We start from the raw sequence: 53398 nt of genomic DNA, 5'->3' as shown, positions 1-53398 counted from the left end.
ACTCAAATAACTGACTTACATCAGCATGAGCACCTAATCATTGTGAAACCAGAGCAACCAAAGCCACTCTCGACCACAACCACCAAGCACCCACACTTATCGATTGTTCAATTTTTTAAAGAACCGCAGACCTTGTTGGTTATCGTCTGCTCGTAAGCTTTTTGGCGTTGCGCATTTAACTTTTGCACAGCACAAAAAGAAAACTTCTTCTTTCCTTGAAAGCTGAATCTTTTCGCAGCGACTCGTGCTTCAAGAGAAGGCGCGAATTATAGAGACTGGAAACCAGAGGTCAACAGAAATTCAATAAAACTTCCTGTTGCCCCCATCGGCGCGGCACCTGCCTGCCGTACATCCCTCCACGCAATGCACATCTGCTCCCGCTGCATACCCTCGAGTCGAGCCCATCAGCGGCCTCAAAGCCAACGCAGCGGAGGTGATGGCACGCTTCACGGAGACAAGGGAGCCGTTCGTGATCACCCAGAACGGCGAGGCGAAAGCAGAACCTAAGGATGCAGCCTCGTTGGAGGAGACACAAGAAACGTTGGCTGTGCTCAAAATCCTCGCGTTGGGCAACCAGGAAGCGGCCGCTGAGAAGCTCAAGCCTATGGCCGGCCTTGTTCTCGTGGTCGGTGGCTGGCCGGAGGCTCCAGCGGCGCTGGTGCCCGCCGGGTCCAGCGCCGGCGCAGCAGCTTTCGCCCCTCGCTGAACCACAGCACCCCACTGGCCATCGCCACGCACACGCACCACTGCGCCGCCGAGAGCGGCACGGTGCCGAAGGCCAGGTTCAGGAAGGGCAGGTGCACGACGGCCACCTGCAGCGCAGCCGACAAGGCCACTGCGGCCCACAGCCAGCGGTTCGAAAACGCCGCCCGGAACGCCGATGCGGATGCCGAGCGCGCGTTGAAGCAGTTGAACAACTGCGTCAGCACCAGCACCGTGAATGCGGCGGTGCGCGCCAGTTCCAGGCTGTGCGGGCCGGCGCCCAGCCAGCTTTCGACCGGTTCGATCAGCCCGCCGGGCAGGAACAGGTCCAGCGTCAGCAGGGTCAGCACCGCCATGACGACGCCGGCCTCGAGCACGCCAAGCCCCATGCTCGCATCGATGATGCGCTGGCCGCGCCGGCGCGGCTTGCGGGCCATGACGTCATCGGCGATCGGGTCCACGCCCATGGCCAGCGCGGGCCCCGTGTCGGTGATCAGGTTGATCCACAGGATCTGCGTGGCCAGCAGCGGCAGCACCACCGCGCCGCCCGCGCCGGTCGCGGTGGCCTTCAGGCCAATGACACCGGCTCCCACCACGCCGGCGAACACCGTCAACACCTCGGCCAGGTTCGACGACAGCAGGTAGCGCAAGAACTTGCGGATGTTGTCGAGCACGCCACGGCCCTCGCGCACCGCCAGCACGATGGTGGCGAAGTTGTCGTCGGCCAGGATCATGCGGGCCGCCTCCTTGGTGACCTCGGTGCCCGCTATTCCCATCGCCACGCCGATGTCGGCCGCCTTGAGCGCCGGGGCGTCGTTGACGCCGTCGCCCGTCATCGCCACTACGTTGCCACCGCCCTGCAGCGCACGCACGATACGCAGCTTGTGCCTGGGTGCCACGCGGGCAAATACCGAGGTCTGCAGCGCGGCGGCGGTGAAGGCGGCCTCGTCCAGCTTGTCGAGTTCGATGCCGGTGAGCACCTGCGCACCCGCGTCCACGATGCCCAGATCGGCCGCAATGCGCGCCGCGGTGCGCGGGTGGTCGCCGGTGATCATGACCACGCGGATGCCGGCCTGGCGGGCCTGGGTAATGGCCACGGCCGCCTCTTCGCGCGGCGGGTCGATGATGCCCACGGTGCCGAGGTATTCCAGTTCCTGCTCGAGCGCAGCCGCGGCAGAAGCATCGGCCGGGATCTGTGCATCGGCCGCCAGCGAGCGGCGCGCCACGGCCAGCGTGCGCAGCGCATCTCCGGTCATCGCGGCCACGTCGGCCAGCACCTGCGCGCGCAGGGCGGCATCGAGCACCACGGTCGCCTCGCCGCGGCGGGCGTGGGTGCAATGCGCCAGCAGCACATCGGGCGCGCCCTTGGACAGCAGCACATGCGCATCGCCATCGGCATGGTCCACCACGAGCACCGACATCATCTTGCGTTGCGAGGTGAAGGGGATCTCGCCGATGCGCTCGAAGCGTTCGCTCCACTCGGGTGCGGACTCGGCTGCACTTTCCTGGTGGCCCAGCTTGCGTTCGGCCACCAGGAAAGCCGCCTCGGTCGGGTCGCCCTGGATCGTCCAGGCGCCGCTGTCGTCCTGTTGCAGTTGGGCATTGCCGGCCAGGCTGCCGCCGCGCAGCACCGCCTGCAACTCGGCGCGCAGCGCGCCTTCGGGCAGTTCGGCGCCGGCCGCCTCGGCGCGCCCCTCGGGGGCATAACCCACGCCGGTGATGTCGGTTCGCCCCGAGGCCGTCATCACCCGCTGCACCGTCATCTCGCCGCGCGTCAAGGTGCCGGTCTTGTCCGACGCGATGACGGACGCCGACCCGAGCGTCTCGACCGAAGCCAGCTTCTTGACGATGGCGTGGTGGCGCGCCATGCGGCGCACGCCCATCGCGAGCACCACCGACAGGATCGCCAGCAGGCCCTCGGGCACCGCGGCCACGGCCAGCGACACACCCAGCAGCAGCACCGTGACGACATCGGCCACGCCATGGATGTCCGAGATGAGCAGGATCGTGGCCACCACAACGGCAGCGATTACCAGGGCCGCGATGCCCAGCACCTTGCCCAGATGCGCGATCTCGACCTGCAGCGGCGTCGGCGCGTCGGGCGTGGTGTCCAGCAGGGTGGCGATGCCGCCCATCTCGGTCTGCATGCCGGTGGCGGTGACGATGGCGCGCCCGGAGCCCTGCGCGACCGCTGTGCCCTTGAAGACCATGTTCAGGCGATCGCCCAGCGCCGTCGTCGCCGGCAGCGCGACCGCATCCTTTAGCACCGGCTCGCTCTCGCCCGTCAACGGCGCCTCCAGCAGCTTCAAGGCCGCCGCCTGTGCCAGGCGCGCATCGGCGCCCACGGCGTCGCCCTCGGCGAGCACGAGCACGTCGCCCTTGACGAGCTCGGCGCTGGGCACACGGGCAACGGCGCCGTCGCGCAGTACGGCCGATGTGGCGGTGGTCATCTTCGCCAGCGCCGCCACCGCCTTCGCCGCCTTGGCCTCCTGCAGCCAGCCCAGCACGGCGTTCAGCACCACCACACCGGCAATGACGATGGCGTCCAGCGGCCAGCCGGCCACGCCGTCACGGCAGCGGCCTTCGAACCACCAGGCCGCCAGAGCCACCGCCGCCGCGGCACCGAGCAGGTACACCAGCGGGTCCTGCAGCTGCGCCAGCGCCCGCCGCCAGGCGGGCACGGGGGGCAGCGCGCGCAATTCGTTGGGGCCGTCCGCGCGCAGGCGGGTGGCCGCCTCGGCGGCGTCGAGACCGCGGTCCAGGTCGGTCCCGAGCGCCACCGCCAGATCGGCGATGTCGATCAGCGACGGGTCGGGCGGGGGCACGGCAAGTCCGTGGTTTGACGAGGCATGGCGTTCGAGCGCTCAACCATGATGTACGGAAGACGTTCGCAAAACTGGAGAGGAGCCCCTGTGCGCAAGGTCAGCCTGGCGCCGGCTCGTCCACGCCCAGGCGCTGGCGCACCAACTGGCCGACCAGCACCGCCGCCGGGTACATCACCTCCTCCTCGGTGCGCGCGTGTTCGGTCAAGGCTTCGGCGAAGGCGACGATGTCGCTGCAGCCCGATCGCGCGGCGGCATCGCGCAAGGTGCCCAGCGCGGCGACGATGCCCTGGTGTTCGGCGAGCATCTGCGGCAGCTCGGCCTCGAGTTGGTCGGTCAGCGTCAGCACGTCGGCCATCCCGGCACTCCATTCGCCGCGCGCCAGCGGCGCGAGCAGCCCCAGCGGCGGCAGCGCGAACTGGTCTTCCTTGACGAAGTGCGGGTGCATCAGCTTGGCCAGCGCCCTGGCCGCTTCGCCGACTTCGCCGTCGGCTTGTCCGGCCAGGCGCAGTTGCTCGTGCAGGGCCTGATGCTCGTGTTGCAGCGGCAGGGGAATCGTGAATTTCATGATCTGCTCCTCGGGGTTTCAGTGAACGTTGCGGATGGGCGTGAGGTCGGGATGGTCGGCTCGCGGCACGGCGCTGGGGTGCGCCTGTCGGCGTGCGCGGCACCGAGGTTTTCAAGGTGGGCGCCTGTCGGTACGGCGTCTGTGTGCCGGCGCACCGACGATTTCAGGCGGGCTGCGCAAAGCTCTTTTTAACCCTTGAGCCGGTTGCAGCTTGCCGTGCCGGTTCAGGGTGCGTGGCGTGCGCAATTTGCTGCATGCCACGACAGACATCCCCGGTGTACCACCGGTCAGACCAAGGCCCGTCCGCATGAACCGAGACCCCACAGGGCAACAGGCCGGCGTCGTCGTAATGGTCCGCGGCAGTGTGGTGGACGTGCGCTTCAACGGTAAATTGCCCGACATCCATTCCATGTTGCGCGCCGGCGATGACGGCGGTGTCGTCATCGAGGTGCTGGCGCAGCGCGATGCGCGCCACGTCCGTGGTATCGCGCTGACGCCCACCCAGGGTTTGGCGCGCGGCATGGCCGTGGAGGACACCGGCGGGCCGCTGCAAGCACCCGTGGGCAAGCCCATCCTGGCGCGCATGCTCGACGTCTTCGGCAACACGATCGACGGCGAGCCCGGGCTGGATGGGGTGCAGTGGCGCTCGGTGCACCGCGCGCCACCGCCACTGGTGCGCCGCTCGACCAAGTCCGAGGTGTTCGAGACCGGCATCAAGGCCATCGACGTGCTTACCCCGCTGGAGCGCGGCGGCAAGGCCGGCCTGTTCGGCGGCGCCGGTGTGGGCAAAACGGTGCTGCTGACCGAGATGATCCACAACATGGTCGGCCACCAGGAAGGCGTGAGCATCTTCTGTGGCATCGGCGAACGTTCGCGCGAAGGCGAGGAGCTACACCGCGAGATGAAGGCCGCCGGCGTGCTGCCGCACATGGTGATGATCTTCGCGCAGATGAACGAGCCGCCCGGGGCACGCTTTCGCGTCGGCCACGCGGCGCTGACCATGGCCGAGTACTTTCGGGACGACGAGCAGCGCGACGTGCTGCTGCTGGTCGACAACATCTTCCGCTTCATCCAGGCCGGCGCCGAAGTCTCGGGCCTGATGGGTCAGATGCCCTCGCGCCTGGGTTACCAGCCCACCATGGGCACCGAACTGGCTGCACTGGAAGAGCGCATCGCCAACACCGACAGCGGCGCCATCACCTCGATCCAGGCGGTGTACGTGCCGGCCGACGACTTCACCGACCCGGCCGCGGTCCACACCTTCTCGCACCTGTCGGCGTCGATCGTGCTGTCGCGCAAGCGCGCCAGCGAGGGCTTGTTCCCGGCCATCGACCCGCTGCAGTCGAGCTCGAAGATGATCACGCCGGGCATCGTCGGCGAGCGTCACTACGCGCTGGCGCAGGCCATCCGCCGCACGCTGGCCCAATACGCCGAACTGAAGGACATCATCGCGATGCTAGGGCTCGAGCAACTGTCGCCCGAGGACCGCAAGGTGGTGGCGCGCGCGCGCCGGCTGGAGCGCTTCCTCACGCAGCCCTTCTTCACCACCGAGCAGTTCACCAGCCTCACCGGCAAGCTCGTCAGCCTGCACGATGCGCTGGACGGCTGCGAACGCATCCTCGCCGACGAGTTCGAGGACCTGCCCGAGCGCGCGCTGTACATGATCGGCGCGGTCGATGAAGCGAGGGCCAAGGCGAAGGCGAAATCAAGGCCCGAGCCCACGCCGCAACCCGCCAGGGAGGACGCTCATGCGCTCGATGACGCTTGAGGTGCTGCTTCCCTTCGAGATTTTTTCCCGCGAGCAGGATGTGACCAGCGTCGTCGTCGAGACGGCGCAGGGCTCCTTCGGCCTGCTGCCGCAGCGGCTGGACTGCGTCGCGGCCCTGGTGCCCGGCATCCTCAGCTTCGAGACCGCATCCCGGGGCGAGGTCTTCCTGGCGGTGGACGAGGGCGTGCTGGTCAAGACCGGGCCCGATGTCGTGATCTCTGTGCGGCGCGCCCTGCGCGGCGACGACCTCGCCCGCCTGCGCGAAGCGGTCGAGCAGGAGTTCCTGAAGCTGGACGCGCAAGAAGAAGCCATGCGCACCGCGATGGCTCAACTGGAGACCGGCTTCATGCGCCGGTTCGCGTCGATGCTGGACCGTCCGTCATGACTCCGGACCCGAAATCCAAGCGCGCAGGGCCGCCGCCGGCCGACCCGAGCCTGGCTGAACAGGTGGGAGCCCGGGCGGCACGCAAGCTCAAGGCCCGCCGCAGCGGCACGCCCGGCGTCTGGTTCGGCGTCGGCATGATGGGCTTGATCGGCTGGTCGGTGGCCGTGCCCACGCTGCTGGGCGCTGCGCTCGGCCTGTGGCTCGATCAGCGCTATCCGGGCGGCCGCTCGTGGACGCTGGCCCTTCTGATGGCGGGGCTGACCCTCGGCTGCCTGAACGCCTGGCAGTGGGTGTCGAAAGAAGACCGGGCGATGCGCGACGAGCAGGACGACGACGATGCCTGACGACGGCAGTGGGCTCCTGGTGTGGGCGGGCGCGCTGCTGGCGGGTGGCGTGCTGGGCGCCGTGTTTTTTGGTGGCCTGTGGTGGACGGTGCGCCGTGGCGCCGTGTCACCGACGCCTGCGCGCTGGTTCCTCGGCAGCCTGGTCCTTCGCACCGCCTTCGTCGTGGCGGGGTTTTACGTCGTCGGTGACGGCCAGCCGGCGCGGATGGGGCTGTGCCTGCTCGGCTTTGTGCTCGCGCGCGCCGTCGTCCTGCGCATGACGCGACCGCTCTCTTGCGCGCAGGTACCCCCATGCGCCTGACCCCCGACGCCTGGATCTTCTGGCAGTACGGCTTCATCAAGCTGAACGCCACCATCGTGTTCACCTGGGCGCTGATGGCGGTGCTGGTGTTGGGTGCCGCACTCATCACACGCAATCTCGCCACCGGCCACGAACGCTCGCGCTGGCAGAACCTGCTCGAGATCGTCGTCATCGCCATCGTGGGCCAGATCCAGGATGTGGGGCTGAAGGCGCCCCGCCGCTACCTCGGCTTCCTCGGCACCCTGTTCCTGTTCGTCGCCGCCGCGGCGCTGGCCACGGTCGTTCCCGGCTTTGAGCCGCCCACCGCGTCGCTGTCGACCACCGCGGCGCTGGCGCTGTGCGTGCTGGTGGCGGTGCCGCTGTTCGGCATCTCTGGCCGGGGGCTTGCGGCCTACCTCAAGTCGTATGTGCAGCCGACGCCGATCATGCTGCCCTTCAACCTGATCAGCGAGGTCTCGCGCACGCTGGCGCTGGCCGTGCGTCTGTTCGGCAACATGATGAGCGGAGCCATGATCATCGCCATCCTGCTCTCGATCACGCCCTTCGCCTTCCCCATCGTGATGACGGTGCTGGGCCTGCTGACCGGTATGGTGCAGGCCTACATCTTCACCATCCTGGCGGCGGTGTACATCGCGGCAGCGACAAGCAGCGCGGGCAGCACAAAGCCGAAGCCACCCCCGACGGCGGCGACCTGAGTCGCCCCACCCTCTCCGATCGCTCACTTCAAGGACAGCTCATGGACTCTCTCACCTGGATCGCCGTCGCCTCCATCGTCATGGCCGGCCTGACCACCGGCTTCGGCACCATGGGGCCGGCGCTCGCCGAGGGCAAGGCGGTGGCGGTGGCGCTGACGTCGCTGGCCCAGCAGCCCGATGCCTCGGCCACCATCACCCGCACGCTCTTCGTCGGCCTGGCGATGATCGAATCCACCGCCATCTACTGCTTCGTGGTGTCGATGATCCTGATCTTCGCCAATCCTTTCTGGAATGCTGCACTGGAAGCCGCCTCCCAGGCGGCGGGAAAGTAGACCGTGCTGATCGACTGGTTCACCGTCGGCGCGCAGGTCTTGAACTTCCTCATCCTGGTGTGGTTGATGAAGCGCTTCCTGTACCAGCCGGTGCTGGACGCCATCGCCGCCCGCGAGCAGAAGATTGCCGCGGCGCTGGCGCACGCGGCCACCACCCAGGCCGAGGCGAAGCAGCAGCAAGACATCTTCCAGCAGAAGAACGAGGCTTTCGACGAGCAGCGCGCCGGCTTGCTGCAACAGGCCAGGGACGCCGCGAAGGCGGAGCGCGAACGCCTGCAGGCCGAAGCCCGCGCGGCCGCCGACGCGGCAAGCGCCGCGCGCGCCAAGGCGCTGCTGGCCGACGCGCTGCATCTGCGCAACGCACTGACCCGCCAGACGCAGGACCAGGTGCTCGACATCTCACGCCGGGTACTGGCCGACCTTGCCGCGGTGAGCCTGGAGCAGCGGGCGTGCGAGGTGTTCATTCAGCGTCTGCAATCCGCCGATGGCGAGGCGCTGGCCGCACTGGGTGAGGCGCTGAAGGCCAGCCCGGAGCGCGAGCCGGCCCTGCTGCGCAGCGCATTCGAGCTGCCTGCGGCGCAGCGGACTGCGCTACGGGAGGCGGTGGACGAACGCTTCGGTCAGCCGATTGCGCTCGCATTCGAAACCGCGCCCGAGCTGGTCAGCGGCATCGAGCTCAGCGCGCAGGGACTGAAGCTGGCGTGGAGCATTTCGGACTACCTCGATGCCTTGTCATCCGGCCTGCAGGCGCGGCTCGGCGCGACGGAGGCCGCGTGAGCACCCCTCTCTCCAACCCAATGACGCTGCAAGGCGCGGTGGACGACGCCTTCGCCGGCATCCGCGAGCGCCTGCAGGCCTTCCAGGCACAACTGGTGCCGCGCGAGGTGGGCACGGTGGCCAGCGTCTCCACCGGCATCGCACGCGTGCGGGGGCTGCCGCACGTGGGCTTCGAGGAACTGATCGAGTTCCCCGGCGGCCTGTCGGGCATTGCGTTCAACCTCGACGAGGACGGTGTCGACGTCGTGCTGCTGGGCGATCATGCCCACGTGCACGCCGGCCAGGAGGTCGAGCGCACCGGTCGCGTGATGGACGTGGCCGTGGGTGATGCGCTGCTGGGACGCGTGATCGACCCGCTGGGTCGGCCACTGGACGGCGCGGGGCCCGTGGCGACCGGCAAGCGCCTGCCCATCGAGCGGCCGGCAGCGGCCATCATGGACCGCGCCCCGGTGACCGAGCCGCTGCAGACCGGCCTCAAGGTCATCGATGCGCTGATTCCCATTGGCCGCGGCCAGCGCGAGCTGATCCTGGGCGACCGCCAGACCGGCAAGACGGCGATCGCCATCGACGCCATCTTCAACCAGCGCGGCAAGGACGTGCTGTGCGTCTATTGCGCGATTGGCCAGCGTGCGTCGGCGGTGGCCAAGGCGGTGGCGAACCTGCGCGCGAAGGGGGCGCTGGGCTACACGGTGGTGGTGGTCGCCGAAGGCAATGATCCACCCGGCCTGGCCTACATCGCGCCCTACGCCGCCACCAGCATCGCCGAGCACTTCATGGAGGCGGGTCGCGATGTGCTCATCGTCTACGACGACCTCACCCACCACGCCCGCGCCTACCGCGAGCTGTCGCTGCTCTTGCGGCGACCGCCGGGACGCGAGGCCTTTCCGGGCGACATCTTCTACATCCATTCGCGCATGCTGGAGCGCGCCACCCACCTGAACGACGCGCGCGGCGGTGGGTCCATGACGGCGCTGCCCATCATCGAGACCGAGGCGCAGAATATCTCGGCCTACATCCCGACCAACCTGATCTCGATCACCGATGGGCAGATCGTGCTGTCGCCCTCGCTGTTCGCACTGGGCGTGCTGCCGGCCGTCGATGTCGGCCAGTCGGTCTCGCGTGTGGGCGGCAAGGCGCAGCGCGCGGCCTACCGTGCGGTGGCGGGAGACCTCAAGCTGGCCTATGCACAGTTCGAGGAGCTCGAAACCTTTGCCCGCTTCGGCGCCCGGCTCGACGAGGAGACACGCCAGTCCATCGCACACGGCCAGCGCATCCGCGCCTGCCTGGGCCAGTCGGAGTTCGCGCCGGTTTCGGTGCCGGCGCAGGTCGCCATCCTCCTCGCATTGAACGCGGCGCTGTTCGATCCGGTGCCGCTGGCGCACATGGCCGCCGCGCAGCAGCGCGTGGAGGCGGCGGCCAATGGGCTGCCCGATGCCCTCGTCGAGCGCCTGACCGATGCCGACGTACTGAGCGAGGCCGACCGTGAGCAGGTCACCGAAGCCGCCCGCCAGGCGCTCGCCACCTTCCTCGCGCGGGCGCCGCCAAGTCCGCCACGGGCTTCTGGTGCGCCAGAAGCAACGCCTGATCCAACGACATGACAGTTTTCGTCCCACTCCCAAAGGAGAACACCATGAAGATCCAACTCAACACCGATGACAACATCGACGGCACCGAGGCCCTGGCCGCGTATGTGAGCACGACGATCGAACAGACGCTGGCGCGCTTCAGCGAATACATCACCGGGTGGAAATCCATCTGAGCGATGAGAACGCCGGCAAGACCGGGCAGAACGACCAGCGCTGCATGCTGGAGGCCCGCCTCGAAGGCCGCCAGCCGGTGGCGGTGACCGAGCACGCCGCGACCCTGGAGAAGGCGGTGCACGGCGCTGCGCAGAAGCTGGCGAACCTGCTCGACAGCGCGCTCGGGCGACTGCACGAGCACCGCGACAAGGCGGCGACTCCGGGCATGCCGGGGCCGGACGAACCCGCGCAACACTGATGGCCAACACCACGACCGCACTGCGCCGCCAGATCGGCAGCGCAAGCGACCTGAAGTCCGTGGTGCGCACCATGAAGGCCTCGGCAGCGGCGGCCATCGGGCAGTACGAAAGCGCGGTGGCCGCGCTCGGCGATTACGCGCACACGGTCGAGCAGGGCCTGAGCGTGTGCCTGCGCTCAGCCGATCCGGATGGGGCGCACACCCGTGCCCCCCCGAGGAGCGCCGCGGCCACCACGGTGCACGCCATCGTGTTCGGCTCCGACCAGGGGCTGGTGGGCCGATTCAACGAGGTGGTGGTCGAGCATGCGATGGCCCACCTCGGATCCTTGCCTGCAAAAGCGCAGCTCTGGGCGGTCGGCGAGCGCGTGCACGCGCGCCTGCTCGACGCGGGCCTGGCGCCCGCCGGCTCGTTCCCGGTGCCGGGCTCGGTGGAGCTGATCACGCGCCTTGTCGGCCAGATCCTGCTCGCGGTTCAGACGCCGGATCGCAAACCTGCTGACGACGCGCAGCGTGAAACCTTGATCCTTTTCTACAACCGCCCGACCGGTGCCAGCTACGAACCGGTTAGCCAGCGGCTGCTGCCGCTGGACGAGCACTGGCAGCGCGGGCTGGCCGCGCAGCCCTGGCCCACCGTGCAGCTTCCCGAGGTGCTCGGCTCGGCTGCCCAGGCGCTGCAAGCCTTCGTCCGCGAACACCTGTTCATCTCGCTGTTCCGCGCCAGCGCCGAGTCGCTCGCCAGCGAAAACGCGAGCCGCCTTGCGGCCATGCAACGCGCCGATCGCAACATCGGTGAGCTGCTGACGGAGCTCAGTGCCCGGTTTCACCGCACCCGCCAGAGTGGCATCGACGCAGAGCTGTTCGAAGTTGTCGCCGGCTTCGACGCCATGGCGCCCCAGCCGGCGCCAAGTGCATGAACCGGAGGGCTCGGTGGAGCACGGACGCCTTGCTGCCGACCAGAAAACAAAAGGCTGCCCGAGCGCAAGACAGGCCGTGCGCGCGTCAGAGCCCGTGCAAGCGGCGGACGCTTAAGGGTTCAAGCACGCTCGCTTGATGACGCAGGCTCACCCCTGATGCGCAGCGAGAGCGCGGCCAGGCCATCGCCCGGATAGACCGCACGCTGAGGCGGGGCGCCGACGAGCTCGATGCCTGTCGTGCACGCGAGCAATTCCTCGAGCGCCACGCGCATTTCGAGCCTGGCAAGCGGCGCGCCCATGCAAAGATGAATACCTTGGCCCCAGACCAGGCTCGCCTCGGTGTTGCGCTCGATGTTGACCCGGTCGGGGTCATCGAACACGCGCGGATCGCGGTTGGCGGCGATCCACATCAGGGTCACGGTGTCGCCCTTCGGGATGGTGCGACCCTGAATCTCGAGTTCTCGCGTCGTGGTGCGGCGGTTGGCAACCAGCGGGTCGTCCGCGCGCAGGATCTCTTCGATTGCGGCGGGAATGAGCGCCGGCGCGTGCCGCAGCCGATACTGCAGCTCGGCGTTCTGCGCAAGATGCAGGACCACGAGACCCAGGCCGGCCGCCACCGTGCCATGCCCGGCCGCCCAGTTGCGCAGGACGCCGATGATCTCATCGTCGCTGAAGGTCTTGCGCTCGACCTCGGTGCGCAGCAACCCATCGGTGGCGTCGCCCGCAGGTGCCGGCGCGGCGCGGTGGCTGTCCAGGTTGGCCCTTACGTGTTCCGCGAACAGCTCGGCGAGCGCCTTGCCGGCCACCGGATCCTGGTTGAATGCGGCCTCCTGATTGCCATGCACCCAGCCCGCGAGACATTTCCATTGCCGATCGGGCCAGCCGAGGAAGGCGCACAGGGATTGCAGCGCGAAAGGCGTGGCGAACGCTGCGATGAAGTCGGCCTCGCCCGCGGCATGCAGTGGTCGGAGCAGGTTCGCGGCGATCTCACGGATGCGTGGTTCCAGTCTCGCCATGTGTTCCTGATCAAAGAAGGCGGCAAGCGCCTCCTGGTAGGGGCCGTGAACGGGCGGGTCCATGCTGTTCGGGATCACCGGAAACCGTGCCACATTGCTCAACGCCTGCGGATCGGCCACCGCGGCGCTCACATCCGCATGCCGAAACAGCGACCAGCCGAGGAACGCGCTGTGCGCCACCGGGCAGCGCTCGCGCATCTCGTCGTAGGCCCGCCGTTGATCCAGCAGGACCGCAGGACTGCGCGGGTCCCAATCATCGGGCTGTTCGTGGTTCATCGCTTCTTTCTCCTTGTGACGAGGCGTCGGTAAGACCGCGCGCAGCCTCGGGGGTGTTTGACGCGGTCATGACGATGAACGCACCAGCGCGAGCCGGATCTGTTCGATGGCGTGTGAAGGACTCAGGCCCTTGGGACACACCTCCGTGCAGTTCATGATGGTGCGACAGCGATACAGGCGATACACGTCATCCAGGTAGGCCAGGCGCTCGGTTGTGGCGGTGTCGCGGCTGTCGACGATGAAGCGGTAGGCTTGAAGCAGGCCGGCCGGGCCGATGAATTTGTCCGGATTCCACCAGTACGACGGACAGAACGCGCTGCAGCAGGCGCACAGGATGCATTCGTAGAGGCCGTTGAGGCGCTCGCGCTGCTCCGGGCTCTGCAGGCGCTCGCGCTCGGGTGGAATTTCGTCGTTGATCAGGTAAGGCTTGATGGCGTTGTAGTGGGCAAAGAACTGCGTCATGTCGACCACCAGATCGCGGATCACCGGAAAGCCAGGCAGCGGGCGCAGCACCACCGGCTCCTTGAGCCCCGCCAACGCCGTCATGCACGCCAATCCGTTGCGGCCGTTGATGTTCATCGCGTCCGAGCCGCACACCCCCTCGCGACACGAGCGGCGGAACGACAGGCTGTCGTCGACCGAGCGCAGGCGCATCAGCAGGTCGAGCAGCTTGTTGTCGCCAGGCTCGGGCTCGATGGCGTAATCCTGCATGTGCGGCTGGACGCCGCTCTCGGGATCGTAGCGATAGATGCTGACGCGCATGTCCTTGCCCTCGGTATGGATTTTTACAAGACGAGATTCAGGTGCGCCGCCATCGTCAGCGCCACACGGATCACGACTGCGAACAGGATCACGGCGATGATCGCGAGCACCGACAGACGCAGGGGCGGCGAATGCACGTAGTCGAGCACGATGTCGCGCGCGCCGACCCAGCCGTGCAGGCATAGCGCGACGAAGAACAGGACGATGACGACCGCGCCATGCGGGCTCGTCGCCAGCGCAAGCCAGCGCGCGTGAGTCAGTGGCGGCCCCACCAGCAGCAGCGCTGCCCCCAGCGCCACAAGCAGCAGCAGTGCCACGGCAGTGGCGCGCTGCATGAGCCAGGCACGCTGACCGGCAAAGACCCTCATGTCAGCCACCCGATCGCCGCAGCGAGGGCGATGATCGCCGCGGTCAGGAGGACGGCCCACGCGCTGGTGCGTGCCTGCGCAAGCGGGCTGCCGATGCCGATATCCATCAGCAGATGGCGCACGCCGGCCAGCACGTGTTGCGCGGCGGCCCACACCACGACCAGCAGCAGCAGCCCCCACCAGGGCGTGGCGACCGCCGTGCGCAGCGACTCGAACGCGGCCTCGCTAGCGAGCGAACGCTCGAGCGCGAGTGCGAGCAGCGGGAGACTGATCAGCAGCAACACGCCCGAGATCCGGTGCCCGATGGAGGCGATCGCGCCGATCGGGAATCGGATGTGGAACAGGTTGAGGAATTTCGGCGCACCGCCAGTTGGAGATCGCATGATCACCTCCAGCAGGAACGGCTTGCCTGGCGTACCGCTGCCGCGCATGTCATGGTGTTCTCCTGATCGCCGCCGGCGGAAAATGCCGGGCCGGGCCCGAATGCCTGCGGATGCGAGCAGGCTCAGTGACCGGAAGTGACACGCTGAGCGCAACGAACCGGCGCGTCCGTTCGATGCCGCACATAGGTGCCGCACCGATGCTAGGGAACGGGGTGACGTAATCCTGAAGGCCGGTGGGCGTTCAGCTTTGCCCGGCTGACTTGATCGCCGTTGAGGATGCCGGGCGGGTGCAGGAGAGCACGCTGCACCTGTTCTCGCTGCTTGGCGGCTGGCTAGGGGCGCTCGCGTCCGCCCACATGAAGCATGCGGAGCGACCGCTTCGGTCGCTCCGCGCACCGCTTCAATCGAAGTCGAAGCTGCGCGACTTCAAGGACTCCGGCTTGAGGAAAGGCTTCTCGCCGGTGTTGTCGTGCTGGCCCAGCACCTTGCCGTTGAACTCGGTGCCGTAGCGCGAGTGCTTGTGGAAGTTCAGATGCTTCTCGCGCGTTTCGCGTGCGTCGCCGGTAAAGCGCGGGTCCTGGGGTCGTTCCTGGCTGCCGATGTACCAGGCCACGTTCCAGGCGTCCTTTTCGCTCAGTGATCCGGGCTTGCCGAGCGGCATGTTGAGGTGGATGAACGAGGCCGCGGTATAGACGCGCGCGATGCCGGCGCCCCAGTTGTAGGACGTGTCGCCCCACAGCGCGGGAAAGACCACCTTGCCGTCGACCTTCTTGCCGGCGCCGTCGGCGCCGTGGCAGAGGGCGCAGTTTTCGCGGTAAACCGCCTGCCCGGCTTCGTAGCTGATGTCCTCGGGGATCTTGTTGCCGAGGTGGTTGAAGCCGCGCCCGCCGATCTTGCGCTCGTACACCGGCGCCTTGGTTGCCAGCCATTGGTGATAGGCGCTCAGCGCCAGCATCTCGTCGCTGCCGTAGGCGGGCGGCGTACCGTTCATCGAATAGGCGAAGCAGCCGGCGATGCGTTCCTCGAGCGAATTCACGTGGCCGTTCTTGCCGCGGTAATCGGGCAGCGTGGTGGCTGCGGGCCACACCGGTCCCGACCAGTTGTAGCCGCCGCCGCCGATGTGGCAGTTGCTGCAGTTCATGTCGTTGAACACGTACTTGCCGCGTAGCTGCTGGGTGTTCTCGAACAGGTCGCGCCCCTTGAGGATGACCTTGCGCAGCTCGGGGTGGATGCTCTCGTCGCTCATCAGGTCGTCGAGCGTGGGCGCCTGATGGACGTAGGCGCCCTCCTTGAAGGCGGGGAGCTTGATCGGTACCTTGGGGTCGGCGGCGTACGCCGCAGGCGCGGCGAGCGCGGCGGCCAGCGTCAGGATCAGGGTCTGGACGTGGTTCATTGCGCACCTCCCTGCGTGGGCTTGACCGGCTGCGCGGCGAGGTAGGCCGCGACGGCGTCGATCTCCGCCTCGGTCAGGCGTTCGGCCACGGCGCTCATGATGTCGAGCGGGTCGTTGGCGCGCGCGCCCTGCCGCCAGGCCTCGAGCTGCTGGCGGATGTAGGTCGCATGCTGGCCGGCGATGCCGGGAAAATTGGCATCGACACCCGCACTGCCGGGCCCATGACAGCGCTCGCACGCAGGCAGATGCCGGCTCCAGTCGCCCTGCGTCGCCAGCTTCTCGCCGAGCGCCCTCTTCTCCTCGGGCACCGGCTTGGCGGACATGACGGGGGTCGGCAAGCCGGCATAGTAGGCCGCCACGTCGACAATCTGCTGCTCGCTCAGGCTGGACAGGTTGGCCTGCATGATCGCGTTGTTGCGGGCACCCGACCTGTAGTCGCGGATCTGCTTGGCGATGTATTCGGCATCGAGCCCGGGCAGGCGCGGAAAGCCGGCTTCGTCGACACCCGCACCATCCGGGCCATGGCACGCGATACAGGGCGCACCGACGCCATCGCCCTGCAAGGCGATCTTTTCACCATCGGCGGCATTCCCGGCCGCCAGCGCCGTGCCACCGGTCAGGGCGAGCCCCGCCAGCAGGGCAAACGCACTTGTTCTGAACATGCCGACGCCTCCTCCGCGATTTAGAAGAGATCCATTATATTCAATTCCGCTTGATAACTTCGTGCAAACACAACAGCGCGGGCGCGCGCTCCACCCTGCAACCCTTGTCCGTCAACGCGCGAAACGCGCTCCGGGCCTCGGCCCTGCGCGTGGCCCGACCCCCGCGCGCGCCTCCCCCTGCCAGCGACCGGGCCACGCTGCCTTCACTCGCTGCAGTTGAAAAGACCTTAGCCCTCGCCTGCCCCCAGCGCACGCATCGCGCCGATCGCGAGCTCGAAGGCACCGAACTGGCGATCGGCGATCATCAGCCCCACCTGTTCGATGCGCGCGCCGCGCAAGGGCGGTGCGTCGGACACCGCACGACCGCGATAACTCGGCTGGAACGCATCGAGCGTCAGCCGCAGCGTGACCCACTGCCCGGCGGGAGGCGCGAACGCAGCCTGGTAATTGACGCCGTCGAAGCCGCGGTCGGTGCGCAGGTTGAGCTTGTAGCGGTGGCCGTCGCCGCGCACGACGAGTTCGACCGCGTCGATGTCCGAGCCCGGCGGCGTTGAAACCGATGCGCGCACCGAGGCGAAGCCGCCGTTGTTGTCGGTCGATACCTGTCCGCTGAACACCGCATGGCCGGCCGGATCGAAGCGCAGCGCGCTGCGTGAGACGCCGCCCATGACGCGATCGTCGATGGCGGACCAGGCGGCGACGGACTCGGGGCGGTCGAAGAGGAATAGGGTTTCGGGCATGGCGGGATTATCGCGCCGATGGCCGGCGTTGCGATGCGCAGCGGAATTGTGGTGCGCGGGGCCAAGCGGCTCCGTGTGCGCCAACGGCTCGACACGCCAACTGCTCACAGCGGGCCTTCCCGGCTCTAGACGACCGGTCTATTCGCATGTACACTGCCAGCCCATGAGCACCCGCCACACCGACACCCGCCAGCACATCCTCTGCACCGGCAAGCACATCATCGCGGCCAAGGGCTTCTCCAGCGTCGGCCTCGCCGAACTGCTGCAGGCCTCCGAAGTGCCGAAGGGCTCGTTCTATCACTACTTCAAGTCGAAGGAGCTCTTCGGCCAGGCGCTGCTCGAGGACTACTTCACCGACTACCTCGCCCAGCTCGACCTGCTGCTGCAGACGCCGGGGCTGTCCGGCCGGGACCGTCTGCTGCGCTATTTCGAGCAGTGGCGCACGACCCAGGCGGACGACTGCGGCGAGCAGAAATGCCTGGTGGTCAAGCTCAGCGCCGAGGTGTCGGACCTGTCCGAGGCGATGCGATTGACCCTGCGCGACGGCACCGAACGCGTCATCGCGCGCCTGGCGCAATGCGTGGCGGACGGGCTCGAGGACGGCTCGCTCGGGGCGGCCGAGCCGCTGCCGACGGCGCGCATGCTCTATTCGCTGTGGCTGGGCGCGAGCCTGCTCGCCAAGCTCCACCGCAACGCCGAACCGCTCGAGCACGCGTGGACGGCGAGCCTGCGCCTGCTGGCTGACTGAGCCGGACCGAGCGCCCCACGAAGAACCCGCGCCGAGGGCGCCACGAGCAGGCGAGGCGCGCTCCACAACGCAACCCGCACACGCCACCCCCATCCCGGCGAGCAATTCAGCCGGGCACTAGACGACCAGTCCATTCTTCAACGCCTTCCCATCCGGCCACTGTCGCCGGACACCACGAACCAAGGACCTTTACATGCTCAATTTCGACTACGCCAACCCCACCCGCATCGTCTTCGGCGAAGGCAGCATCGCCTGCCTGGACGAGCTCGTGCCGGCCGACGCCCGCGTGCTCGTGCTCTACGGCGGCGGCAGCGCCGAGCGCAACGGCACGCTGGCCGAGGTCGGGGCCGCGCTGGGCGCACGCACGGTGAAGCGCTTCGGCGGCATCGAGCCCAACCCGACCTACGAGACCCTGATGAACGCGGTCGAGCAAGTGCGCCGCGACAACATCGACTTCCTGCTCGCGGTGGGCGGCGGCTCGGTGATCGACGGCACCAAGTTCGTCGCCGCCGCGGTCGGCTACGAGGGCGAGCCCTGGGAGATCATGGAAACCCACGGCAAGGACGTCGCCCGCGCGCTGCCGATCGGCTGCGTGCTGACGCTGCCCGCCACCGGCTCGGAGATGAACTGCTTCTCCGTGGTCACGCGCAAGGCGATCCAGGCCAAGTTCGGCTTTTCCAGCCCGCACGTGTTCCCGCGCTTCTCGGTGCTCGACCCGGTCAAGACCTACACCCTGCCCCCGCGCCAGATCGGCAACGGCGCGGTCGACGCCTTCGTGCATGTGATGGAGCAGTACATGACCTACCCGGCCAACGCGCCGGTGCAGGACCGCTACGCCGAGGGCCTGCTGCAGACCCTGATCGAGGTCGGCCCCCAGGCGCTGGCCACCCCGCACGACTACGACGTGCGCGCCAACCTGATGTGGGCGGCCACCCAGGCGCTCAACGGCCTGATCGGCGCCGGCGTGCCGCAGGACTGGGCGACCCACATGATCGGCCACGAGCTCACCGCGCTGCACGGTCTGGACCACGCGCAGACGCTCGCCGTCGTGCTCCCCAGCCTGCTGCAGGACCGCCGCGCACCCAAGCGCGCCAAGCTGCTGCAGTACGCGGCGCGGGTGTGGAACATCCACGACGGCAGCGAAAACGCCCGCATCGACGCCGCGATCGCCCGCACGCGTGAGTTCTTCGAGTCGCTCGGCGTGAAGACTCGCCTCTCGGACTACGGCATCGGCGCCGATGCGATCGAGAGGATCGTCGCCCAGCTCGAGGCGCACGGCATGAGCGCGCTCGGCGAGCACGGCGACATCGACCTCGCCACCAGCCGCCGCATCCTCGAAGCCAGCCTCTGAACCCCCACAGATTCCCTTCAAGCCCCCAACACAGGACAGCTCAAATGTCAGCCCTCTTCCAGCCCTTCAAACTCAAGGACCTCACCCTGCGCAACCGCATCGCCGTGCCGCCGATGTGCCAGTACATGGCCACCGACGGCGTGGTCAATGACTGGCACCGCGTGCATTACCCCACGATCGCGCGCGGCGGCGCGAGCCTGGTCATCGTCGAAGCCACCGCGGTGTCGCCGGAAGGCCGCATCACCCCGAACTGCACCGGCTTGTGGAACAACGCCCAGGCCGAAGCCCTGGCGCCGATCGCGGCGTCGATCAAGGCCGCGGGCGCGGTGCCCGGCATCCAGATCGGCCACGCCGGGCGCAAGGCCAGCGCCAACCGGCCGTGGGAGGGTGACGACCACATGGCGGCCGACGATGCGCGCGGCTGGGCGACGATCTCGCCCTCGGCGACGGCCTTCGGCGCCAATCTGCCCAAGGTGCCGCGCGCGATGACGGTGGAAGACATCGCCCGCGTGCGCGAAGACTTCGTCGCCGCCGCCCGGCGTGCGCTCGAGGCCGGCTTCGAGTGGCTGGAGCTGCACTTTGCCCACGGCTATCTCGCCCAGAGCTTCTTCTCGGTGCATGCCAACCAGCGCGACGACGCCTATGGCGGCAGCTTCGAGAACCGCAGCCGCTTCCTGCTCGAGACCCTGCAGGCGGTGCGCAAGGTGTGGCCGGAACACCTGCCGCTGACCGCGCGCTTTGGCGTCCTCGAATACGACGGCCGCGACGAGGAGACGCTGGCCGAATCGATCGAGCTCACCCGCCAGTTCAAGCGCGAAGGCCTCGATCTTCTGAGCGTGAGCGTCGGCTTCTCGACGCCGACCGCGAAAATCCCCTGGGCACCGGCCTTCCTCGCCCCGATCGCCGAACGCGTGCGTCGCGAGGCGGGACTGCCGGTAGCCTCGGCCTGGGGCATAGACAACCCGGCCACCGCCGACGCCACCGTGCGCGACGGCCAGCTCGACCTGGTGATGGTCGGCCGCGCCCACCTCGCCAACCCGCACTGGTCGATGCAGGCTGCGCGTGCGCTCGGCGTCGAGCGCCCGACCTGGGTGCTGCCCGCGCCCTACGCGCACTGGCTGGAGCGTTATTCGGGCGCTTGATTCAAGGGCCCGGATCAGCGTCCGCGGGGCGATAGCGGCCCCGGGCGCTGCGCGCGGGGGCCCTCACTCTTGCGCCAGCACCTGCAGCGCCTCGTCGTACCACGCGATCCAGCCCTGCTCGTACTGGATGCCGGCCTTGAGGATCAGGTGGTGGATGCGGCGCCGGCGCGTGGGTTCGGCCTCGGGCGCGAAGTCGCGCGCCTCGATCGCGCGGTAGGCACGCAGCTTGTCGGCGTGCAGCGCGCGGCGGCGCACGCACTCGGGCACCATGTCGAGCGGCCCGACGACGGCGTCCGCGCGCAGGCGAACGAGGAATTCGTCGCGCAGTTCGGTCAGCGGCGCCGCCTCTGCCGCCCAGCGCATCAACTCGTCGCGTCCGGCGGGCAGCACGGCGTAGGTGCGCTTGCGCGTGCGGCCGGCTTCGGGATCGGGCTCGGAGTGGATCCAGCCGGCCTTTTCCATGCGACCGAGTTCGCGGTAGATCTGCTGGTGGGTGGCCTGCCAGAAGTGGCCGATGGACTTGTCGAAGCGCCGCGCCAGATCGTAGCCGGACGAGGGTTGTTCGAGCAGCGAGGTGAGCAGGGCGTGGGCGAGCGACATGGGCGGAGTCTAGCCGTGCGCCGCGCGATCATGCAACGCGTTGCATAGTTGGCGTCGATCTTCTACAGTTCTGCAACTGGTTGCATAGTCGGACGGGGACTGCCTGCCGGCGCGCGCGCTCTCCCTCCCCTCTCGCGCGCGAGTCGGCCTCCCTCGCGTCCGCGTCCGGCCATGCGGCCAGCCCCGGACAAGATCACTCAGGATCACTCAGAATCACCCCCGGGCCCACCCACGACCCGGCATCACCCAGAACCATTTGCGAGCGAGACGATGGCCACCTATCCGAACCTGTTCCGCCCCCTGGACCTCGGCTTCACCACCCTGCCCAACCGCTTCCTGATGGGCTCGATGCACGTCGGCCTGGAAGAGGCCGAAGGCGGCTTCGAGCGCATGGCGGCGTTTTACGCCGAGCGCGTGCGCGGCGGCGTCGGGCTCATCGTCACCGGGGGCATCGCGCCCAACGCCGAGGGCCGGCCGTGGAGCGGCGGCGCCACGCTGACCACGCCGGAAGAGGCCGCGCACCACCGCGTGATCACCGACGCGGTGCATCGCGAAGGCGGCAGGATCGCCATGCAGATCCTGCACTTCGGCCGCTACGCCTACCACCCCGAACTCGTCGCGCCGAGCCCGATCCAGGCGCCGATCGCGCCCTTCGCACCGCGGGAGCTGTCCACCGCCGACGTCGAGCGCACCATCGAGGACTTCGTGCGCTGCGCCGAGCTCGCCCGCGAAGGCGGCTACGACGGCGTCGAGATCATGGGTTCCGAGGGCTACCTGATCAACGAGTTCATCGTCGCCCACACCAACAAGCGCACCGACGAATGGGGCGGCGCTTACGAGAACCGCATCCGCTTCGCCACCGAGATCGTGCGCCGCACGCGCGAGCGCCTCGGGCGCGAGTTCATCATCATCTTCCGCCTGTCGATGCTCGACCTGGTCGAGGACGGCTCGAGCTTCGAGGAGGTGGTGCAGCTCGCGCAGGCGATCGAGGCCGCCGGGGCCACGCTGATCAACAGCGGCATCGGCTGGCACGAGGCGCGCATCCCCACCATCGCCACCTGCGTGCCGCGCGCCGGCTTCGCCTGGGTAACGCAAAAGCTGAAGGACCACGTCGGCATCCCGCTGATCGCCACCAACCGCATCAACACGCCCGAGATCGCCGAGGGCATCCTCGCCGAGGGCAAGGCCGACATGGTGTCGATGGCGCGGCCCTTCCTCGCCGACCCGGACTTCGTCAATAAGGCGGCCCACGGCCGCGGCGCCGACATCAACACCTGCATCGCCTGCAACCAGGCCTGCCTGGACCACACCTTCGCCGGCAAGATCACCTCCTGCCTGGTCAATCCGCGCGCCTGTCACGAGACCGAGCTCGTGATCGAGCCGACCACCACGCCGCGCACCATCGCCGTGGTCGGCGCCGGCCCGGCGGGTCTGGCCTTCGCCACCACCGCCGCCGAGCGCGGCCACCAGGTCACGCTGTTCGAGGCCGGCGCACGCATCGGCGGGCAGTTCAACATCGCGATGCAGATTCCGGGCAAGGAAGAGTTCGCCGAAACCCTGCGCTACTTCGGCCGCCGCATCGAGCAGACCGGCGTCACGCTGAAGTTGAACACCCGCGTGGCGGCGGCCGAGCTGGCCGGAAAGTTCGACGAGGTCGTGCTCGCCGCCGGCATCGTGCCGCGCGTGCCCGACATCGAAGGCGTGGATCACCCCAAGGTGCTCGGCTACCTGGACGTGCTGCGCGACAAGAAGCCGGTCGGCCGCCGCGTCGCCATCCTGGGCGCGGGCGGCATCGGCTTCGACGTCGCCGAGTACCTCAGCCACGAGGGCGTCAGCCCCAGCCTGGCGCCGGAGAAGTTCTACGCCGAATGGGGCATCGATGCCGCTTACGCCCACCGCGGCGGCCTGATCAAGCCGCATCTGGAAACCTCGCCGCGCAAGATCGTGCTGCTCCAGCGCAAGACCAGCAAGGTTGGCGAAGGCCTGGGCAAGACCACCGGCTGGATCCACCGCACCGCGCTCAAGAACCGCGGCGTGCAGATGATCGCGGGTGCGAGCTACCACCGCATCGACGACGCCGGCCTGCACGTGACGATCGGCGGCAAGGACCAGGTGCTGGCAGTCGACAACGTGATCCTGTGCACCGGCCAGGAGCCGCAGCGCGAGCTGCAGGCTGCGCTCGTCGAAGCCGGCATGCGGGTACATCTGATCGGTGGCGCAGACGTGGCCGCCGAGCTCGACGCCAAACGCGCGATCAAGCAGGGCATCGAGCTCGCCGCCACCATCGAGAAGGCAGCCTCATCGCCGGCGCTGGTCCACGGCCAGATCCCCGCTTCCCCCAGTGCTGCCGCCATCCCGCTGCCGCAGTTCGACACCCTGCGCCTCGACCTCGACGGCCAGGTCGCGCTGGTGACGCTGAACCGCCCCGACAAGGCGAACGCGATGAACCTGCAGATGTGGCAGGACATCCGCGCCGCGATGCAGTGGGTGGATCGCACACCCGCGGTGCGCGTGGCGGTGGTGCACGGCGCGGGCGCCAACTTCTGCGCCGGCATCGACCTGCAGATGATGATGAGCATCCTGCCCATGGTGAAAGACGCCTGCGAGGCGCGCACGCGCGAGAACCTGCGCAACCTGATCCTCGACCTGCAGGACACGCTCACCAGCATCGAGCGCTGCCGCAAGCCGGTGCTCGCCGCCATCCATGGCGCCTGCGTGGGCGGCGGCGTCGACCTGATCGCGTGCGCCGACATGCGCTACTGCGCCGCCGAGACCTACTTCTCGGTCAAGGAGATCGACCTCGGCATGGTCGCCGACGTCGGCAGCCTGCAGCGCCTGCCGCGCCTGATCGGCGACGGCATGGTGCGCGAACTGGCCTACACCGGGCGCAAGGTCAGCGGCGAGGAAGCCGCACGCATCGGGCTGGTGAATCGCGTGTTCGCCACCCCCGAGGCGCTGCTCGAAGGCGTGATGAAGCTCGCCCACCTCATCGCCGCCAAGTCGCCACTTGCGGTGCGCGGCACCAAGGACACCCTCAACTACGCCCGGGACCACAGCGTGGCCGACGGGCTCGACCGTGTTGCTACCTGGAATGCGGCGATGTTGATGTCGGACGACCTGCAGGCAGCCGTGCGGGCCAGCATCACGAGGCAGGCACCCAGCTTCAGGGACTGAACGCGGGAGCGGGCACGCCCGCTTCCGCATCACCGAGATCCGCCCCCGGGCAACCCGCCCCGGCACGCTTCAGTCGATCGTCACCCTCACGGATGGCGGACGCAGGCCGCGGCGCTTGCGCTCGGCAGCGATGAGTTCGGCAATGTCGGTGTTCTTGCTTTGCAGCGCGAAAGCGTCTGCGGACAAACCCTTGTCGTTGAGCGCGTTGAGCTCGGTCTGCGGCAGCGCGAGCAGGCGGCGGACGACGCCGATGTGGCCGTTGCGCGCGGCGAGCATCAGCGCGGTGGCCTTGTTGGGCGCGAGCGCGTTGACGTCGGCGCCTGCGGCGAACAGCGCGTCGAGCATGCCTTCGCGGCCCTCGAACGCGGCGTAGTGCAGCGGCGCCCAGCCGTCGTGGTTGACCGCGGCACCGGCCTTGAGCAGCGCCTGTGCCACCGCGTCGTGACCGCGCAGCACCGCGAGCATCAGCGCGGAGTCGCCGGCCAGGTTGCGGTAGTCGAGCTTCGGACGGTACTTGAGCAGCGCCGTGACCGTGTCGATCTGGCCTTCGCGCGCGGCGAGGATGAGCAGCGAGTTGCCCTGCTGGTCGACCGTGTTCGGGTCGATGCCGCGCTCGAGCAGGCCGGTGAGCTGGGACGTGTCGCCCAGGCGCGCGGCGCCGAGCGCGTCGTCGTAGCTGCCGGCGATGGTCGCGCACGAGAACAGGCTGCAGGCCGCAAGCGCGGTCGCCGCTAGCAGCTTGCGCGGCAGGATGGACGATCGGGGGTTGCGGGGGGCGATGTCAGACGGGTCTTTGTACATGGCGGAATAGTCGAAAGAAGTTGTCGGTGGTGGCCTGTTCGATGCTGGCCAGCGGCAGTTCGCGCAGGCGGGCGATTTCTTCGGCCACGTGCACGACCCAGCCGGGTTCGTTGGTCCTGCCCCGATGCGGCACGGGGGCGAGATAGGGTGAGTCGGTCTCGATCAGCAGGCGATCGAGCGGCACGCGCCGGGCGACTTCCTTCAGGTCCTTGGCGTTGCGGAAGGTGACGATGCCGGAAAAGGAGATGTAGAAACCCTGCTCCAGCGCTGCCTCGGCCACTTCCCAGCTTTCGGTGAAGCAGTGCATGACGCCGCCCGCCTCACCGGCCTGCTCCTCGCGCATCAGGCGCAGAGTGTCGTCCGCCGCGCTGCGGGTGTGGATGACCAGTGGCTTGCCGGTCTCGCGCGCGGCGCGGATGTGGGTGCGAAAGCGCGCGCGCTGCCATTCGGGCGCGTCCTTCTGCCAGTAGTAGTCCAGCCCGGTCTCGCCCATCGCCACCACCTTGGGATGGTCGGCGAGCGCGACCAGGCGCGCCACGTCGGGCTCTTCGACGCCGTCGTTGTCGGGATGGACGCCGACCGTCGCCCACAGATGGGCGTGGCGTTCGGCGAGACTGCGCACGCGCGGGAAGTCTTCCAGCTTCACGCTGATGCACAGCGCGACACCGACGTCGTTGGCGGCCATGGTGGCGAGGATCTCCTCCTCGCGGCTGGCGAGGTCGGGGAAATCGAGGTGACAGTGTGAATCGACGAACATCCGGATCCTGCGAGTGGGCTGAAAGTACGAGGTGAAAGTGAGGCGCCATATTGATGTGACGCGCCATGGCCTGTACCGGCGCGCAGCGCGCGGCTACAGCGTGTGCGTCGGCCGGTTCGAGCCCAGGTGCCCGGCCAGCACCTGCTCGATACGACTGCGCAGCACCTTGCTCGATTCGTCGGCCGAAAAATGCACGCCGATACCCTGCGTCTTGCCGCCCTGCGCGCCATGCGGCGTGATCCACGCCACCGTGCCGGCCACCGGGTGGCGGGTGGGGTCGTCCATCAACTGCAGCAGCATGAAGACCTCGTCGCCGATCTTGTACGGCTTCGGAGTCGGCACGAAGATGCCGCCGTTGGTCAGGAACGACATGTAGGCCGCGTACAGCGCCGACTTCGAGTTGATGTTGAGCGACAACACGCTCGGACGGGCGACGGCGGGACGGGCAGCTTCGGTCATCCTCGGGCTCCGGCAATGGCGCGGGCGTACCGCATCAGCATGTCTTCGAGCACCAGGCGCAGGCTCAGCGGATGGCGCGACACCTTGTGAATCTGGGCAAGTTCATTGTAGCAGCCGCTCGCCGCGGCCACGCTCATGCGGCTGGCGAGCGCCGAGAGCACGCTCTCCTGCGCCGGAAAGAATCGCACCCGCCCACCCAGGCGCACTGCCGCCAGGTCGCTGACCCAGCGCTGCATCCAGTCGGACAGTTCGGGCAGGCCGAAGCCGGACGCCGTGGCCTCCTTCGACTTGAGCCAGGCTTCCCACTGCCCGGCCAGGCGCAGCACCTCGGCCGCCTGCAGCCCGCCGATGTCGCGCACGAAACGCGCCAGCAGTGCCCCGCCGCCCGCCTGCGCCAGCCGCTCCGCCGCCAGCGGCATGCCGCCGCCGAGCGCCAGCAGAGCCTGGGTGTCGCGGTCGGCGTGGGCCTTCCAGTGCGCGAGCTCAGCCTCCGATGGGCGTGCGAAGTGCCACTGCTGGCAGCGGCTGCGGATGGTGGGCAGCAGCCGGCGCGGCGCCGAGGACACGAGCAGGAACACGCAGCCGGTGGGCGGCTCCTCGAGCAGCTTGAGCAGCGCGTTGGCGGTGAACATGTTCATCGCCTCGGCCGGGTCGAGCACCACCACCCGGCGCGAGCCATGGTGGCCGGTGATGTTGAGCGAGGCCTGCAGGTCGCGGATCTGCTCGATGACGATCTGCGCCGAGGCCGCCTTGGCGGTGGTCTCGCGTGCGGGGGCTTCCGATTCGGCTTCGGTCGCGGCGGCGGCCGCGTCTGCAGCGGGCACGACGCGGATCAGGTCGGGGTGGTTGCCGGTGAGCCGCCACTGGCAGGGCTCGCAGTGGTCGCAGGCGTGGCCGTCGGGGCGCGGGGCATCGCACAGCAGGCGCGCGGCGAGCGCCTCGGCCAGCTCGCGCTTGCCCAGACCCGCGGGGCCGACGAAGAGCAGCGCGTGCGGCAGGCGCTCGCCGAGCTCGATGAGGCGCTGCCAGGTCGGCTGCAGCCAGGTGTGGATCATGATAAGAAGCGCTCGCGCACGATGCGCTCGATCTCGGCGCGGATCAGCTCCGGCGCGCGGTCGGCGTCGATGACGCAGATGCGCTCGGGCGCACGCTCGGCGCGCTCGAGGTAGGCGGCACGCACGCGCACGAAGAAGTCGCGCTGCTCGCGCTCGAAGCGGTCGGGATCGACGCCGGTCGAGGCCACGCGTGCGGCGGCGACCACCGGGTCGAGATCGAACACCAGGGTCAGGTCGGGCTGCAGGCCGGGATGCACCCAGGCCTCGAGGGCGTCGAACTTGTCGCGGTCCAGCCCGCGGCCGCCAACCTGGTAGGCAAAGGTGGCGTCCGAGAAGCGGTCGCACACCACCCAGCGCCCGGCCGCGAGCGCCGGCCCGATGCGCGCGGCGAGGTGTTCGCGGCGCGCGGCGAACATCAGCATCGCCTCGGTCTCCAGGTGCATCGGCTCGTGCAGCAGCAACTCGCGCAGGCGCTCGCCGAGTGCGGTGCCGCCGGGCTCGCGAGTCTGGTCGACATCGACCCTGGCCGCCTGCAGCAGCGCGACCACGGCCGCGATCTGGCTGCTCTTGCCGGCGCCGTCGATGCCCTCGAAGGTGATGAAGCGGCCGCGCGCAGGTGCTTGCGCCTGTTGTGCTGCGGGCGCAGGGGCAACGCGCGTGCTCGGCGTAGTCGGGCTCATGGATGCGTCAGGTAAGGGCCGGACAGGCGGCATCTTGCTCATCGACCGCCCCCATTGCGGATGAACTTGTTCACCGCGCGGTTGTGCTCGGCGAGGTTGCGGGAGAACTCGCTGCTGCCGTCGCCGCGGGCAACGAAGTACAGAAAATCGCTCTTCTGCGGCTGCACGGCGGCACGCAACGCCGCCTCGCCGGGGATCGCGATCGGCGTGGGCGGCAGGCCGGCGCGCGTATAGGTGTTCCAGGGGTGATCGGTATCGAGGTGGCTGCGGCGCAGGCGGCCATCGAAATCCGACCCGAGGCCGTAGATCACCGACGGATCGGTCTGCAGGCGCATGCCGATGCGCAGTCGATTGGAGAACACCGACGCCACCAGCCCGCGGTCTTCCGGACGTCCCGTTTCCTTTTCGATGATCGAGGCCAGGATCAGCGCTTCGTAGGGCGAGCCGAGCGGCGTGGCCGGGTCGCGCTCGGCCCAGGTGCGTTCGAGCTGCGCCTGCATGGCGCCATAGGCACGCTTGAGCACGGCGAGCGCGCCGGAGCGCTTGTCGAACAGGTAGGTGTCGGGGAAGAACAGCCCCTCGAGGTGCTTTTCGCTGGCGCCGATGCGCGCGAGGATCTCGGCATCCGACAGGCCGGCGGTGTCGGCCTCGAGTTCGGGGTGCGATTCCAGCGCCTGGCGCACCTGGCGGAAGGTCCAGCCTTCGACCAGCAGCAGCCCGCTCTGCGAGACGTCGCCGTCCGACAGCTTGAGGATCAGTTGCCAGGGCGTGATGCCGCCATGCACCTCGTAGCTGCCGGCCTTGATCTGATGCGCGCGCCCGCTGATGCGCGCCAGCAGCGTGAGCAGCCGCGCATCGACATCGACCCCGGCGCGCTCGATCAGCCCCGCCGCCTGGCGCATGCCCACCCCGCGCGGCACGGTGAAATCGATCGCATCGGCCTGCAGCGCGAGCGGACGATGCGCGAACCACCACCCCGCACCGGCGACGAGCGTCGCGGCGAGGAGCAGGAACAGGACGAGACGGAGGAAGAGACGCTTCATCGGCAATCGCAATGCCCAGAAAATCCCTGCCGGCGCCATGGGCGACCGGGCTGCGGAGGGCGCTTATAATACTTCATCGCATCAACCCCGAGCCCGCACACCGATCATGACAGTCTGGACCGAACACCTCGCCACCCTGGGCGCCACCCTTGGCGATGCCTCCCTGCACTTTGCCGACGCGGCCAGCGAGGCCCGCGCCGCTGCCGAGACGACCATCGCAGTGCCGCTGCTGCACCTGGGCACGATCCGCTCGGTCGGGCCGGATTCCGCGGTCTTCCTGCACAACCTCGTCTCCAACGAGGTCAAGAAGCTCGACGCCGACGCCGCCGAGTGGAACAGCTTCAACTCGCCCAAGGGCCGCATGATCGCGAGCTTCCTGATGTGGCCGGAGGCCGAAGGCCACGCGCTGATGCTGTCGGCCGACATCCTGCCCGCCTTCCTGAAGAAGTTCTCGATGTACGTGCTGCGCAGCAAGGTCAAGCTGTCGGACACGAGCGCCGAGATTGCCCTGATCGGCATCTCCGGCCCGAACGCCGCCGCAGTCGTGCAGGCGACTGGCACCGAGCTGCCGGGCGCCGACATGAAGCAGACGCTCGCCGCATCCGGCCTGCGCTGCATCCGCCTCGGCGCGACGCGCTACCTGCTCGCCGTGCCGGTCGCAACCGCGCCGGCCACTTACGACGCCCTGCTCGCCGCCGGCGCCGAGCGTGCCGGCACCGCAGCCTGGCAACTCACGATGATCCGCGCCGGCCTGCCGCTGATCACCGCGCCGACGCAGGAAGAGTTCGTCGCGCAGATGCTCAACTACGAACTCATCGGCGGGGTCAATTTCCACAAGGGTTGCTACCCCGGACAGGAGATCGTGGCCCGCACCCAGTACCTCGGCAAACTCAAGAAGCGCACCTACCGCGTCGCGCTGCCGGCCGGTGTCGAGGCTGCGGCAGGCATGGATGTGTTCGCGCCCGATTTCGGCGAGCAGTCCGCCGGCAAGCTGGTGAACGTGGCGCCGACCGCCGACGGCGGTGGCGAGGCGCTCGCGGTGCTCCAGTCGAGCAGCGCCGAAGCGGGCGAGCTCCACCTCGGCGCGCCCGACGGCCCGCGCCTCGTCGTGCTCGCGCTGCCCTACGCCCTCGGCTGAGCTGCGCGAGTCGATCCCCGATGTGCCTCGTCGTCTTTGCGTGGCGGGTCCACCCGCGCTATCCGCTCGTGCTCGCCGCCAACCGTGACGAGTTCTTCAAGCGCCCAGCGGCGCCGGCGCACTGGTGGACCGATGCGCCCGATCTGCTCGCCGGCCGCGACCTCGAGGCCGGCGGCACGTGGATGGGCTTCAACCGCAACGGCCGCTTCGCCGCGCTCACCAACTACCGTGACCCGAGCCGTCACGTTGCAGGCGCGCCCTCGCGCGGTGCGCTGGTGCGCGATGCGCTCGAGGACACGCGCGATGCCGCAAGCTGCCTGCACGATCTGGCGTCCTGGGCTGGCGCCTATGTCGCGTTCAACCTGCTCGTCAGTGATGGCGAGCAGCTCGGCGTGCTGGAGAGCACGACCGGCGCGGTGCGCATGCTGCAGCCCGGGGTGTACGGCTTGTCCAATCACCTGCTCGATACGCCCTGGCCCAAGCTGGCGAAGGCGCGCGCAGGGCTCGAGCACGCACTGACCACGCTGCCCGACATTGCCGGTCTGCAGGATCAAAGCAGCGACGACGCCCTGGTCAGCACGCTGCTTGCGCTGATGCGCGACCCTACGCCGGCGGCCGACCCGCACCTGCCGGAAACCGGCGTCAGCCTCGAATGGGAGCGCTGGCTGTCACCCGCCTTCATCCGCGCCCCAGGCTACGGCACGCGCTGCAGCAGCGTGGTGCTGCGTGACGAGACCGCGCAGACGCGCCTCGTGGAATGGACCTGGGATGTACATGGCGAGCTGCGCAGCCAGGTCGAGCACCGCTTCAGCCCGAGCGTGAGGGCCTGAACCACCGCCCGCCGGTCGCCCCCCGATCGGCGCCCCGTCCGCTACAGCGTCCGACGCATCGCCCGGTGGGGAATGCCCGCCTCCATGAAGACCTCGCCATACTCGTCGAAGTCATGGCGACGGTAGAAGGCGAGCGCACGCACCTGCGCATTGAGCGCAACCTCGACGAGTCCTGTGCGCACCGCCTCCGCGACCAGCGCTTCGAGCACGGCACCGCCGACGCCCTTGCCGCGCAGCGGCGCGGTCACCGCCATGCGCCCGATGTGGCCATCGGGCAGCAGGCGGCCGGTCGCCACCACCGCACCGGCCTCGTCGCGGGCGATCGCGTGACGGCTCACGGCATCGAAGTCATCGCGCTCGATGTCCTCAGGCACGCCCTGCTCCACCACGAACACCGCCATGCGCAGCGGCATCACCTGCGCCTCGGCCCGCGCCCAGTCGGCAATCTCTACACGTACTTCCGGCGCGTTGCTCCGTGGCGAGGTCTGGTGCTGCTCACTCATTCGACGATCTCCACTTCGGTCCCCACGGGCAGCAGTTCGAACAGTTCGATGATGTCGCGGTTGCGCATGCGCACGCAGCCATGCGAGCGCGGCACGCCCATCGGCTGGTCGTCGCCGGTGCCGTGGATGTAGATGTAGCGCCGCATCGAATCGACACGCCCGCCGCGATTGCGCCCGGACTCCTCGCCGCACAGCCACAGGATGCGCGTCAGCACCCAGTCCTTGCCCGGGTGCGCGGCGGCGAATTCCGCGCTCCACACTTCCCCGGTCGGCCGCCGGCCGCGGAACACCGCGCCGCAGGGCGCGCCGGCGCCGATCCGGGCGCGGATGCGGTGGCGGCCGCGCGGCGTGCAATAACTGCCGGATTCCTCGCCCACGCCATTCGCCGCGGTCGACACCGGGTAGCGGCGGATGCAGGCGCCGTCCTCGCCGAACAGCAACAGCATCTGCTGACCGATATCCACGCGCACCCGCATTCAGGCCACCAGGGTCTTGCTGCGCCGCGCGGCGAAGAAGCTCGACAACATGCGCCCGCAATCGTCGGCGAGCAGCCCGCCCTCGATGCTGGCGTGGTGATTGAGCCGCGTCTCGGCAAAGAGGTCGAGCACGCTGCCGGCGACGCCGGTCTTGGGATCGCGAGCGCCATAGACGACGCGTGCGATGCGCGCATGCATGATGGCGCCGCTGCACATCACGCAGGGCTCGAGGGTCACGTAGAGCGCGCAACCGGGCAGGCGATAGTTGCCGAGTCGCGCCGCAGCATCGCGCAGGGCCATGATCTCGGCATGGGCGGTAGGGTCGTGGCGGCCGATCGGCTGGTTGAAGCCGCGGCCGACGATCTCGCCGTCGAGCACCACCACGGCGCCCACCGGCACCTCGTCGCAGGCCCCGGCCTGGCGCGCCTGCTCGAGGGCCGCGCGCATGTAGTCTTCGTCGTTCATTGCTGCAGTCGTCCTTGAATGACCTCGATTCTAGCCCGAACGCGCATCCGGGCCGCGCCCATCGACCGCGCCGCCGCCCTGCCCTCCCACGGCGGCTTGGGCTAGAATCCGCGCGACCTGCCCCCGGCCCAGGGGGCGTTTTCGTTTACGGACTTGCGCATGAACGTCGATCTCTCCCTCATCCGCCCCTATGCGCCGCTGGTGCGTCGCATCGAAGCCGAAGCCACCGTCATCGGCGACCAGATCCTGAAGATCGACCACTTCCTCAACCACCGCATCGAGCCCAGCTTCATCACCGAGATGGGGCAGGAGCTGGCCAGGCGCCTGGCGCAGTTCGAGCCCACCGTCATCCTCACCGCCGAAGCCAGCGGCATCGCACCCGGGCTGGTGGTGGCACAGGCGCTGAACGTGCCGCTGGTATACGCGAAGAAGTACGCTCCGGAGGTGGAATCACCCGCGATCGCGCGCGTGATCCCTTCGCCCACCAAGGGCGGCGAGACCAAGCTCGTGCTGTCGCAACGCTACATCGTGCCCACGGACCGGGTGGTGATCGTCGACGACTTCCTGTCCAACGGCCGCACCGCGGTTGCGCTGGTCGAGATGGCGCGCGAGGCGGGCGCGACCGTGCTGTGCGCGAGCTTCATCGTCGAGAAGCGCTTCAAGAAGGGCCACGCGACCATCGAGGCACTCGGCGTCCCGGTGTGCACCCTGGCCCAGGTCGAGGCGCTGGAGAACGGTCGCGTGGCGCTTACCCAGCCCTGAACATGCGCAGGAGCGTGGGATTTGCACGCGCAGCGACCGACGCGCGTGCTTAGACTGCTCGCTTCGAACGAACGGACAGCCGCCATGGAAGAGTTCCAGTCCCAGATTGACGCATTCGCCGAGCAGGTCGAGCAGGAACTGCGCGACGGCGTGCTTAGTTTCCCCACCGTTTTCGACCTGTCGCTGCGCATCAAGAAACTGGCGGACAACCCCGACAGCTCGCTCGCCGACATCGCCAATGCGGTGAAGGCCGAGCCGGTGCTGGCCGCGAAGGTGATCCGCATGGCGAACACGCTGTCGATGAACCCCTATCGCGGCGAGATCAGCAGCCTCAAGGACGCGATCACCCGCGTCGGGCTATCGACGCTGCGTTGCCTCGCGTTTGCGGTCGCCGCCGAGCAGCTCGCGCGCGATCACCGCTCGCGGCAGATGCGCCTGGTCGCCACCGGGCTGTGGATGCACGCGATCGACGTCGCGTCATGGGCATTCGCATTCGCCCGCGAGCGCGACCGTCCCAACCCCGATGGCGCCATGCTTGCCGGCCTGATGCTCGACATCGGCCAGTTCTACCTGCTCGCCCGCGCCGCGCGCTATCCGGCGCTGGAGGGCGACATGCCGCGCTTTGCCGAAGTCGTGGCGCTGTGGGACGAACCCGTGCGCACCGCGGTGCTCGAGGCCTTCGACCTGCCGGAAACCATTATCGACGCCTGCACGGCCGACCCGACTGCGCACACCGAATGGCCGCCCGAAACCATGAGCGACCTGATAGTCCTCGCCACGCTGGCGGCCGAGGCCCCCAACCCCTTCGACACCTTGCTCGGCATCAAACGTCGTCCGGAAATGCTCGCAGCCAGCCTTGGCGACCTCGACCGTGAGGCCTTCCAGGCCCTGATCGACACCGCCCGCGACACGCGCCACGAGCTCATCGCCGCCGCCTGCGACTGAAGGCGGACCGGCGGCTGAGACTAGATGCCGACCGCCCGGTCAGGCGCGCCTTCGTCAGCTTCGCCGCGCAGGTGGCGGCGCAGTTCGCGCGCGCACAGTTCGACCGCCTGATGCGCCTCGGGAAACACCTTCCCGAGCGTGAGGAAGCCATGCACCACGCCCGCGAAGGCGTGGTAGGTGACGTCGCCTCCTTCGGCCGCGACCCGCGCAGCGAAGGCCTCGCAATCGTCCACCAGCGGATCGAACTCGGCACCGACGACCAGCATCGGCGGCAGCCCGGCGAGCGAGGCCGCGCGCATCGGTGACGCACGCCAGTCCTCTGTATTACCCGCCGGCAGATAGCGCTCGAAAAACCACTGCAGCGTCCCGCGATCGAGGAAAAAGCCCTCGGCGTAGCGCTCACGCGAGCCACGTTCGCTGCAGATCTCGGTGCTCGGATAGACCAGCATCAGGAAGCGGGGCTGCGCCTCGGCCGCGCGCAACGCGAGCGCGGTGACGATCGACAGGTTGCCGCCCGCACTGTCGCCGCCGAGCGCGATCCGGGCCGCATCCACGCCCAGCAGGTCGGCCTGGTCCACAGCCCATTCAAACGCAAGGCGCGCATCGTCGAGCGCAGCCGGGAACGGATGTTCGGGCGCGAGCCGGTATTCCACCGACAGCACCGCGCACCGCGAGGCGTTGGCCAGTTCCCGGCAGACCACGTCGTAGCTCGCCACATCGCCGACGCACCAACCGCCGCCATGGAAAAAAATCAGCAGGGGCAGACACTCGCCGAGGTGACTCGACAGCGGCCGGTAGTAACGGGCCAGCAGGGCCGTGCCGTCCGGTCGCGGAATCGGCACCTCGGTGGTCGAGGCCACGGCCGGGGTTTCGGGACGAAAGGCAAACTGCAGCTTTTCAAAGGAGTGGCGAGCCTGGGCTTCGGACAGCTGGTGAAAGCGTGGCGCGCCGATCCGGTACGCCATGTCCAGCAAGGAGCGGGCTTCGGGAGTCAGGGGCATATGAGCAGCGAGCGAACGGGTGGGACCCGCCTGTTGGTCTGGTTGGGCGGCAATTCTAGCTTTCCTTCGCCGCGCGGCGGGTATTCAAGCATCGCCCCCGTGAGCGATGAGGCAACGCGATGCCGCGGGGGAGCGCTCACGAGCGCGTTGTGCAGGCACCAGGATTAAACTGCAGATATGTGAAAGGAGAACCCTAATGAGCAAGGCAGAAGACCTCCAACCCTCCGCCAACCCCACGGCCCAAGCCCCTGCTGCGGTGACTCCGGCTGGTAAGCGAAAAGCCACCCGCGCCAAGGCAGCAAGCCGCCGCACGCGCGAAGGAGACACCGCCCCCGACCTGAGCGCCGATGGCATAGAACGCTTCGAGATCGAGCAGGCCATCTCCGCTGCAGAGGACTCCAAGCTGGTCGCCGTCACCGACATCCTCAAGACCGAGGCCGGACGCGCCACCGAGCACGCGGCCCGCGCGCTCGAGGCGATCCTGGCGGGGGCGTCGCCCGACGACATCCATGTGCTGCGCCGCGCCCTGCTGCGCGCCGACGCCGGCACCGCGACCGACGCCACCAATCCGGACGACGAGCTGGCGGCCGACTGGCGCCAGGGCGGCTACCCCTACCGCAACCTGATGTCGCGCAAGAGCTACGAAAAGCAGAAATACCGGCTGCAGGTCGAGCTGCTGAAGCTGCAGGCCTGGGTCAAGGATACCGGGCAACGCGTGGTGATCCTGTTCGAAGGCCGCGACGCCGCCGGCAAGGGCGGCACCATCAAGCGCTTCATGGAGCATCTCAACCCGCGCGGTGCGCGCGTGGTGGCGCTGGAAAAACCCTCCGAGATCGAGCGCGGCCAGTGGTACTTTCAGCGCTACATCCAGCACCTGCCTACCGCTGGCGAGATCGCGCTGTTCGACCGCTCCTGGTACAACCGCGCCGGCGTCGAGCGCGTCATGGGCTTCTGCAGCAACGACGACTACAACGAATTCATGCGCCAGGTACCCGAGTTCGAGCGCAACCTGGTCCGAAGCGGTATCCACGTGATCAAGTTCTGGTTCTCGGTGAGCCGCGATGAGCAGCGCCGCCGCTTCAAGGAGCGCGAGTCACATCCGCTCAAGCAGTGGAAGCTGTCGCCGATCGATCTGGCGTCACTCGACAAATGGGATGACTACACCAAGGCCAAGGAGGCGATGTTCTTCTACACCGACACCGCCGATTCGCCGTGGACAGTGGTCAAGTCCGATTGCAAGAAGCGCGCGCGCCTCAATGCCCTGCGCTACGTCCTGCACAAGCTGCCCTACACCAACAAGGACATCGAGCGCATCGGTCCGCTCGACCCGCTGCTGGTCGGGCGCGCGAACGTGGTGTACGAACGCGGCGAGAAGGACGCGGTGCCGCTGCTTTGAGTCACTGACGAACCCGCCGACAGGCGAGTTTTTCGAATCAATCTGCCGCCTGCGGTGACAAGTCGTAAGCGGCAGCCGTCCCGGGCGGCGGGAATGCCTAGACTGCAATCAGGTCCGACCGAGCGTGGCCGGCATAACGACATAAAGGGAGAACTCGCAATGGCAAAGCTTCGTTCGAAAACCATGACCGTGCTGGCACTGGCGCTGGCCGGCACCTTGCTGGCCACACCGGCGCTGGCCGAGAAGCCCCCGCACGCGGGCGGCGGCAAGCCCGATCGCCAGCAGGCGGGGCCGGGCGATCGTGGCCAAGGCGCAAAAGACGATCGCCGCGACGACGATCGCCGAGACAAGCAGCGTGCAGAACAGCGCGATCGCAAGGACGACGCCGACCGTCGCGACGCGCGTGGCGACAATCGCGACCGGAACCGCGACCGTGATGACGATCGCGATCGAAACACGCGCCACGATCGTGACCGCGACGGCGACTACCGCAACGGACGTGACGGCGGGCCAAGGGCCGGCGCCTACTTCACCGAGCGCCACCGCGAGGTCGTGCGCAGCTACTACGGCGAACGCTACCAGACCGGGCACTGCCCGCCGGGACTCGCCAAGAAGCGTAATGGCTGCATGCCGCCGGGCCAGGCCAAGAAATGGCGGATCGGCCAGCCCCTGGCGCGCAACGTGATCTACTACGACGCACCCCGCGACGTCGTGCTGCGCTTCGGCATGCCGCCCGAAGGTCACCGCTATGTGCGCGTCGCGGCCGACATCCTCTTGATTGCGGTTGGCAGCGGGATCGTGGTCGATGCACTCGAGGACCTGAACCGGATGTAAACCTTCATCCTCGTCGCGCTCGAGCGGGCTAAAGTTTCGGTATCAACTGCCGTTCACTCTACGCATGTTGAGCGCTCGAACGCAGGACGCACACACCCGCAGGCAGCCCCGCTCCTCGCAAGAGGAACGGGGCTTTGTCGTTCGCCGTCGCCTGGGCTGGGTCGCGCTCGCGTTCTGGATCGCGTACAGCGGGGCGGTGCTGGGCTGGCATGCCCTCACCGCCCCGCCCGCCGATGTGTGCGTCGTGCGCTGAAGCCGGACACGACCGAAACCAGGAAAACCTCATGCCCAGGCCCCACGACCACCCTGATGCCCTGCACGCCTTCCGTGCGGCCGCCGACCGACTGATGCTCGCGTTCCTGGGCGTTCATTTCCTGTTGACGCTGGGCATCGCAGCCTACACCGACACCTGGCTGGTCGGCGTCGCTATAGGTCTGCCCGCGCTGCTGGTGCCGGCGGCGCTGGTCTCGCTCAACCCGGGGTCTGTGCTGTCGCGGTCGGCCATCGCGGCCGCCTTCATGGTGTTCGCCGCACTGACCATCCAGCAGTTCGGAGGCGTCATCGAGGCCCACTTCAGCATCTTCGTACTCCTCGCCTTCCTCCTCTACTACCGCGACTGGCGCCCGATCGTGCTGGCTGCCGTGCTGATCGCGGTGCACCACCTCGCCTTCAACTACTTGCAAGCCCTCAACTGGGGCGTTTATGTATTCGATGACGGGCCGTCAATCGCACGCGTTCTAGCCCATGCCGCCTATGTCGTCGTGCAAGCCGGAATGCTGATCTACATGGCGCTGCGTCTCGAGCAGGAGGCGGTGGTTTCGGCGCGCGTCGGACTACTCGCCGCCCGCATCGGGGAGGGTGACCTGCGTCCCATCGACGGCCGCGACGACGGCTCGGTCCTGCTGCGCTCGGTGATCGACATGCAGGCCAAGCTCGCTGGCACGCTCGAGCGCTTCAACCGCGAGACGCAGGCGGTGGCCAGCAGTGCGCAGGCGCTCGATCATCATTCCGGCGTTGCCGCCGAACGCATGCGCCAGCAGCGCGCAGCAACGGGCAACATCTCGGCTTCGGTCGACGCACTCACCGGCGAGATGGCGCGCCTGGCAGCCGACGCGGAGCAGGCGCGGACGCTGGCCGCCGACTCGGGGTCCTCTGCACGCAAGGGCGCTGGCATCGTAAAGGCCGCAATCGACGAAATCACCGGCATCGCCGGCACCATTCAGCATTCGGCTGCCAGCGTCGAGGAACTCGGCAATCAGTCCGACCGTGTCGCCGAAGTCGTCGGTCTGATCAAGGACATTGCAGGCCAGACCAACCTGCTCGCACTCAATGCCGCCATCGAGGCTGCGCGCGCCGGCGAGCAGGGTCGCGGCTTCGCGGTGGTCGCCGACGAAGTGCGCAAGCTCGCCGAGCGCACCTCTGCCGCGACCGAGGAGATCGCCAGCATGATCGACGACATTCAGTCGAGCAAGACGCAGGCGCTGGCGAACATCGAGTCGGCCGTCGAGCGCGTTGGAAAGGGCTCCGGCCTTGCCGCCGAGGCAGGCGCATCGATCGGGCGCATCACCGACGACGCCGACCGCGTCGAATACGTCTTCGGTGCGATCGCCGCAAGTCTGGGCGAACAGAGCACGGCTGCGCGCCAGATTGCCGCTGCGGTCGAGTCGGTGGCCAGCCTCGCCGACGAGACCGAGGCCTCGGCGAATTTCGTCGCCAGCGAGGTCGACACGCTGGAGCGAACCGCCCGCGAGCTTTCACAGGCGGTCGGCAACTTCCGCGTTGCCTGAGACGGGCGAACCGGCGGCGCAGGTTACGGTCTATCCGCCATCCCAACCGGAGACCTGACCATGCTGCATGACACTTTCCGCCGCCTTCTCCTGCCTGTTGCGTTGATGGCCTCGTGTGCTCCTGCCCTAGCCGACCCGGACGCCGGGGGCAACGCACTTTACGGCGAGGGCGCCGGCCATGAATTGCGTCGCCTGCATGCGGACGAGGTCGTCAAGCTCGGCGAGCGCTTTGGCGGACAGCCGGTGCTGGTGGTCAACACCGCCAGCCACTGCGGTTTCACCCGCCAGTTCCGCGAACTCGAAGCGGTCCATCAGAAATACAAGGACCGCGGCCTTAAGGTCGCCGGCTTCCCGTCCGATGATTTCCGCCAGGAGGCTGCCGACGAATCCAAGACCGCCGAAGTGTGCTTTGAGAACTTCGGCGTCACCTTCGACATGTTCGCGCCGGTCGCGGTCACCGGGGACAAGGCGCACCCCCTGTTCCGCGAGATCGCGCGCCAGTCGTCGGCGCCCGACTGGAACTTCCACAAGTACGTCATCGACCGCAACGGCCGTGTGGTCGCTGCCTTCCCGAGTCGCGTCAAACCCGACGCGCCAGAGGTGCTCAAGGCGATCGAGCAGGTGCTTTGAACCGCCCTGCTCACAGCGCGCGCAGCGGCCAGAAAAGCGGGATCAGCACACTGGCCGCTGCCCACACGATCAGGTTCATCGGAATTCCCAGCCGCGCGAAATCCGAGAAGCGATAGTTGCCTGCGCTATACACCAGGGTGTTGGTCTGGTAGCCGATCGGGGTCGCGAAGCTGGCACTCGCCGCGAACATCACCCCGACCACGAAAGGCCGCGGATCCACGCCCAGGTGCTGGGCGACACCAATGACGATCGGGGTGAATAGCACCGCGACCGCGTTGTTGCTGACGAACTCGGTCGCGATCGAGGTCATCAGGATCACCAACGACAGCATCATCCAGGGCGAGAGCCCCTCCCCGACCGTCACCAGGCTGCCTGCCATCAATGCCGCAAGGCCGGAATCGCGCATCGCGATACTGACCGCCAGCATGCCGAAGATGAGGACGATGATCGGCCACTCCACCGACTTGTAGGCTTCATCCGGGCGGATGCAGCCGGTGACCAGCACGATCGCCGCGCCGATGATCGCCAGCCCCTCGATCGGCATGACATTGAAGGCGGCCAGCAGCATCACCCCGGCGATGGTGGCCAGCGCGAGCGGCGCCTTGGTGCTGCGGGTGGCACTGACCTTGCCGTCGGTGATCGCGAACAGGTCGCCGTTGTCGCAGAAGCGCTTGATCTGCGTGGGCGTGCCTTCAACCAGCAGCACGTCACCGAACTGGAGCTGGAAATCGTCGCCCACGTCGGGGATCGAGGCATTGCGCCGATGCACGGCGATCAGGTGGATGCCATAGCGCGCGGCAAGGTCGAGGTCGCGGATCGGGCGCTGGACGTAGCGTGAGGTCTGGCCCACGAGCGCCTCGACGATCACGACGTCGCGCTTGCGCAAGGTTTCCAGATCGTGCGGGTCGACCGCCGCGGGCGCCTGCACGCGCAGGCCCACGAGATCGGTGCTGCGCAGATCCACCATTGCGCTGCTGCGCGTATGCACGATCAACCGGTCGCCGACCTCGAGCCGGGTTTCGGGCGCCGGCGCGGAAATCTCGTCCTCGGCGCGGAACAGCTTCAGCACCTTGATGACGCCATTCGACAGCCGCGCCTCCTTGAGCGTGCGCCCGGCCAGGCGCGAGTCCTCTGGCACGAAAAGTTCGGTCATGAACAGCCGGTCGCCGCTGCCGCTGAACTGCTGCGTCAGGGTCTCGCGCACCGGCAGGAAGCGCTGCGCGAAGGCGAACATGAATGCGCAACCGATCACCGCCATCACGGCTGCCGGCGCGGTGATCTCGAACATCGAGAACGGCGCCAGCCCCATGTCGCGCGCCACCCCATCGACGAGGATGTTGGTCGAGGTGCCGACCATCGTCACCAGCCCACCGAGGATGGTGGCGTAGGAGAGCGGAATCAGCAGCCGCGAGGGCGCCACCGCAAAGCGCCCGGCCAGCGCAATCACGGCCGGAATCATCACCATGACGACCGGTGTGTTATTGATGAAGGGCGACACGCAGACCCCGACCAGCAGCATTGCCAGCAACAGGCGGCGTTCGCTGTGGCCGGCGAGATTACCGATCCATTCGCCGAGTCGGTCGACACAGCCGGTACGCCCGAGCGCACCGCTGATGATGAACAGGCAGACGATGGTGATCGGCGCGCTGTTACTGAACACGCCGAGCACCTTCGCCGGAGTGAGCAGGCCCAGTGCCAGCAGCAGCGCCACTGCGGCAATGACCGCAACGTCGGGCTTGACCCACTCGCGCATGAAAGTGACGAACAGCCCGACCAGAACGAGGCCGACGATCAGGGCATGGACACTTTCGGGGAGGATCATGGTTTCGTGCTGCAGTGCGAAATTGGCGTCGCAGTACGATAAACCAGCCCTTTAAGAGCTCAAAAGAATATAAAGTTATCTCTTTATTCTCAGGATCGAGCTCGGTGGGAGCCGCCAAACTCAGCCCTGCCCGCCTTCGCGAAACCGACGCCCAAAAGCATGCCTAGGCGGGCGAAAATGCAGCTTTCCCCGAACTCCAGAACGTCACGGAGATCGGTTCCAGAGAATCACCGGCATCGGAGCACATCATGAAGACCTACGACTACATCGCAATCGGCGGTGGCAGTGGCGGCGTCGCCACAGCGCGGCGCGCAGCCGAATACGGCGCGCGCGCACTGGTGGTGGAGGCGGCCCGCCTCGGCGGCACCTGCGTCAACGTGGGCTGCGTCCCCAAGAAAGTGATGTGGTACGCCTCGAACATCGCCCAGACCCTGCGTGATGCGCCCGGCTACGGCTTTGCCGTTGGCGAAGCGGGCTTCGACTGGAGCACACTCAAGGCCCGCCGCGACGCTTACATCACGCGCCTCAACGGCATCTACGCCAACATGCTCGAGAAGGCCAGCGTCGATGTCGTGCGCGGCTTTGCCCGGTTCGTCGATGCGCACACCATCGAGGTGGATGGCGAGCGCTTCAGCGCACCACACATCGTCATCGCCACCGGGGGGCGGCCACTGGTGCCGGACATTCCGGGGGCGGACCTGGGCATCGACTCCGACGGCTTCTTCGCACTGGAGGAACAGCCGCGCCGTGTTGCGGTGGTGGGAGCAGGCTATATCGCGGTCGAGCTGGCAGGGGTGTTCAACGGCCTGGGCAGCGAGGTGAGCATGCTGGTCCGTGGTTCGCACCTGCTGCGCCCCTTCGACACCCTGCTGCGCGACGAGCTGATGACGCAGATGCAGGAAGACGGCGTGCGCCTGAACTTCGGCACCGAGGTGCGCGGTGTCACGCGCCATGCCAGCGGCGCACTGCGCATCGCATGCAGCGACGGCAACACGCGCGAAGCGGATGCCCTGGTGTGGGCCACCGGCCGCCGCGCCAACACCGACGACCTGAACCTCGTCGCCGCCGGTCTCGCCGTCGACGCTAAGGGTGTGATCGCCACCGACGCCTTCCAGAACACCGACGTTGCGGGGATCTACGCCATCGGCGACATCACCGGCCGCGCCGAGCTGACCCCGGTCGCGATTGCCGCCGGCCGCCGGCTCGCCGCGCGCCTGTTCCTGAACCAGCCCGACAGCAAGCTCGACTACGACACCATCCCGACCGTGATCTTCAGCCACCCGCCGATCGGTACCGTGGGGCTCACCGAGGACGAGGCGCGCAGCCGTCACGCGGACGTGAAGGTTTACACCACGCGCTTCACCGGCATGTACCACGCCCTCACGGAGCACCGCCCGAAGACGGCGATGAAGCTGGTGTGTGCGGGCGCGGACGAACGCATCGTCGGAGCCCACGTGATCGGCGAGGGCGCGGACGAGATGCTGCAGGGCTTTGCGGTGGCGGTGAAGATGGGGGCGCGCAAGACGGATTTCGACGACACGATCGCGATCCATCCGACCAGCGCCGAAGAATTCGTGACCATGCGCTAAGGGAGAGCCTGCAATGCCGATGACCTATGAACAACACCTCGACGAAGTCACCACCCTGCTCTACGAGCACTACGATCAAAGCGAAGAGGCGGCCATCAAACTGGTGATGGCCGCCCAGGCGGACGACTTCTTCAGCGGGCACGACGACGACCCGTCGATATGCACGCTGGAGCGCGCGCAGGCTGACGCCCGCGCGGTCTTTCGCAAGTATGCGAAGACTCAGGAGCAGCAGCCGTGACCGCCGCCGCCGCCGCAGCCACCCACGGCGGCCGCTGCTGCAGCCGGAGCACCTGCCGTGGCGGGCGCGCCGAGCTGGATCATGAAGTCGATGACGATGTTGCCCGGCTCGCGCGCAACGTAATTGATGCCGACCTGGTTGCCGTAGCGCTGCTGGATCTGGCCCAGCAGCGGCAGCGGGTCGTGGTCGTTGACGAAGCGCATGACCTCACCGTCATCGAGCGACTCGAGCGCACCGAAGATCGCGGCATGGCGGAAACGCTTGGCAACGCCACGCGCATCAAAGGGGTGAACAGTATTCTCGGACATCGTGATCTCTTCCATCGGATGGGCTCCGGTCTCGTTCTGCGGCCGGAATCGCAGCCTGCGCAGCTTAGATGCGGCGTCTTGCCGAATCCTTGAGGAAGAACAAAAACGCCCCTCGCGCTGCTACAGTGCGCGCTATAACGACAGCATGATCCGGAGAACACCATGTTCGCAGCCCTTAGCCGCCACTTCACCATCGCCCTGGCCGTAGCCGCCGCGCTCACGCTGTCCGGCTGCGGTTACAACGATTTCCAGCGCCTCGACGAACAGACGAAATCCGCCTGGGCCGAGGTCCTGAACCAGTACCAGCGTCGCGCCGACCTGATCCCCAACCTGGTGGAGACGGTCAAGGGCGAGGCGAACTTCGAGCAGGAGACCCTGAGCCGCGTGATCGAGGCGCGTTCGCGTGCGACCGCGATCCAGGTCACACCCGAGATGCTCGACGACCCGCAGGCGATGGAGCGCTTCCAGCAGGCACAAGGGCAACTCGGCAGCGCCCTGTCGCGCCTGCTCGCCGTGTCCGAGAACTACCCCAACCTGAGGGCCAACCAGGGCTTCCAGGATCTGCGCGTGCAGCTCGAAGGCACCGAGAACCGCGTCACCGTGGCCCGCAACCGCTACATCGAGTCCGTGCAGGCCTACAACGTGCTCACGCGCAGCTTCCCGAGCAACCTCACGGCGATGATCTTCAGCTACAAGCCGAAGGCCGGTTTCACCGTCGCCAATGAAGCCGAGATCTCCGCGCCGCCGCGGGTGGATTTCGGCACTCAGGACAAGCGCTGACGCCCGCATGTCGCCAAGCCCTTCGATCCCGTGCCGCGCGGCTTGCAGTCGCCCGCCCGGCGGAAGCGCGTTTGCCCGCGAAAGGCGCGCTGACGCCAGGCGGCGCGTAGCAGGCTTTCCCGTGCGCCCCCTGCTCGCCACCGCCCTGCTGAGGGTGCTGATCGCCTGGCTGCTCGCGTTGTCTGCTGCCCTGTTCGCTCCCCCGCTGCTCGCCCAAGCACTCCAGGCGGTGCCGGCGTTGACGGCCCGCGTCATCGATCGCAGCGGCACCTTGAGCGCCCCTCAACAGCAGGCGCTGGAAGACAAGCTGGCCGCATTCGAAGCGGCACACGGCAGCCAGATCGTCGTCCTGCTGGTGCCCACCACCCAGCCCGAGGACATCGCCGCCTTCGCCTTTCGCGTCGCGGACGCCTGGAAGATCGGGCGCCGCGAAGTGGGCGACGGCATCCTGCTCGTCGTGGCCAAGGAAGATCGCAAGGTTCGCATCGAGGTCGCGCGTACTCTCGAAGGCGCGGTACCGGACCTCGCCGCCTGGCGCATCATCGACGGCATCATCACGCCCGCCTTCCGGCGCGGCGACTTTGCAGGCGGACTGGATGCCGGTGTGGACGGGCTCATGGCGCTGGTTCGTGGCGAAGAACTCCCCGCTCCCGCGCAAGGCCGAGCGCAGGATGCAGGCATGAACCTGGAGGATCTCGGCGCCCTGCTTTTCGTTGCCGTACCCATGCTCGGCGCCGTACTCATCGGCGTGCTCGGTCGCAAGCCCGGCTCGCTGCTCACCGGAGGCCTCACCGGATTGATCGTGCATGTGCTGACCGCCAGTCTGCTGCTCGCCGTCGTCGGCGGCGTGCTCGCGGTCGTGTTCGTGCTGGCGCTTGGCGTCGGCAGCAGCGGCCGCGGCGGACCACCACACCGCGGCAGTGGGCCGATCATCGGCGGCGGTGGCTTCGGCGGGCTGGGCGGCCGCGGCGGCCTTGGGGGGCGCAGTGGCGGCGGGGGCTTCCGCTCCGGCGGTGGCGGCAGCTTCGGCGGCGGCGGCGCATCCGGAGGATGGTGATGAAGCTGCTGCTGCGATGTCTGCGCCACCTCTGGCTCGACGCCGATGATGCACGTCACGCACTCGGCGAAGCGGGCATCGGACGACTCGAGGCTCGCGTGCGCGCGAGCGAGCAGGAACACACCGGCCAGATCTGCCTGTGCGTCGAGGCCAGCCTCCCCCCCAGCTACCTTTGGCGACACGTCGCGCGTGGCGAATCGATCGAGGACGTGATGCGCGACCGTGCGGTCACGCTCTTTGGCAAGCAACGCGTCTGGGATACGGAATACAACAACGGCGTACTCGTGTACCTGCTGCTTGCCGAACATCGCATCGAGATCGTCGCCGACCGTGCGCTTGCCCGGTGCACGGACGAGGCGCACTGGCACACCCTCGTCGAGCGCGTCGCCCAGGCCTGCCGCGCCGGGCACATCGAGGAAGGGCTGAGCACTGCCGTGGATGTCGTGGGCGCAGCGCTGGCCGAGCATTTCCCCTGCGCTCACGAAGACGGGGTGACCTCCCGCGCCGACCCGGGACTACCTGACCGGCCAACGATCCGCTGAGCGAATACGCTGTCGCCATGCGCAGTGCGGCAACTGTGCAGCCGCACTGCGACACAGTTGCGTCCAGTCGACCTGTGTCCGTCATTCCGGTCAGGCGCCCGATGGGACCTATGCTATTGTAAAGGTGAGACGGCATTTCGCTGAACGCATCGTTGTGCAGGACTGCATGAACCTTGCAGCGCGACCGCCGGCTCGGAACAAACCAGACAATCATTGAATGCGAGTGGAGAGGACCCTATGGCCAGCAAGCAAGAACAGATGAACGAACTTCAGAAGAAGAACCTGGAGGCTGCGATGCGGCTGGCTCAGCTGTCGATCGAGAATTCGCAGCGCATCATGGAAATCCAGGTCACGACCGCGAAGCGCCTGTTCGAGGAAGGCGTTCAGAACGCGAAGGCGCTGTCCAGCGCCAAGGATCCGAAGGGTCTGATGGAGTTGCGCACGAATTACGCGCAGAGCACCACCGAGCAGATGCTCGCATGTGCCCGTCAGATCGCCGAGATCACCGCCGCGACCCAGGCCGAAGTCGGCAAGCTGGTTGGCGAGCAATTGACCAGCGGCAGCACCGACATGTTCGAAGCCATGCAGAAGATGTTCAAGGGCATGCCGATCTCCGACCAGAACGCGCTGGGCGCGATGCAGACTGCAATGGACACCACCCGTGCAGCCTTCGAGCAGATGACGCGTGCTTCGACCGAGGCCTTTCAGGCCATGACGCAGCAGGGTACGCAGGGCCGTCGCTGAGCCGGTCCGTCGCTGAGCCCGCAGGGCTCACACGCGAACGGCGCCGCAAGGCGCCGTTCCGCGTTTACCGGTCCGCTGCACGTGCCAGCCGATCGCCGTGCTCAGCGCCGGCGCTCGATCTCCTCCCAGCTTTCGACGCCTGCATCGGTCGCCGCATCTTCCGCCCAGCGTGCTGCAGCCGAATCATCGGCTTCGCGTGCATCGACCCAGCGCGCACCGTCCGGCGTTTCCTCGCGCTTCCAGAACGGCGCGCGCGTCTTGAGATAATCCATGATGAACTCGCAGGCAGCGAACGCATCACCACGATGGCTGCTCGCCACACCGACGAAGACAATGCGATCGGTGGGCTCAAGCCGGCCGTAGCGGTGAATCACCCGCACGCCAAGCAGCGACCAGCGCACCTTCGCCTGCGCCACGATATCCACCAGCGAGCGTTCGGTCATGCCCGGATAGTGCTCCAGCGTCATCGCCTGCACACCGCTGCCATCGTTCACGTCGCGCACCAGACCAACAAAACTGGCCACCGCGCCGACGTCGCTGCGGCCGGCGCTCAGTGCACCGATCTCGGCACCAACGTCGAAATCGGTCTCCTGGACACTCACCTCGGAACGCATCTCCATGGCTCAGCCCCCGGTAACGGGCGGGAAGAAAGCGACCTCGTCGCCAGCCGAAACCGCCGCGTCCGCGCCGACCATGCATTGATTGAGCGCGGCGCGAACGTTGCGCCCCGTCGCGAGGGCCTGCCAGCCTTCGCCGCGGCCAGTCAGATGGGCGCGCAAGGCCCCCACCGTGGTCACCTCGTCCGGCAATTCGAGCTCTTCACCCGATCGCCCCACTGCCTCACGCAGGCTTGCAAAGTAAAGCACCTTCACCTTCGTCGTCATCGCTCGGTCATCCGTATTCGATTCTTTGGGCACGAAGCCACGATCATGCTCAATACAGCAGATCGCCATAGGGCAGGAAGCGCACCGCCTCGCCGCGGGCGATCGCCGTGTCGGCCGGGATGTCGACCAGACCATTGGCCCACACCGTGGAGTTGAGCGCAGCCGAGCCCTGGTTGGCGAACAACTCCACCCCACCCTGCGCGTTCATGCGTGCGCGCAGGAACTCCCGGCGACGGTCGGGCCGGGGCCAGTCGAAGTCGGCCCGCAGCATCAGCGACGCCGGCGCCACCTCGCGCACGCCCTGGGTGGCGAGCAGGAAGGGGCGCACCATCATCAGGAAGGTCACGAAGCTCGACACCGGGTTGCCCGGCAGGCCAATGAAGGCGGCGCCATGCACGTGGCCGTAAGCCAGCGGTTTGCCGGGCTTCATCGCAATCTTCCACATGTCGAGGCTGCCTTCGGCCTCTACCGCGGGCTTGACGTGGTCTTCCTCGCCCACCGAGACACCGCCGCTGGTGAGGATGAGGTCATGGCCCTCGGCCGCACGGCGCAGCACCTCGCGGGTGGCGTCCAGGCGGTCGGGCACGATGCCGAAATCCTCGACCTCGCAGCCGAGCGCGGCGAGCAGGCCGCGCAGCATGAAGCGGTTGGAGTTGTAGATGCCGCCCGGCGGCAGCGGCGCGCCCGGCATCACGAGTTCGGAACCGGTGGAGAACACCGCCACCTTGACCCGTCGCAGCACGGGCAACTGGGCCAGACCGACCGAGGCCGCCAGTGCCACAGCCTGCGGCGTCAGGCGCAGGCCCGCGGGCAGGATCAGGTCACCCACGGCAATGTCCTCGCCCATCCTGCGCACCGCCTCACCGAGGCGCGGCACGGTGTTGACGATGACATCGTCGCCGTCGTACTCGCACAGCTCCTGCATCACCACGCTATCCGCGCCCGGCGGTAGTGGCGCGCCGGTGAAGATGCGCGCGGCGGTGCCGGGCGCGAGTTCGTGGCCGACGTTTCCGGCGGGGATGCGCTGGCTCACCGGCAGGCGGGTGCCGGCCACGGGGACGTCGGCTGCGCGCAGCGCGTAACCGTCCATGCCCGAGTTGTCCATCGGCGGCTGGTTGATCGTGGAGTGCTGCGCCACGGCGAGCACGCGGCCGGCGGCGAACATCGTGTCGACCTGCTCGATCTCGCGTACCGGGCGGACGAAGCCGAGCAGCTTCTCGTAGGCTTCGTCGAAGGAAAGCATGTTGGCGTTCATCGGGTCTTCAGATAATCGAGGATGAAATCGGCTACGGCGCCGGGCTCGTTGAGCGGCAGGCACGGCAGCGGGCAGTCGAGCTCGGCAGCGTCGCCGGCATCCGTGGCAACCGCGACCACGTGCGGGTTTTCCGGCCACAGCGGCGGCTTGCCGTGCGACCGGCGGTGGATTTCGATCTTGGGCACGGCGGCGGCCTTGTAGCCTTCGATCAGCACCAGGTCGCAGGGTTCGAGCAGGCGGAGTTGATCTTCCAGCGTCGGCTCGGGCGCGCCGCGCAGTTCGTGCATCAGCACCCAGCGGTCGTTGGACAGCATCAGCACCTGGGTGGCGCCGGCCTCGCGGTGGCGCCAGGAGTCCTTGCCGGGCTTGTCGAGATCGAAACCGTGGTGAGCGTGCTTGATCACCGACACGCGCAGACCGCGCGCGGTGAACACGGGGATCAACTTTTCCACCAGGGTGGTCTTGCCAGAGCCGGACCAGCCGGCGAAACCGAAAACGTTCATCGAAAGGCCGCAGTCGGGTTGGAGATGCGTGACCCGAGAGGATACAACAGACCGCCCTCAGGCGCCCTGCCGCGGCGGCGGAAGGCTCTCCAGGAAGGCCACTGCATCTGCCTCCGCGCGCGTGCGCCGCATCGGCGGCAGGCTGCGCCAGACGACCTTGCCGTAGGACTTCTCGATCATGCGCGGGTCGCAGATGCACAGCACGCCGCGGTCGCGCTCACTGCGGATCAGGCGTCCGGCACCCTGCTTCATGTTGATCACCGTCTTCGGCAACTGGTGATGCACGAAGGGGCTCAGGCCCTGCTTCTGCATGTGCTCGACGCGCGCAGCCAGCACCGGGTCGTCAGGCGGCGCGAATGGCAGCTTGTCGATCACCACCAGCGACAGCGCATCGCCGGGCACGTCCACCCCCTCCCAGAAGCTCTGGCTCGCTACCAGCACCGCGTTGCCCAGGCGCCGGAAGCGTTCCAGAAGTTCGGTGCGCGAGCCCTCACCCTGGAGCAGCACTGGCAGGTCGTCGCCACTTTGCTGCAGGCCGTCGAGGATGAGTTCGTGGATACGGCGCATTGCGCGCAGGGAAGTACACAGGACGAAGGCGCGTCCGCGCGCCGCGCGGATCAACGGCAGCGCGACCTTTGCCACGCGCTCGATGTAATCGGGTGAGTTGGGGTCGGGCATGCCGGCGGGCGCATACAACAGCGCCTGCTCGGCGTAGTCGAAGGGGCTGCCCCACACCGCGGTGAGCGGTGGAGGGTCCATCCATGCCAGGCCCAGCTCGCGGCAATAATGACCAAAGTCGGCCTTGCCCACGGCGAGCGTGGCGGACGTAAACACCCACGCCCGCGGATGGCCTTCGAGCTGACGCTTGAACACGTCCGACACATGCAGCGGCGTGGCGTTGAGCGCCAGCGACTGGGAAAAGACCTCGACCCAGCGGATGAGATCCTTCGCGTCCGGGTTACGCCAGCTCGCGAGGCGCTCGGCCATCTCCTCGGTGCGGCGCAGGCAGTTGCCGAGGCCCTCGGAACGTTCGGCCTGGGTGTCGAGCACGGCCTGGAAGTCGGCGAGCACCTTTTCCAGCGCCTCGACCATGGCGTCGAAGTTCTCGCGCTCGGCGGCCTGCGCGGCGGAGATCCGCGCGCTCTCGGCACCGAACACCAGGCGCAGGTCGCGCGCCGCCTTTTCGAGGTTGCGGGTCTGGTCGATCATCGCCACGCAGTCGCGCGCCGCGGCCACCGTCTCGGAGCGCGTGTCACGCGCGAGCTCCAGCACCTGCGCGGTGGACACGCTTTCGCCGAAGAACAGGCTCGCGGTCTCGGGCAACTGGTGCGCCTCGTCGAAGATCACCGCGTTGCACGCCGGCAGCAGCTCGCCCATGCCCTCGTCGCGCAGCATCACGTCGGCGAAGAACAGATGGTGATTGACCACCACCACGTCGGCGTCCATCGCGTTGCGCCGCGCCTGCATCACGAAGCACTCTTCCTTGTTCGGGCAGTCCTGGCCGAGGCAGTTGTCACGCGTCGAGGTGGCGGCGATCCAGGCCATCGAGTCCTCGCGCACATCGGTGCATTCGGCCTTGTCGCCGGTCTGCGTGACCTGGGCGAAGCGGGCGATCGCACGCAGGTCGGCGGCGTCCTGCGCGGTGAGGAAGCGACCGTCGCGCGCGTTGCGCTCGAGGTGGTAGTGGCAGACGTAGTTGGCGCGGCCCTTCAACAGCGCGATCGTGACCGGCACCTTGAGTGCTGCGCGCACGGTGGGCAGGTCGCGGTTGAAGAGCTGGTCCTGCAGCGTCTTGGTGCCCGTCGAGATGATGACCTTGCCGCCAGCCAGCAGCGCCGGCACCAGATACGCGAAGGTCTTGCCGGTACCGGTCCCCGCCTCCGCCACCAGCACGCGGTTCTCGCGCAGCGCCGCAGCGATCTTCTGCGCCATCTCGATCTGCTGCGGACGGGCGCGGAAGCCGGGAATCGCGGTGGCGAGCGGGCCGTCGGCGGCGAAGATCGGAGTGGGGTCGGACATCGACTCTGAAAACTCGTTGAAACCGTGGAGTATAGCGCCCCAAGCCTCGCTGGCGGCGCTCCGCGAACCAGTTGTTTGTCATAGCAGACAAGCACGCTGAGAAAGATCTTCACACCGCAGTCACGGACCTGAAACCTGCACTCGGGACAATCCAGCCTCCCCTTCAGCCAACCGATCCACGGAGCCCGTAATGAGTCAGTTCGACCTCGACGACCTGCCCAGCAACCTTTCCGACAACGAGCACTTCCAACAAGTCGTGGACCGCGTGGTGTCGCGCCGCGGCTTCCTGAAGAGTGGGCTCGGCCTCGGCGCCGCCGCCTTCCTCGCTGCGCCGCTCGCCGCCCAGGCCGCGCAGCACGCGCACCAGCATATGGGTGCCGGCTTCGGCAACAACGGTCCCCGCAAGGCACCGAAGATCGGCTTCGCGCCGGTTGCCATCTCCGAGGGAGACGCCATCGTCGTTCCGCCGGGCTACAGCGCGCAGACTTTCGCGCCGTGGGGCGATCCGTTGTTCACCGACTCGCCGATGTGGAAGCCGGACGGCACCAACACCGGCGCCGACCAGGCCCGCCAGATCGGTGACAACCACGACGGCATGCACTTCTTCCCGATTCACGGGAAGTCGAGCCAGGAAGGCCTGCTGGTGATGAACCACGAGTACACCAACTACGAGTACCTGTTCGGTGCCGAGTTCATGGAACCGTGGACCGCCGACAAGGTGCTCAAGGCGCAGAACGCGCACGGTGTCTCGGTCATCCACGTTCGCCAGCACCGCAACAAGTGGGAGATCGTCCTCAACTCCAAATACAACCGTCGCATCACCGGCAACACGCCGATGCAGATCAGCGGCCCGGCCGCCGGCCACGCCCTGATGAAGACCAAGGCCGATCCCACTGGTACGCGCGTGCTCGGCACGCTGAACAATTGCGCCAACGGCTTCACGCCCTGGGGCACCTACCTGACCTGTGAAGAGAACTTCAACGGCTACTTCGGCACCGCCAGTGGTGTGGATGGCCGCGACGACGTAATGCGGCGCTACGGCATCAGCGCCCGCGGCACCGGCTATCGCTGGGAAGAGTTTGACGATCGCTTCGACTACGCCAAGGAGCCGAATGAGTCGAACCGTTTCGGCTGGGTGGTTGAGATCGATCCCTTCGATCCGACCTCGATGCCGGTCAAGCGCACCGCGCTCGGCCGCATCAAGCACGAGAACTGCGCCTACGCCCTCACCGCCGACCGTCGCATCGTCGTGTACACGGGTGACGACCAGGTCAACGACTACATCTACAAGTTCGTATCCGACGGTCGCTTCGTGCCAGGCAAGGATGCCGCCAACCGCCGTCTGCTCGACCACGGCAAGCTCTACGTGGCCAGGTTCGGCAACGGCGCGACCGCCGGCGACTTCATGGGGACCGGCGAGTGGGTGTTGCTCGACAAGCAGGCCAATCCGGTCCTGGCTGCCGACGCCCGCTTCGCCGACCAGGCCGAGGTGCTGATCAAGACACGCCTCGCCGCCGACGCGGTCGGCGCGACCAAGATGGACCGCCCCGAATGGATTGCGGTGCACCCGGGGACCAACGAGGTCTACTGCGCGCTGACGAACAACAGCGGCCGCAGCGCAGGCGCCATCGATGATGCGAACCCGCGCGCCCAAAACCGCTTCGGCCAGATCGTGCGCTGGCGCGAAGGCGGCAACGACGCTGGGGCGCTCAGCTTCGAGTGGGATCTGTTCGTGATCGCCGGCAACCCGAACGTGTATGCGCCGGGCGACCTCAATGCCGGCTCGTCGGCCATCGACACGTCGAACACCTTCAACAGCCCGGACGGCATCGGTTTCGACGCCGATGGCCGGCTGTGGATCCAGACCGACGGCA

General features: G+C 67.8%; 59 protein-coding genes (1 of these 59 running past the window's edge). 32 read left to right on the top strand and 27 right to left on the bottom strand.

What is annotated here, in order from left to right:
* Nucleotides 1-316 precede the first annotated feature (316 nt).
* Entirely contained in the window at nucleotides 317-706 is a 390-nt protein-coding gene (locus tag RBT54_RS02975) for a type II toxin-antitoxin system Phd/YefM family antitoxin (protein ID WP_320363939.1), read from the top strand.
* On the opposite strand, the gene RBT54_RS02970 is transcribed toward RBT54_RS02975, so the two are convergent.
* Together RBT54_RS02970 and RBT54_RS02965 are read right to left on the bottom strand one after the other, a co-directional pair.
* The gene (locus tag RBT54_RS02970) at nucleotides 603-3527 is read right to left on the bottom strand and encodes a cation-translocating P-type ATPase (protein ID WP_320363938.1); all 2925 of its coding nucleotides are present in this window, start codon (nucleotides 3525-3527) and stop codon (nucleotides 603-605) included. The genes RBT54_RS02975 and RBT54_RS02970 overlap by 104 nt on opposite strands.
* A 97-nt stretch (nucleotides 3528-3624) precedes the next feature.
* Complete coding sequence (locus RBT54_RS02965; RefSeq protein WP_320363936.1) at nucleotides 3625-4092, bottom strand: hemerythrin domain-containing protein; 468 nt, start codon at nucleotides 4090-4092, stop codon at nucleotides 3625-3627.
* 307 nt (nucleotides 4093-4399) lie between these two features.
* Here RBT54_RS02965 and atpD point away from each other — a divergent pair, with 307 nt between their 5' ends.
* The 11 genes from atpD to RBT54_RS02910 are packed head-to-tail and all read left to right on the top strand — an operon-like array spanning nucleotide 4400 to nucleotide 11606.
* The gene (atpD, locus tag RBT54_RS02960) at nucleotides 4400-5860 is read left to right on the top strand and encodes a F0F1 ATP synthase subunit beta (protein WP_320363934.1); all 1461 of its coding nucleotides are present in this window, start codon (nucleotides 4400-4402) and stop codon (nucleotides 5858-5860) included.
* Entirely contained in the window at nucleotides 5841-6245 is a 405-nt protein-coding gene (locus RBT54_RS02955) for a F0F1 ATP synthase subunit epsilon (RefSeq protein WP_320363933.1), read from the top strand. Before atpD ends, RBT54_RS02955 begins: the two co-directional genes overlap by 20 nt.
* Nucleotides 6242-6589 carry an AtpZ/AtpI family protein gene (locus RBT54_RS02950; protein WP_320363931.1) on the top strand — a complete coding sequence of 116 codons (348 nt, stop codon included), beginning with the start codon at nucleotides 6242-6244 and terminating at the stop codon, nucleotides 6587-6589. The genes RBT54_RS02955 and RBT54_RS02950 overlap by 4 nt, the downstream gene beginning before the upstream one ends.
* On the top strand, nucleotides 6582-6890 hold the full coding sequence (locus RBT54_RS02945; RefSeq protein WP_320363929.1) for an ATP synthase subunit I: 309 nt from the start codon (nucleotides 6582-6584) through the stop codon (nucleotides 6888-6890). The genes RBT54_RS02950 and RBT54_RS02945 overlap by 8 nt, the downstream gene beginning before the upstream one ends.
* On the top strand, nucleotides 6881-7585 hold the full coding sequence (locus RBT54_RS02940; protein WP_320363927.1) for a F0F1 ATP synthase subunit A: 705 nt from the start codon (nucleotides 6881-6883) through the stop codon (nucleotides 7583-7585). The genes RBT54_RS02945 and RBT54_RS02940 overlap by 10 nt, the downstream gene beginning before the upstream one ends.
* 41 nt (nucleotides 7586-7626) lie before the next feature.
* Nucleotides 7627-7917, top strand: coding sequence for a F0F1 ATP synthase subunit C (locus tag RBT54_RS02935; protein ID WP_320363925.1), 291 nt, complete (start codon nucleotides 7627-7629; stop codon nucleotides 7915-7917).
* Nucleotides 7918-7920: 3 nt separating this feature from the next.
* Entirely contained in the window at nucleotides 7921-8694 is a 774-nt protein-coding gene (locus tag RBT54_RS02930) for a F0F1 ATP synthase subunit delta (protein ID WP_320363923.1), read from the top strand.
* Nucleotides 8691-10292 (top strand): alternate F1F0 ATPase, F1 subunit alpha, encoded by a 1602-nt coding sequence (locus tag RBT54_RS02925; RefSeq protein WP_320363921.1) that lies wholly within the window; start codon nucleotides 8691-8693, stop codon nucleotides 10290-10292. The genes RBT54_RS02930 and RBT54_RS02925 overlap by 4 nt, the downstream gene beginning before the upstream one ends.
* Before the next feature lie 32 nt (nucleotides 10293-10324).
* Nucleotides 10325-10453: a hypothetical protein gene (locus tag RBT54_RS02920; protein WP_320363920.1), complete on the top strand. Its 129-nt coding sequence runs from the start codon at nucleotides 10325-10327 to the stop codon at nucleotides 10451-10453.
* Nucleotides 10438-10692: a hypothetical protein gene (locus RBT54_RS02915; protein WP_320363918.1), complete on the top strand. Its 255-nt coding sequence runs from the start codon at nucleotides 10438-10440 to the stop codon at nucleotides 10690-10692. Before RBT54_RS02920 ends, RBT54_RS02915 begins: the two co-directional genes overlap by 16 nt.
* Nucleotides 10692-11606, top strand: coding sequence for a F0F1 ATP synthase subunit gamma (locus tag RBT54_RS02910; protein ID WP_320363916.1), 915 nt, complete (start codon nucleotides 10692-10694; stop codon nucleotides 11604-11606). Before RBT54_RS02915 ends, RBT54_RS02910 begins: the two co-directional genes overlap by 1 nt.
* Nucleotides 11607-11725: 119 nt before the next feature.
* Here RBT54_RS02910 and RBT54_RS02905 read toward each other — a convergent pair whose 3' ends face one another.
* From RBT54_RS02905 to sdhC, 4 genes are all read right to left on the bottom strand, one after another.
* Nucleotides 11726-12898 (bottom strand): cytochrome P450, encoded by a 1173-nt coding sequence (locus RBT54_RS02905; protein WP_320363914.1) that lies wholly within the window; start codon nucleotides 12896-12898, stop codon nucleotides 11726-11728.
* 66 nt (nucleotides 12899-12964) lie between these two features.
* The gene (locus RBT54_RS02900; RefSeq protein ID WP_320363912.1) at nucleotides 12965-13660 is read right to left on the bottom strand and encodes a succinate dehydrogenase iron-sulfur subunit; all 696 of its coding nucleotides are present in this window, start codon (nucleotides 13658-13660) and stop codon (nucleotides 12965-12967) included.
* A 23-nt stretch (nucleotides 13661-13683) separates the two neighbouring features.
* Nucleotides 13684-14028: a succinate dehydrogenase, hydrophobic membrane anchor protein gene (gene sdhD, locus RBT54_RS02895; protein ID WP_320363910.1), complete on the bottom strand. Its 345-nt coding sequence runs from the start codon at nucleotides 14026-14028 to the stop codon at nucleotides 13684-13686.
* Nucleotides 14025-14459 carry a succinate dehydrogenase, cytochrome b556 subunit gene (sdhC, locus tag RBT54_RS02890; protein WP_413788417.1) on the bottom strand — a complete coding sequence of 145 codons (435 nt, stop codon included), beginning with the start codon at nucleotides 14457-14459 and terminating at the stop codon, nucleotides 14025-14027. The genes sdhD and sdhC overlap by 4 nt, the downstream gene beginning before the upstream one ends.
* Before the next feature lie 185 nt (nucleotides 14460-14644).
* Here sdhC and RBT54_RS02885 point away from each other — a divergent pair, with 185 nt between their 5' ends.
* Nucleotides 14645-14920 (top strand): DUF1294 domain-containing protein, encoded by a 276-nt coding sequence (locus RBT54_RS02885; protein ID WP_320363908.1) that lies wholly within the window; start codon nucleotides 14645-14647, stop codon nucleotides 14918-14920.
* Here the strand turns inward: RBT54_RS02885 and RBT54_RS02880 are convergent.
* The 3 genes from RBT54_RS02880 to RBT54_RS02870 all read right to left on the bottom strand — a co-directional run bounded on the left by RBT54_RS02880 (nucleotide 14812) and on the right by RBT54_RS02870 (nucleotide 17206).
* The gene (locus RBT54_RS02880; RefSeq protein ID WP_320363906.1) at nucleotides 14812-15804 is read right to left on the bottom strand and encodes a c-type cytochrome; all 993 of its coding nucleotides are present in this window, start codon (nucleotides 15802-15804) and stop codon (nucleotides 14812-14814) included. The two genes, RBT54_RS02885 and RBT54_RS02880, sit on opposite strands and share 109 nt — an antisense overlap.
* Nucleotides 15801-16466, bottom strand: coding sequence for a c-type cytochrome (locus tag RBT54_RS02875; protein WP_320363904.1), 666 nt, complete (start codon nucleotides 16464-16466; stop codon nucleotides 15801-15803). Before RBT54_RS02875 ends, RBT54_RS02880 begins: the two co-directional genes overlap by 4 nt.
* A 227-nt stretch (nucleotides 16467-16693) precedes the next feature.
* Nucleotides 16694-17206: a CIA30 family protein gene (locus RBT54_RS02870; RefSeq protein ID WP_320363902.1), complete on the bottom strand. Its 513-nt coding sequence runs from the start codon at nucleotides 17204-17206 to the stop codon at nucleotides 16694-16696.
* 163 nt (nucleotides 17207-17369) lie between these two features.
* On the opposite strand from RBT54_RS02870, the gene RBT54_RS02865 reads away from it, so the two are divergent.
* From RBT54_RS02865 to RBT54_RS02855, 3 genes are all read left to right on the top strand, one after another.
* Nucleotides 17370-17954 carry a TetR/AcrR family transcriptional regulator gene (locus RBT54_RS02865; RefSeq protein ID WP_320363900.1) on the top strand — a complete coding sequence of 195 codons (585 nt, stop codon included), beginning with the start codon at nucleotides 17370-17372 and terminating at the stop codon, nucleotides 17952-17954.
* Between the two features lie 193 nt (nucleotides 17955-18147).
* Complete coding sequence (locus RBT54_RS02860) at nucleotides 18148-19305, top strand: iron-containing alcohol dehydrogenase (RefSeq protein ID WP_320363898.1); 1158 nt, start codon at nucleotides 18148-18150, stop codon at nucleotides 19303-19305.
* Between the two features lie 44 nt (nucleotides 19306-19349).
* Nucleotides 19350-20447, top strand: coding sequence for an NADH:flavin oxidoreductase/NADH oxidase (locus RBT54_RS02855; protein ID WP_320363896.1), 1098 nt, complete (start codon nucleotides 19350-19352; stop codon nucleotides 20445-20447).
* Nucleotides 20448-20510: 63 nt separating this feature from the next.
* Here the strand turns inward: RBT54_RS02855 and RBT54_RS02850 are convergent, their stop codons facing one another.
* Nucleotides 20511-21047, bottom strand: coding sequence for a PadR family transcriptional regulator (locus RBT54_RS02850; protein WP_320363895.1), 537 nt, complete (start codon nucleotides 21045-21047; stop codon nucleotides 20511-20513).
* A 270-nt stretch (nucleotides 21048-21317) separates the two neighbouring features.
* Here RBT54_RS02850 and RBT54_RS02845 point away from each other — a divergent pair, with 270 nt between their 5' ends.
* On the top strand, nucleotides 21318-24221 hold the full coding sequence (locus RBT54_RS02845) for a crotonase/enoyl-CoA hydratase family protein (RefSeq protein ID WP_320363893.1): 2904 nt from the start codon (nucleotides 21318-21320) through the stop codon (nucleotides 24219-24221).
* A gap of 69 nt (nucleotides 24222-24290) precedes the next feature.
* On the opposite strand, the gene RBT54_RS02840 is transcribed toward RBT54_RS02845, so the two are convergent.
* The 6 genes from RBT54_RS02840 to mltG form a co-directional block, all read right to left on the bottom strand.
* Entirely contained in the window at nucleotides 24291-25022 is a 732-nt protein-coding gene (locus RBT54_RS02840) for an ankyrin repeat domain-containing protein (protein ID WP_320363891.1), read from the bottom strand.
* The gene (locus tag RBT54_RS02835) at nucleotides 25003-25779 is read right to left on the bottom strand and encodes a TatD family hydrolase (protein ID WP_320363888.1); all 777 of its coding nucleotides are present in this window, start codon (nucleotides 25777-25779) and stop codon (nucleotides 25003-25005) included. The genes RBT54_RS02840 and RBT54_RS02835 overlap by 20 nt, the downstream gene beginning before the upstream one ends.
* Nucleotides 25780-25872: 93 nt before the next feature.
* Entirely contained in the window at nucleotides 25873-26238 is a 366-nt protein-coding gene (locus RBT54_RS02830) for a PilZ domain-containing protein (RefSeq protein ID WP_320363886.1), read from the bottom strand.
* Nucleotides 26235-27293 carry a DNA polymerase III subunit delta' gene (holB, locus tag RBT54_RS02825; RefSeq protein WP_320363884.1) on the bottom strand — a complete coding sequence of 353 codons (1059 nt, stop codon included), beginning with the start codon at nucleotides 27291-27293 and terminating at the stop codon, nucleotides 26235-26237. The genes RBT54_RS02830 and holB overlap by 4 nt, the downstream gene beginning before the upstream one ends.
* Complete coding sequence (gene tmk / locus RBT54_RS02820) at nucleotides 27290-28015, bottom strand: dTMP kinase (RefSeq protein ID WP_320363883.1); 726 nt, start codon at nucleotides 28013-28015, stop codon at nucleotides 27290-27292. Before tmk ends, holB begins: the two co-directional genes overlap by 4 nt.
* Nucleotides 28012-29016 carry an endolytic transglycosylase MltG gene (mltG, locus tag RBT54_RS02815; RefSeq protein ID WP_320363881.1) on the bottom strand — a complete coding sequence of 335 codons (1005 nt, stop codon included), beginning with the start codon at nucleotides 29014-29016 and terminating at the stop codon, nucleotides 28012-28014. Before mltG ends, tmk begins: the two co-directional genes overlap by 4 nt.
* A gap of 106 nt (nucleotides 29017-29122) precedes the next feature.
* Between mltG and RBT54_RS02810 the strand changes: the two genes are divergently transcribed.
* Together RBT54_RS02810 and RBT54_RS02805 are read left to right on the top strand one after the other, a co-directional pair.
* Entirely contained in the window at nucleotides 29123-30154 is a 1032-nt protein-coding gene (locus RBT54_RS02810) for a folate-binding protein (protein WP_320363878.1), read from the top strand.
* Between the two features lie 20 nt (nucleotides 30155-30174).
* Entirely contained in the window at nucleotides 30175-30984 is an 810-nt protein-coding gene (locus RBT54_RS02805; protein WP_320363876.1) for an NRDE family protein, read from the top strand.
* A 41-nt stretch (nucleotides 30985-31025) separates the two neighbouring features.
* On the opposite strand, the gene RBT54_RS02800 is transcribed toward RBT54_RS02805, so the two are convergent.
* Genes RBT54_RS02800 through tadA form a run of 3 tightly spaced genes read right to left on the bottom strand, consistent with a single transcriptional unit; the run spans nucleotide 31026 to nucleotide 32428 of the window.
* Nucleotides 31026-31487, bottom strand: a complete 462-nt coding sequence (locus RBT54_RS02800; protein WP_320363874.1) for a GNAT family N-acetyltransferase — start codon at nucleotides 31485-31487, stop codon at nucleotides 31026-31028.
* Entirely contained in the window at nucleotides 31484-31963 is a 480-nt protein-coding gene (locus RBT54_RS02795) for a L,D-transpeptidase (RefSeq protein ID WP_320363872.1), read from the bottom strand. The genes RBT54_RS02800 and RBT54_RS02795 overlap by 4 nt, the downstream gene beginning before the upstream one ends.
* The gene (tadA, locus tag RBT54_RS02790) at nucleotides 31964-32428 is read right to left on the bottom strand and encodes a tRNA adenosine(34) deaminase TadA (RefSeq protein ID WP_320363871.1); all 465 of its coding nucleotides are present in this window, start codon (nucleotides 32426-32428) and stop codon (nucleotides 31964-31966) included.
* A 159-nt stretch (nucleotides 32429-32587) separates the two neighbouring features.
* Between tadA and xpt the strand changes: the two genes are divergently transcribed.
* Nucleotides 32588-33190 carry a xanthine phosphoribosyltransferase gene (gene xpt / locus RBT54_RS02785; protein WP_320363868.1) on the top strand — a complete coding sequence of 201 codons (603 nt, stop codon included), beginning with the start codon at nucleotides 32588-32590 and terminating at the stop codon, nucleotides 33188-33190.
* Nucleotides 33191-33274: 84 nt separating this feature from the next.
* Nucleotides 33275-34135, top strand: a complete 861-nt coding sequence (locus tag RBT54_RS02780; RefSeq protein WP_320363867.1) for an HDOD domain-containing protein — start codon at nucleotides 33275-33277, stop codon at nucleotides 34133-34135.
* 20 nt (nucleotides 34136-34155) lie between these two features.
* Here the strand turns inward: RBT54_RS02780 and RBT54_RS02775 are convergent, their stop codons facing one another.
* Nucleotides 34156-35136, bottom strand: a complete 981-nt coding sequence (locus tag RBT54_RS02775; protein ID WP_320363865.1) for an alpha/beta hydrolase — start codon at nucleotides 35134-35136, stop codon at nucleotides 34156-34158.
* 196 nt (nucleotides 35137-35332) lie between these two features.
* Here RBT54_RS02775 and ppk2 point away from each other — a divergent pair, with 196 nt between their 5' ends.
* From ppk2 to RBT54_RS02755, 4 genes are all read left to right on the top strand, one after another.
* A complete protein-coding gene (gene ppk2 / locus RBT54_RS02770) occupies nucleotides 35333-36532 on the top strand; it encodes a polyphosphate kinase 2 (RefSeq protein ID WP_320363863.1) in 1200 nt (399 codons plus the stop codon).
* A gap of 159 nt (nucleotides 36533-36691) precedes the next feature.
* Nucleotides 36692-37366: a hypothetical protein gene (locus RBT54_RS02765; protein WP_320363860.1), complete on the top strand. Its 675-nt coding sequence runs from the start codon at nucleotides 36692-36694 to the stop codon at nucleotides 37364-37366.
* A 284-nt stretch (nucleotides 37367-37650) separates the two neighbouring features.
* Nucleotides 37651-39153, top strand: a complete 1503-nt coding sequence (locus tag RBT54_RS02760; protein ID WP_320363858.1) for a methyl-accepting chemotaxis protein — start codon at nucleotides 37651-37653, stop codon at nucleotides 39151-39153.
* Between the two features lie 60 nt (nucleotides 39154-39213).
* Nucleotides 39214-39783 carry a glutathione peroxidase gene (locus RBT54_RS02755; RefSeq protein WP_320363856.1) on the top strand — a complete coding sequence of 190 codons (570 nt, stop codon included), beginning with the start codon at nucleotides 39214-39216 and terminating at the stop codon, nucleotides 39781-39783.
* Between the two features lie 10 nt (nucleotides 39784-39793).
* Here RBT54_RS02755 and RBT54_RS02750 read toward each other — a convergent pair whose 3' ends face one another.
* Nucleotides 39794-41605, bottom strand: coding sequence for an SLC13 family permease (locus RBT54_RS02750; protein WP_320363854.1), 1812 nt, complete (start codon nucleotides 41603-41605; stop codon nucleotides 39794-39796).
* Between the two features lie 248 nt (nucleotides 41606-41853).
* Here RBT54_RS02750 and gorA point away from each other — a divergent pair, with 248 nt between their 5' ends.
* Together gorA and RBT54_RS02740 are read left to right on the top strand one after the other, a co-directional pair.
* The gene (gene gorA / locus RBT54_RS02745; protein WP_320363852.1) at nucleotides 41854-43194 is read left to right on the top strand and encodes a glutathione-disulfide reductase; all 1341 of its coding nucleotides are present in this window, start codon (nucleotides 41854-41856) and stop codon (nucleotides 43192-43194) included.
* Nucleotides 43195-43207: 13 nt separating this feature from the next.
* Nucleotides 43208-43432, top strand: coding sequence for a hypothetical protein (locus tag RBT54_RS02740; protein WP_320363851.1), 225 nt, complete (start codon nucleotides 43208-43210; stop codon nucleotides 43430-43432).
* Here RBT54_RS02740 and RBT54_RS02735 read toward each other — a convergent pair.
* Nucleotides 43414-43755 carry a DUF2249 domain-containing protein gene (locus RBT54_RS02735; protein WP_320363849.1) on the bottom strand — a complete coding sequence of 114 codons (342 nt, stop codon included), beginning with the start codon at nucleotides 43753-43755 and terminating at the stop codon, nucleotides 43414-43416. The genes RBT54_RS02740 and RBT54_RS02735 overlap by 19 nt on opposite strands.
* Before the next feature lie 147 nt (nucleotides 43756-43902).
* On the opposite strand from RBT54_RS02735, the gene RBT54_RS02730 reads away from it, so the two are divergent.
* From RBT54_RS02730 to RBT54_RS02715, 4 genes are all read left to right on the top strand, one after another.
* Nucleotides 43903-44520, top strand: coding sequence for a LemA family protein (locus tag RBT54_RS02730; RefSeq protein WP_320363847.1), 618 nt, complete (start codon nucleotides 43903-43905; stop codon nucleotides 44518-44520).
* Nucleotides 44521-44641: 121 nt separating this feature from the next.
* Nucleotides 44642-45577: a TPM domain-containing protein gene (locus RBT54_RS02725; protein WP_413788416.1), complete on the top strand. Its 936-nt coding sequence runs from the start codon at nucleotides 44642-44644 to the stop codon at nucleotides 45575-45577.
* Nucleotides 45577-46119 carry a TPM domain-containing protein gene (locus tag RBT54_RS02720; RefSeq protein ID WP_320363845.1) on the top strand — a complete coding sequence of 181 codons (543 nt, stop codon included), beginning with the start codon at nucleotides 45577-45579 and terminating at the stop codon, nucleotides 46117-46119. Before RBT54_RS02725 ends, RBT54_RS02720 begins: the two co-directional genes overlap by 1 nt.
* Before the next feature lie 237 nt (nucleotides 46120-46356).
* Nucleotides 46357-46863, top strand: coding sequence for a phasin family protein (locus tag RBT54_RS02715; protein ID WP_320363843.1), 507 nt, complete (start codon nucleotides 46357-46359; stop codon nucleotides 46861-46863).
* Between the two features lie 101 nt (nucleotides 46864-46964).
* Here the strand turns inward: RBT54_RS02715 and moaE are convergent, their stop codons facing one another.
* Genes moaE through RBT54_RS02690 form a run of 5 tightly spaced genes read right to left on the bottom strand, consistent with a single transcriptional unit; the run spans nucleotide 46965 to nucleotide 51524 of the window.
* A complete protein-coding gene (moaE, locus tag RBT54_RS02710; protein WP_320363840.1) occupies nucleotides 46965-47483 on the bottom strand; it encodes a molybdopterin synthase catalytic subunit MoaE in 519 nt (172 codons plus the stop codon).
* A gap of 3 nt (nucleotides 47484-47486) precedes the next feature.
* Nucleotides 47487-47747, bottom strand: a complete 261-nt coding sequence (gene moaD / locus RBT54_RS02705; RefSeq protein WP_320363955.1) for a molybdopterin converting factor subunit 1 — start codon at nucleotides 47745-47747, stop codon at nucleotides 47487-47489.
* A gap of 49 nt (nucleotides 47748-47796) precedes the next feature.
* Nucleotides 47797-49002 carry a gephyrin-like molybdotransferase Glp gene (glp, locus tag RBT54_RS02700; protein ID WP_320363838.1) on the bottom strand — a complete coding sequence of 402 codons (1206 nt, stop codon included), beginning with the start codon at nucleotides 49000-49002 and terminating at the stop codon, nucleotides 47797-47799.
* Entirely contained in the window at nucleotides 48999-49505 is a 507-nt protein-coding gene (mobB, locus tag RBT54_RS02695; protein ID WP_320363836.1) for a molybdopterin-guanine dinucleotide biosynthesis protein B, read from the bottom strand. The genes glp and mobB overlap by 4 nt, the downstream gene beginning before the upstream one ends.
* Nucleotides 49506-49562: 57 nt before the next feature.
* Nucleotides 49563-51524, bottom strand: a complete 1962-nt coding sequence (locus RBT54_RS02690) for an ATP-dependent DNA helicase (RefSeq protein WP_320363835.1) — start codon at nucleotides 51522-51524, stop codon at nucleotides 49563-49565.
* A gap of 190 nt (nucleotides 51525-51714) precedes the next feature.
* On the opposite strand from RBT54_RS02690, the gene RBT54_RS02685 reads away from it, so the two are divergent.
* Nucleotides 51715-53398, top strand: partial view of a PhoX family phosphatase gene (locus tag RBT54_RS02685; RefSeq protein WP_320363833.1) — the 5' portion only. Its footprint extends 344 nt past the window's final position; only the first 1684 of its 2028 coding nucleotides appear in the window; the start codon lies at nucleotides 51715-51717; its stop codon lies off the right edge, out of view.

Origin of the sequence: Thauera sp. (genome assembly GCF_034003485.1) — a bacterium.
Classification (GTDB): Bacteria; Pseudomonadota; Gammaproteobacteria; order Burkholderiales; family Rhodocyclaceae; genus Thauera.
This window is presented reverse-complemented; position numbering and strand designations above follow the sequence as displayed.

Bases quoted from the DNA above. Each gene is read 5' to 3' on its own strand.
- RBT54_RS02830 (WP_320363886.1), bottom strand. From the start codon at position 26,238: ATGACCGAAGCTGCCCGTCCCGCCGTCGCCCGTCCGAGCGTGTTGTCG.
- RBT54_RS02735 (WP_320363849.1), bottom strand. From the start codon at position 43,755: ATGGAAGAGATCACGATGTCCGAGAATACTGTTCACCCCTTTGATGCG.
- RBT54_RS02730 (WP_320363847.1), top strand. From the start codon at position 43,903: ATGTTCGCAGCCCTTAGCCGCCACTTCACCATCGCCCTGGCCGTAGCC.
- xpt (WP_320363868.1), top strand. From the start codon at position 32,588: ATGAACGTCGATCTCTCCCTCATCCGCCCCTATGCGCCGCTGGTGCGT.
- moaE (WP_320363840.1), bottom strand. From the start codon at position 47,483: ATGGAGATGCGTTCCGAGGTGAGTGTCCAGGAGACCGATTTCGACGTT.
- RBT54_RS02765 (WP_320363860.1), top strand. From the start codon at position 36,692: ATGGCAAAGCTTCGTTCGAAAACCATGACCGTGCTGGCACTGGCGCTG.
- RBT54_RS02940 (WP_320363927.1), top strand. From the start codon at position 6,881: ATGCGCCTGACCCCCGACGCCTGGATCTTCTGGCAGTACGGCTTCATC.
- ppk2 (WP_320363863.1), top strand. From the start codon at position 35,333: ATGAGCAAGGCAGAAGACCTCCAACCCTCCGCCAACCCCACGGCCCAA.
- RBT54_RS02865 (WP_320363900.1), top strand. From the start codon at position 17,370: ATGAGCACCCGCCACACCGACACCCGCCAGCACATCCTCTGCACCGGC.
- RBT54_RS02880 (WP_320363906.1), bottom strand. From the start codon at position 15,804: ATGAACCACGTCCAGACCCTGATCCTGACGCTGGCCGCCGCGCTCGCC.
- RBT54_RS02945 (WP_320363929.1), top strand. From the start codon at position 6,582: ATGCCTGACGACGGCAGTGGGCTCCTGGTGTGGGCGGGCGCGCTGCTG.
- RBT54_RS02810 (WP_320363878.1), top strand. From the start codon at position 29,123: ATGACAGTCTGGACCGAACACCTCGCCACCCTGGGCGCCACCCTTGGC.
- holB (WP_320363884.1), bottom strand. From the start codon at position 27,293: ATGATCCACACCTGGCTGCAGCCGACCTGGCAGCGCCTCATCGAGCTC.
- moaD (WP_320363955.1), bottom strand. From the start codon at position 47,747: ATGACGACGAAGGTGAAGGTGCTTTACTTTGCAAGCCTGCGTGAGGCA.
- atpD (WP_320363934.1), top strand. From the start codon at position 4,400: ATGAACCGAGACCCCACAGGGCAACAGGCCGGCGTCGTCGTAATGGTC.
- mltG (WP_320363881.1), bottom strand. From the start codon at position 29,016: ATGAAGCGTCTCTTCCTCCGTCTCGTCCTGTTCCTGCTCCTCGCCGCG.
- gorA (WP_320363852.1), top strand. From the start codon at position 41,854: ATGAAGACCTACGACTACATCGCAATCGGCGGTGGCAGTGGCGGCGTC.
- RBT54_RS02935 (WP_320363925.1), top strand. From the start codon at position 7,627: ATGGACTCTCTCACCTGGATCGCCGTCGCCTCCATCGTCATGGCCGGC.
- RBT54_RS02800 (WP_320363874.1), bottom strand. From the start codon at position 31,487: ATGAGTGAGCAGCACCAGACCTCGCCACGGAGCAACGCGCCGGAAGTA.
- RBT54_RS02910 (WP_320363916.1), top strand. From the start codon at position 10,692: ATGGCCAACACCACGACCGCACTGCGCCGCCAGATCGGCAGCGCAAGC.
- RBT54_RS02875 (WP_320363904.1), bottom strand. From the start codon at position 16,466: ATGTTCAGAACAAGTGCGTTTGCCCTGCTGGCGGGGCTCGCCCTGACC.
- RBT54_RS02845 (WP_320363893.1), top strand. From the start codon at position 21,318: ATGGCCACCTATCCGAACCTGTTCCGCCCCCTGGACCTCGGCTTCACC.
- RBT54_RS02870 (WP_320363902.1), bottom strand. From the start codon at position 17,206: ATGCCCGAAACCCTATTCCTCTTCGACCGCCCCGAGTCCGTCGCCGCC.
- RBT54_RS02955 (WP_320363933.1), top strand. From the start codon at position 5,841: ATGCGCTCGATGACGCTTGAGGTGCTGCTTCCCTTCGAGATTTTTTCC.
- RBT54_RS02965 (WP_320363936.1), bottom strand. From the start codon at position 4,092: ATGAAATTCACGATTCCCCTGCCGCTGCAACACGAGCATCAGGCCCTG.
- sdhC (WP_413788417.1), bottom strand. From the start codon at position 14,459: ATGCGCGGCAGCGGTACGCCAGGCAAGCCGTTCCTGCTGGAGGTGATC.
- RBT54_RS02740 (WP_320363851.1), top strand. From the start codon at position 43,208: ATGCCGATGACCTATGAACAACACCTCGACGAAGTCACCACCCTGCTC.
- RBT54_RS02905 (WP_320363914.1), bottom strand. From the start codon at position 12,898: ATGAACCACGAACAGCCCGATGATTGGGACCCGCGCAGTCCTGCGGTC.
- RBT54_RS02850 (WP_320363895.1), bottom strand. From the start codon at position 21,047: ATGTCGCTCGCCCACGCCCTGCTCACCTCGCTGCTCGAACAACCCTCG.
- RBT54_RS02750 (WP_320363854.1), bottom strand. From the start codon at position 41,605: ATGATCCTCCCCGAAAGTGTCCATGCCCTGATCGTCGGCCTCGTTCTG.
- RBT54_RS02920 (WP_320363920.1), top strand. From the start codon at position 10,325: ATGAAGATCCAACTCAACACCGATGACAACATCGACGGCACCGAGGCC.
- glp (WP_320363838.1), bottom strand. From the start codon at position 49,002: ATGAACGCCAACATGCTTTCCTTCGACGAAGCCTACGAGAAGCTGCTC.
- RBT54_RS02715 (WP_320363843.1), top strand. From the start codon at position 46,357: ATGGCCAGCAAGCAAGAACAGATGAACGAACTTCAGAAGAAGAACCTG.
- tmk (WP_320363883.1), bottom strand. From the start codon at position 28,015: ATGAGCAAGATGCCGCCTGTCCGGCCCTTACCTGACGCATCCATGAGC.
- RBT54_RS02775 (WP_320363865.1), bottom strand. From the start codon at position 35,136: ATGCCCCTGACTCCCGAAGCCCGCTCCTTGCTGGACATGGCGTACCGG.
- RBT54_RS02760 (WP_320363858.1), top strand. From the start codon at position 37,651: ATGCCCAGGCCCCACGACCACCCTGATGCCCTGCACGCCTTCCGTGCG.
- RBT54_RS02780 (WP_320363867.1), top strand. From the start codon at position 33,275: ATGGAAGAGTTCCAGTCCCAGATTGACGCATTCGCCGAGCAGGTCGAG.
- RBT54_RS02755 (WP_320363856.1), top strand. From the start codon at position 39,214: ATGCTGCATGACACTTTCCGCCGCCTTCTCCTGCCTGTTGCGTTGATG.
- tadA (WP_320363871.1), bottom strand. From the start codon at position 32,428: ATGAACGACGAAGACTACATGCGCGCGGCCCTCGAGCAGGCGCGCCAG.
- RBT54_RS02860 (WP_320363898.1), top strand. From the start codon at position 18,148: ATGCTCAATTTCGACTACGCCAACCCCACCCGCATCGTCTTCGGCGAA.
- sdhD (WP_320363910.1), bottom strand. From the start codon at position 14,028: ATGAGGGTCTTTGCCGGTCAGCGTGCCTGGCTCATGCAGCGCGCCACT.
- RBT54_RS02690 (WP_320363835.1), bottom strand. From the start codon at position 51,524: ATGTCCGACCCCACTCCGATCTTCGCCGCCGACGGCCCGCTCGCCACC.
- RBT54_RS02950 (WP_320363931.1), top strand. From the start codon at position 6,242: ATGACTCCGGACCCGAAATCCAAGCGCGCAGGGCCGCCGCCGGCCGAC.
- mobB (WP_320363836.1), bottom strand. From the start codon at position 49,505: ATGAACGTTTTCGGTTTCGCCGGCTGGTCCGGCTCTGGCAAGACCACC.
- RBT54_RS02840 (WP_320363891.1), bottom strand. From the start codon at position 25,022: ATGTACAAAGACCCGTCTGACATCGCCCCCCGCAACCCCCGATCGTCC.
- RBT54_RS02720 (WP_320363845.1), top strand. From the start codon at position 45,577: ATGAAGCTGCTGCTGCGATGTCTGCGCCACCTCTGGCTCGACGCCGAT.
- RBT54_RS02855 (WP_320363896.1), top strand. From the start codon at position 19,350: ATGTCAGCCCTCTTCCAGCCCTTCAAACTCAAGGACCTCACCCTGCGC.
- RBT54_RS02795 (WP_320363872.1), bottom strand. From the start codon at position 31,963: ATGCGGGTGCGCGTGGATATCGGTCAGCAGATGCTGTTGCTGTTCGGC.
- RBT54_RS02805 (WP_320363876.1), top strand. From the start codon at position 30,175: ATGTGCCTCGTCGTCTTTGCGTGGCGGGTCCACCCGCGCTATCCGCTC.
- RBT54_RS02835 (WP_320363888.1), bottom strand. From the start codon at position 25,779: ATGTTCGTCGATTCACACTGTCACCTCGATTTCCCCGACCTCGCCAGC.
- RBT54_RS02900 (WP_320363912.1), bottom strand. From the start codon at position 13,660: ATGCGCGTCAGCATCTATCGCTACGATCCCGAGAGCGGCGTCCAGCCG.